General features: G+C 33.4%; 33 protein-coding genes (2 of these 33 cut by a window edge). 18 read left to right on the top strand and 15 right to left on the bottom strand.

All coding sequences use genetic code 11. The features are described from left to right. The 7 genes from ACFSSB_RS12345 to panC form a co-directional block, all read right to left on the bottom strand. A protein-coding gene (locus tag ACFSSB_RS12345; protein ID WP_379904676.1) for a LamG-like jellyroll fold domain-containing protein crosses the window boundary here: on the bottom strand, window positions 1-79 show its 5' portion. The gene continues 5,324 nt to the left of window position 1, outside the view; the window shows 79 of its 5,403 coding nt (coding positions 1-79); its start codon is at window positions 77-79; the stop codon falls past the left edge of the window. 269 nt (window positions 80-348) lie between these two features. Next, window positions 349-3,933 (bottom strand): LamG-like jellyroll fold domain-containing protein, encoded by a 3,585-nt coding sequence (locus ACFSSB_RS12340; protein ID WP_379904674.1) that lies wholly within the window; start codon window positions 3,931-3,933, stop codon window positions 349-351. Between the two features lie 240 nt (window positions 3,934-4,173). Then, on the bottom strand, window positions 4,174-8,385 hold the full coding sequence (locus tag ACFSSB_RS12335) for a LamG-like jellyroll fold domain-containing protein (RefSeq protein WP_379904671.1): 4,212 nt from the start codon (window positions 8,383-8,385) through the stop codon (window positions 4,174-4,176). A gap of 176 nt (window positions 8,386-8,561) precedes the next feature. Next, window positions 8,562-9,920, bottom strand: coding sequence for a DNA repair protein RadA (radA, locus tag ACFSSB_RS12330; RefSeq protein WP_379904669.1), 1,359 nt, complete (start codon window positions 9,918-9,920; stop codon window positions 8,562-8,564). Window positions 9,921-10,007: 87 nt separating this feature from the next. Then, window positions 10,008-11,156: an alpha/beta hydrolase gene (locus ACFSSB_RS12325; protein WP_379904667.1), complete on the bottom strand. Its 1,149-nt coding sequence runs from the start codon at window positions 11,154-11,156 to the stop codon at window positions 10,008-10,010. Window positions 11,157-11,285: 129 nt separating this feature from the next. After that, window positions 11,286-11,636 (bottom strand): aspartate 1-decarboxylase, encoded by a 351-nt coding sequence (gene panD / locus ACFSSB_RS12320; RefSeq protein WP_203460240.1) that lies wholly within the window; start codon window positions 11,634-11,636, stop codon window positions 11,286-11,288. Window positions 11,637-11,649: 13 nt separating this feature from the next. Beyond that, complete coding sequence (panC, locus tag ACFSSB_RS12315) at window positions 11,650-12,498, bottom strand: pantoate--beta-alanine ligase (protein ID WP_379904664.1); 849 nt, start codon at window positions 12,496-12,498, stop codon at window positions 11,650-11,652. Window positions 12,499-12,690: 192 nt separating this feature from the next. Here panC and ACFSSB_RS12310 point away from each other — a divergent pair, with 192 nt between their 5' ends. The 7 genes from ACFSSB_RS12310 (at window position 12,691) to ACFSSB_RS12280 (ending at window position 23,478) form a co-directional block, all read left to right on the top strand. Further along, complete coding sequence (locus tag ACFSSB_RS12310) at window positions 12,691-13,500, top strand: glycogen/starch synthase (RefSeq protein WP_379904662.1); 810 nt, start codon at window positions 12,691-12,693, stop codon at window positions 13,498-13,500. Window positions 13,501-13,515: 15 nt separating this feature from the next. After that, entirely contained in the window at window positions 13,516-15,105 is a 1,590-nt protein-coding gene (locus ACFSSB_RS12305; protein WP_379904660.1) for a DUF4270 domain-containing protein, read from the top strand. A gap of 7 nt (window positions 15,106-15,112) precedes the next feature. Continuing rightward, window positions 15,113-16,960, top strand: a complete 1,848-nt coding sequence (gene glmS / locus ACFSSB_RS12300; protein ID WP_379904658.1) for a glutamine--fructose-6-phosphate transaminase (isomerizing) — start codon at window positions 15,113-15,115, stop codon at window positions 16,958-16,960. Between the two features lie 171 nt (window positions 16,961-17,131). After that, entirely contained in the window at window positions 17,132-19,864 is a 2,733-nt protein-coding gene (locus ACFSSB_RS12295; protein WP_379904656.1) for a TonB-dependent receptor, read from the top strand. A gap of 10 nt (window positions 19,865-19,874) precedes the next feature. Next, complete coding sequence (locus ACFSSB_RS12290) at window positions 19,875-21,407, top strand: G-D-S-L family lipolytic protein (RefSeq protein WP_379904654.1); 1,533 nt, start codon at window positions 19,875-19,877, stop codon at window positions 21,405-21,407. 193 nt (window positions 21,408-21,600) lie between these two features. Beyond that, a complete protein-coding gene (atpD, locus tag ACFSSB_RS12285; RefSeq protein WP_379904652.1) occupies window positions 21,601-23,109 on the top strand; it encodes a F0F1 ATP synthase subunit beta in 1,509 nt (502 codons plus the stop codon). A 90-nt stretch (window positions 23,110-23,199) separates the two neighbouring features. Beyond that, a complete protein-coding gene (locus tag ACFSSB_RS12280) occupies window positions 23,200-23,478 on the top strand; it encodes a F0F1 ATP synthase subunit epsilon (RefSeq protein ID WP_379904650.1) in 279 nt (92 codons plus the stop codon). 84 nt (window positions 23,479-23,562) lie between these two features. Here the strand turns inward: ACFSSB_RS12280 and ACFSSB_RS12275 are convergent, their stop codons facing one another. Together ACFSSB_RS12275 and ACFSSB_RS12270 are read right to left on the bottom strand one after the other, a co-directional pair. After that, window positions 23,563-24,006 (bottom strand): LexA family protein, encoded by a 444-nt coding sequence (locus ACFSSB_RS12275; protein ID WP_379904648.1) that lies wholly within the window; start codon window positions 24,004-24,006, stop codon window positions 23,563-23,565. Between the two features lie 136 nt (window positions 24,007-24,142). After that, window positions 24,143-25,402 (bottom strand): Y-family DNA polymerase, encoded by a 1,260-nt coding sequence (locus ACFSSB_RS12270; protein ID WP_379904646.1) that lies wholly within the window; start codon window positions 25,400-25,402, stop codon window positions 24,143-24,145. 124 nt (window positions 25,403-25,526) lie between these two features. On the opposite strand from ACFSSB_RS12270, the gene ACFSSB_RS12265 reads away from it, so the two are divergent. The 5 genes from ACFSSB_RS12265 to ACFSSB_RS12245 all read left to right on the top strand — a co-directional run bounded on the left by ACFSSB_RS12265 (window position 25,527) and on the right by ACFSSB_RS12245 (window position 29,786). After that, the gene (locus ACFSSB_RS12265; protein WP_379904644.1) at window positions 25,527-26,063 is read left to right on the top strand and encodes a hypothetical protein; all 537 of its coding nucleotides are present in this window, start codon (window positions 25,527-25,529) and stop codon (window positions 26,061-26,063) included. Window positions 26,064-26,129: 66 nt separating this feature from the next. Further along, on the top strand, window positions 26,130-26,543 hold the full coding sequence (locus ACFSSB_RS12260; RefSeq protein WP_379904642.1) for a DUF2007 domain-containing protein: 414 nt from the start codon (window positions 26,130-26,132) through the stop codon (window positions 26,541-26,543). Window positions 26,544-26,720: 177 nt separating this feature from the next. Then, window positions 26,721-27,335, top strand: coding sequence for a hypothetical protein (locus ACFSSB_RS12255; protein ID WP_379904640.1), 615 nt, complete (start codon window positions 26,721-26,723; stop codon window positions 27,333-27,335). After that, window positions 27,304-28,725: a flotillin family protein gene (locus ACFSSB_RS12250; protein ID WP_379904638.1), complete on the top strand. Its 1,422-nt coding sequence runs from the start codon at window positions 27,304-27,306 to the stop codon at window positions 28,723-28,725. Before ACFSSB_RS12255 ends, ACFSSB_RS12250 begins: the two co-directional genes overlap by 32 nt. Window positions 28,726-28,820: 95 nt before the next feature. After that, window positions 28,821-29,786, top strand: a complete 966-nt coding sequence (locus ACFSSB_RS12245; protein WP_379904636.1) for an alpha/beta fold hydrolase — start codon at window positions 28,821-28,823, stop codon at window positions 29,784-29,786. 7 nt (window positions 29,787-29,793) lie between these two features. On the opposite strand, the gene ACFSSB_RS12240 is transcribed toward ACFSSB_RS12245, so the two are convergent. After that, on the bottom strand, window positions 29,794-31,287 hold the full coding sequence (locus ACFSSB_RS12240; RefSeq protein WP_379904635.1) for an aminotransferase-like domain-containing protein: 1,494 nt from the start codon (window positions 31,285-31,287) through the stop codon (window positions 29,794-29,796). Window positions 31,288-31,365: 78 nt separating this feature from the next. Between ACFSSB_RS12240 and ACFSSB_RS12235 the strand changes: the two genes are divergently transcribed. The 4 genes from ACFSSB_RS12235 to ACFSSB_RS12220 all read left to right on the top strand — a co-directional run bounded on the left by ACFSSB_RS12235 (window position 31,366) and on the right by ACFSSB_RS12220 (window position 37,118). Beyond that, window positions 31,366-33,183 (top strand): TonB-dependent receptor plug domain-containing protein, encoded by a 1,818-nt coding sequence (locus ACFSSB_RS12235; protein ID WP_379904634.1) that lies wholly within the window; start codon window positions 31,366-31,368, stop codon window positions 33,181-33,183. 140 nt (window positions 33,184-33,323) lie between these two features. Further along, complete coding sequence (locus ACFSSB_RS12230; protein ID WP_379904632.1) at window positions 33,324-34,187, top strand: cupin-like domain-containing protein; 864 nt, start codon at window positions 33,324-33,326, stop codon at window positions 34,185-34,187. A 33-nt stretch (window positions 34,188-34,220) separates the two neighbouring features. Then, complete coding sequence (locus ACFSSB_RS12225) at window positions 34,221-34,751, top strand: DUF6646 family protein (RefSeq protein WP_379904630.1); 531 nt, start codon at window positions 34,221-34,223, stop codon at window positions 34,749-34,751. Window positions 34,752-34,934: 183 nt separating this feature from the next. Then, window positions 34,935-37,118, top strand: coding sequence for a T9SS type A sorting domain-containing protein (locus ACFSSB_RS12220; RefSeq protein ID WP_379904628.1), 2,184 nt, complete (start codon window positions 34,935-34,937; stop codon window positions 37,116-37,118). A 55-nt stretch (window positions 37,119-37,173) separates the two neighbouring features. On the opposite strand, the gene ACFSSB_RS12215 is transcribed toward ACFSSB_RS12220, so the two are convergent. After that, on the bottom strand, window positions 37,174-37,647 hold the full coding sequence (locus ACFSSB_RS12215) for a regulatory protein RecX (RefSeq protein ID WP_379904626.1): 474 nt from the start codon (window positions 37,645-37,647) through the stop codon (window positions 37,174-37,176). 471 nt (window positions 37,648-38,118) lie between these two features. On the opposite strand from ACFSSB_RS12215, the gene ACFSSB_RS12210 reads away from it, so the two are divergent. Continuing rightward, window positions 38,119-44,565, top strand: a complete 6,447-nt coding sequence (locus ACFSSB_RS12210) for a GEVED domain-containing protein (RefSeq protein WP_379904624.1) — start codon at window positions 38,119-38,121, stop codon at window positions 44,563-44,565. A 304-nt stretch (window positions 44,566-44,869) separates the two neighbouring features. Then, window positions 44,870-50,548 carry a choice-of-anchor D domain-containing protein gene (locus ACFSSB_RS12205; RefSeq protein WP_379904622.1) on the top strand — a complete coding sequence of 1,893 codons (5,679 nt, stop codon included), beginning with the start codon at window positions 44,870-44,872 and terminating at the stop codon, window positions 50,546-50,548. A gap of 254 nt (window positions 50,549-50,802) precedes the next feature. Here ACFSSB_RS12205 and ACFSSB_RS12200 read toward each other — a convergent pair whose 3' ends face one another. From ACFSSB_RS12200 to gdhA, 4 genes are all read right to left on the bottom strand, one after another. Then, the gene (locus tag ACFSSB_RS12200) at window positions 50,803-53,211 is read right to left on the bottom strand and encodes a TonB-dependent receptor (RefSeq protein WP_379904620.1); all 2,409 of its coding nucleotides are present in this window, start codon (window positions 53,209-53,211) and stop codon (window positions 50,803-50,805) included. Between the two features lies 1 nt (window position 53,212). After that, window positions 53,213-53,935, bottom strand: a complete 723-nt coding sequence (gene recO / locus ACFSSB_RS12195) for a DNA repair protein RecO (RefSeq protein WP_379904618.1) — start codon at window positions 53,933-53,935, stop codon at window positions 53,213-53,215. Further along, window positions 53,935-56,289 carry a type IX secretion system anionic LPS delivery protein PorZ gene (porZ, locus tag ACFSSB_RS12190; protein ID WP_379904616.1) on the bottom strand — a complete coding sequence of 785 codons (2,355 nt, stop codon included), beginning with the start codon at window positions 56,287-56,289 and terminating at the stop codon, window positions 53,935-53,937. Before porZ ends, recO begins: the two co-directional genes overlap by 1 nt. A 119-nt stretch (window positions 56,290-56,408) precedes the next feature. After that, a protein-coding gene (gdhA, locus tag ACFSSB_RS12185) for an NADP-specific glutamate dehydrogenase (protein WP_379904614.1) crosses the window boundary here: on the bottom strand, window positions 56,409-57,671 show its 3' portion. It continues 81 nt past the right edge of the window; 1,263 of the gene's 1,344 nt are visible here — the last part of the coding sequence; its start codon lies off the right edge, out of view; its stop codon occupies window positions 56,409-56,411.

Genomic DNA, 57,671 nt, shown 5'->3' with positions numbered 1-57,671 from the left:
AAGACACTTTAAAGACAAACATAAATATAATACTTAGTAAAACTTTACTAAATATATAATTAGCAGAATAGTTATTCATAACTAAAAATTGAGTTTAATTTATTATATAGGGACTGCAAAACTACTTCACAAGAACCTTAAAGAAGTAATTTATCGATGAATAACAGAAAGGTTTCGTTTAATTGCATTTTCTATTCGTTCAGCAGCATTGGATTAATAAAAAAGTATTGTAAAGCACTCAGAAAACTTAAAAAATTAAGGTGTTCTCGTGAAGGAATTTATTTAAAAGCACAAAAAAAAGCCAAAACATAAGTTTTGGCTTTTTTTTGATTCTTGTGTAGATGTTATTTACTCTACAACTATCTTTTTTTCTATTGTTTGATGGTCTTCTGTTTTTATACTTACTATGTATATTCCGGTTGCTAATGTATGTATTGGCAGTCCGTTTTCTAATGTAGTATTAGAAACATTGGTTTTGGCAAATACATTTTGACCTAGCATATTGGTGACATTTACTTTACTGCCTTCCGTTTGCAATCCTTTTACATATAACAAACTACTGTTATTATTGTAATAAATTACTGTATTATTGTTTACAGCCACCTCTTCTGTACTTAGCGTTTGGCTTGAAAATACAATTTCAAAACGATCATTAAATACTCCTGCTGTAGAGGTAAAGGTGTACGCAGTGTCTTGACGTAAATTATAGTACACATTAGCTAAATTATCACGTAAATATACTTCTTGATCTTCTGCCATGTTTATTGTTTCGGTTAACTTAATACTATAACTATTATTTCCTGATGTTTTTAGGGCTAATGGTACCACTTTATCATCTGTGATTTCTGCATAAGATTGAATGGTCATGTATTCACCATCTAACATTAGGTTTAAATCATCGTGATTGTTGTCTGTGTTTTTTGCTTCGTAACCATAATCATAAGCATCTGTGGTTATATTACTAAATCCTAATAGCAATTCTCTTCTAGTGGCTTGACCATCTAAAGCATTAAACTCTAAACGTAGTTTTTGCATGCTTGGTCCATAAGAGACTTGATCTGTGCTTCTAAAAAATGCAGAACCATTGGTTTCTGTACCATCTGCATCTGCTTCTTTTACAAATACACGTTGGCTATTTTTAAACACTACTGTACCATTGTTTTTTATTTCTGCCATAAAACCTTGTCCTACTGGCAAATATTTGGTTGGCAGTTTGGTTCCGTCTAGAGAACCATTGTGCCCTCCTGTTCCTCCTTCAAATTGATAAGCGCGTACGCTTCCTGTTTTGTTTACTTGCGCATAACCACCTTCATATTCTGAAGTTACATGAGATACTCCATCCCATTGTTGCCAAAGCTGAATACTTCCTTCTAACACAGAGGCATTATCCTCTAAAAACTTATAAATATCGATTGCTGAAGCATATGGATTACCTAGTAAATATTCGGTTTTAGACACTCCTGGTCCAGACCCTTCTCCGCCTACATCTGCTACGCTTAATTTTATTGTTCCATTATTGGGTTTTCCTTCAAATAAATATTGTTGCTCTGTACCAACTCCCATTCCTTTATGAATATATCCTACTCCTGGATTGATTGCTGTAGTTTGGTTTACACTTCCCCAATCATAATAGGTTACTCCGTTTTGATACGTATACATCCATCTTGTACTCAATCTATCCGTTTGGTGGTTACCACTTATAAATTGAATAGCACTACCATCTCCTTTTTTTAGCATATTAATACTAAAGCTTGTGTTATTTGTATTGTTAGCAGCAGCATTATTATCAGACAAACTCGTAACTCCTGTTTGCCCTACTGGTGATGCCCAATAGTTATACCAATAGTAACTGGAAGCTCCTTCTTGACGTCTTAAAATTTTTCCGTTTGCCGAAGTCACCAAGTCACTATTAACACCTTGTATTAATTGCGAATCTTCTTTTAAATCTAAGGCTCCATCTAGCTCTAAATACCAGCTATTATTTACTTGATTATCTCCGTTTACGGTAAAAGTTTTATTAGTGTCTACAAATAATCCTATGTTTTTTACAGCATGCGCTGCATCTACATTGTTTTTAATATATACAATACTCCAATCTTTATTATTAGCAACATCTTCAATATCCCAAACATTACCATGCAACCAAGTAGACTCACTTGCCCAATCTCCATTACTAACTGTTTCATATGGCATTGGAGCTGTTTGCTCTTGAATACTTGTAATGTTATTTAATGTTGTATAACGATTATTTAACGAATAGTCTTTAGTTCTTTTAAAAGATATTATATCTGTCATCGGATAGTACGCTAATAGACTATTCCATGACACAGTATTTCCAGAAGAAATGTCTACAATATCTTTAGGTATAACTGTTCCTCTTACTTTTCCAGATTCATTTTTTATTTCTTGATATACCATACGTTGTATCTGATCTTCGGTTAAAGCGCTATCAAACACACGTACCTCATCTATTTCCCCATTAAAATATTGCTTATCTGAAGCGTTGTTAGAAAATCTTCCAATTTCAAAAGCACCATTAGAACTTGCAGAAGCTTGTATAACTTGCCCAATCTGACTTGTTAAATATTTTGAATCGCTTTTCTCTCCATCAACATAAACTGTTTGCATTCCTGTTGTAGCAGAAAAAGTTCCGGTAACATGATGCCATTCATTATAAGCAACATTTATTCCATTTACAATATTTGTTGTACCTGCAGTAGTTCTTGTACCAAACACTAACTTGTTACCATTTTGTACATATAATCTACAAGAAACATCTTCTCCTGCAATAGTTGCATATGAAGTACCTGCACTTGTAGGATCTATTTTAACCCAAGCCATAATAGTAACTTCACTTAAACCATCAAGAAAAGCATTTGTAGACAAATAATCATCTACACCATCAAAATCTAAAGTAGCAATAGGTTCTGGAGATTCTGGAACTAAACTAGCTCCACAATCTTCAACTAATTCATCAATTAAAACAGGAATATCTACATCTATTAGAGTATCCACTTGCTCTGTACACGAAGGACAAGCGACATCAAACCCTCCTCCATCATCTACATCATAATAATAATGCCCTGTAATTGAAGCACCAGAGATTAACTCAGCCTGATTTCTTACAATTAACATAGAGGTTTCATTATTTCCAATCAGATCATTATTATTCAAATAAATATTATTTACTATTAAGATAAAATTATTAACAAAATCATGAACATCAAAATCTATACTTCCATCTATAACTAACAATCCATCATTTGTAAACGTCGCGTTAATATCAAAATTTTCATGTATATAAGTTGTACAACTATTTACCAAACCACTTGTTCCTCCTCCAGAAAAATCACCTTCAACTTCTAATAATCCACAATTATAAAAATCATTAGCAATATGTGTATCCCCTTGTATAATCATTTTAGAATCTGAATAGTTATAAAACACAACATTACCACCTATTGCAAATGCTCCTCCAACATTGATAATACCTGTATTATGTGACTCTGTAAAACCTCCAGGCAATAAGCTCCCTGAAAAGTTAAGCACACCTGTATCATGCACATAAATTGTAGTTGAACTTGCCGTAGGCGCATTGTTAAAAGTAACATTTCCTTCAACAATTAATGTTCCTGAATTTAACGAGTTTACATTACCAGAATACGTTACTCCTGGAGCAACGTAAAAAGTTCCTTTGATATTTCCAAAATCGTCAGAAGAATTATCTGCAAGAATACGTACAGATTGTGATGACTGAATGTGTGTTGGTGCAAAAGTTGGTAGTCCTAAAAAATTGTACCATCCAGAAGCTGTATAGGTATACGTTGAAGTTGTTGGCGCACCAGGCGAATTAAATGTTATTCCGTTGCAAGTTTGAGCGGAAATAAATTGTGTTGCAAACAACACAATAACTAGAAGTAGCTTATTTTTCATAATGTGATAGATTTGGGATCTAAACGTAATCAAATCTATACGTTAACCATTGAAAAACAAAATGTTAGCTATTTTTTTCGATTACTAACACATAAAATCCTTTAAACCGCTTTGGTTAGCAGAAAAATCCGACGAAATACATTGTAAACTAGCGCATTACACCAAAAAAACCCTTAAAAAGCACAAAAAAAGCCAAAACTTATGTTTTGGCTTTTTTTTTGATTCTTGTGTAGACGTTAATTACTCTACAACTATCTTTTTTTCTATTGTTTGATGGTCTTCTGTTTTTATACTTACTATGTATATTCCGGTTCCTAGTGCAGGTATTGGCAGTCCGTTTTCTAGACTAGTGTTAGACACACTTGCTTTAGCATAAACGGTTTGCCCTAACATATTAATTAATTGCAAATTGCTTACAGTAGTATCTAACCCCTTTACATACAACAAACTACTATTATTATTGTAATAAATTACTGTATTGTTGTTTACAGTAACCTCTTCTGTACTTAGCGTTTGGCTTGAAAACACAATTTCAAAACGATCATTAAATACTCCTGCTGTAGAGGTAAAGGTATACGCAGTGTCTTGACGTAAATTATAGTACACATTAGTTAAATTATCACGTAAATATACTTCTTGATCTTCTGCTATGTTTATTGTTTCGGTTAACTTAATACTATAACTATTGTTTCCTGATGTTTTTAGGGCTAATGGCACCACTTTATCATCTGTGATTTCTGCATAAGATTGAATGGTCATGTATTCTCCATCTAACATTAGGTTTAAATCATCGTGATTGTTGTCTGTGTTTTTGGCTTCGTAACCATAATCATAAGCATCTGTGGTTATATTACTAAATCCTAATAGCAATTCTCTTTTAGTAGCTTGACCATCTAAGGCATTAAACTCTAAACGTAGTTTTTGCATGCTTGGTCCATAAGAGACTTGATCTGTGCTTCTAAAAAACGCAGAACCATTGTTTTCTGTACCATCTGCATCTGCTTCTTTTACAAATACACGTTGGCTATTTTTAAATACTACTGTACCATTGTTTTTTATTTCTGCCATAAAACCTTGTCCTACTGGCAAATACTTGGTTGGTAGTTTGGTTCCGTCTAGAGAACCATTGTTTCCTCCTGTTCCTCCTTCAAATTGATAAGCGCGTACACTTCCTGTTTTGTTTACCTGCGCATAACCACCTTCATACTCTGTAGTTACATGAGATACTCCATCCCATTGTTGCCAAAGCTGAATACTTCCTTCTAACACAGAGGCATTATCCTCTAAAAACTTATGAATATCGATTGCTGAAGCATATGGATTACCTAGTAAATATTCGGTTTTAGACACTCCTGGTCCAGATCCTTCTCCACCTACATCTGCTACGCTTAATTTTATTGTTCCATTATTAGGTTTTCCTTCAAATAAATATTGTTGCTCTGTACCAACTCCCATTCCTTTATGAATATATCCTACTCCTGGATTAATGGCTGTGGTTTGGTTTACGCTTCCCCAATCATAATAGGTTACACCGTTTTGATACGTATACATCCATCTTGTACTTAACCTATCGGTTTGGTGATTTCCACTTATAAATTGAATAGCACTTCCATCTCCTTTTTTTAGCATATTAATACTAAAGCTTGTGTTATTCGCATTGTTAGCAGCAGCATTATTATCAGACAAGCTCGTAACTCCTGTTTGCCCTACTGGTGATGCCCAATAGTTATACCAATAGTAACTAGAAGCTCCTTCTTGGCGTCTTAATATTTTTCCGTTTGCCGAAGTCACCAAGTCACTATTAGCACCTTGTATTAATTGCGAATCTTCTTTTAGATCTAAGGCTCCATCTAGCTCTAAATACCAGCTATTATTTACTTGATTATCTCCGTTTACGGTAAAAGTTTTATTAGTATCTACAAATAATCCTATGTTTTTTACAGCATGCGCTGCATCTACATTATTTTTAATTTGTACAATACTCCAATCTTTATTATTAGCAACGTCTTCAATATCCCAAACATTACCATGCAACCAAGTAGACTCACTTGTCCAATCTCCATTATTAACTGTTTCATATGGCATTGGCGCTGTTTGCTCTTGAATAGTTCTAATATTTTTTAAGTATAAAGTATTATCATTACTAGAATAATCTGCTGTGGTACTGTTTTTAATATCTGTCATCGAATAGTAAGCTATTAAATCACTCCATGACACAGTATTTCCGGTAGAAATATCTACAATATCTTTTGGTATAACTGTTCCTCTTACTTTTCCAGATTCATTTTTTATTTCTTGATACACCATACGTTGTATCTGATCTTCGGTTAAGGCGCTATCAAATACTCTTACTTCATCTATATCTCCTTTAAAATATTGCTTATTTGTTGTATTTCTTGACAACCTTCCTATTTCAAAATTACCATTCCAACTACCTGTACACGCTATAGTTTGTCCTATTTGAGTTCCTGTAGTAGTGGTAGTACGTTTTACTCCGTCTACATAAATAGCTTGGGTTCCTGTTGCTCCTGAAAATGTTCCTGTTATATGGTGCCATTCATCATAAGCTACATTTATTCCATTTACAACATTTGTGGTTCCTGCAGTGGTTCTTGTACCAAATACTAACTTGTTACCATTTTGCACATATAATCTACAAGAAACATCTTCTCCTGCAATTGTATTATTTGTTGTCCCAGCATTTGATGCATCTATTTTTATCCAAGCCATGATAGTAACTTCACCTAAGCCATTAACAAGGCTATTACCTGTTAAATAATCATCTACACCATCAAAATCTAAAGTTGCAGATACTGGCGGATTTACATCAAATAAATCACGATAATCTAAATCGCCTCCTGTAAACAAATCACCATCATTATCTGGTAGTACAGACAAATCTATTGGGTTTTCAATTGCTTCATTAGCATCCCAAATAGCATCATTTGTTCCTGAGGTTTCAAATATATCATCAAGACCATCATTATCAGAATCACTTCCGCTTAACACATTAGCCATTCCATTTTCTTTAATATCTGGAACACCATCATTATCAGAATCACTATCGATATAATCAGGAATACCATCACCATCTGTATCTTCTACAGTTAATCCTGTTGCATATGTTGTATCTACTCCATTATAAGAATTAACAGAATATAACGGACTAACATAAGTAAATGTTGATTGTGCTTCTATATTATCTGGTATACCATCATCATCACTATCAATATCTAAAAAGTTATCATTTCCTGAATTATCTGTATTTATTGGAATTGTTCCTGTACCAGCAGAAGTAGGAATACCCATAGTAGAAGGCGTTAAACCTTCTGCACCATCTGCATAACCATCGTTATTAGCATCTGTTCCTCCAGATTCTACAACATCAAAAATACCATCATTATCACTATCTAAGTCATAATGATTAGGCACACCATCGTTATCAAAATCTAAATTAGCACAAATACCAAAACTATTTAAGGTACAAAAATTGACATCTTTATAATTAGGTATTCCATCAAGATCGTGATCTGCAGAAGGATCAATTCCTCCAGATTCTACAATATCGGTTATTCCATCATTATCATCATCTAAATCATCGACATCACTAAGTCCGTCTTTGTCATTGTCTGGTAAGGTTAAAATAAACATTTTACCATCTCCATTATCATAAGTTGCAGCAGTTAATGTTGCTCTAGTAATGGTTGATCCTGTAGGCGCAATGTCATCTAAATAAAATATTGCAATACCTAAAGTCGCTCTATTTAAAACAACACGATCACTAAGCCAATAATCAGAACCTGCAGGAGGTGAATTTACAGCACCAGGAGTACCTAAATTACCACTACTTCCTGTACCACCATAACCCCATTCTGTTCCACCTTTATTAACAAAAGTTTCTCCTAAAGACTGTTCTGATACTCCACCAACTGGTATTCCAAAAAACTCTATATGATAACAGTTATTTGCATTTTGCTCTGTTATAGCAATTACACCACTAGAACTAGCGACAATACCACCTTCATATGTTAAGGTTGCCCTTTGTGCATTTGTACTATTTTCAGCAACAAAGTCATTGCACATTTCTTCACCATTATAATTAGCAGCAAAATAGTAATTAAGATTTAAGGATTGAAAAGCCTCTAATGCTGTTGCATCCCATGTTGGACTAGCACTAGTACTTTCTACTATAGAGCTATTAAGCCTAATAGTATTATTTGATTGTGCATTAGGACCAGGCTGTGTTAATTCATACCCAGTTGGCACTCCAAAATTTAAATAAACATTACCATTAACAGTAATACTTTCTATTGTAGCGGGTTGATTATAATTTGTTTGCGTATCGCTCCATTGAAAACTTACACCAGACTGAATACTTGGTGCATTTGTTTGAGCTAATATTGGAGTACTTAAAATACAGCACACCATGAAGTGTAGTAGGTTCTTAATCATAATTTGGTAGATTATTGGGGTTGTAATCTACTTAAAACTAGATAACTAAAATATAATCGCGTCTTTTTTCTCTGTTTATTCGATGAAATACTGCTGTTTTCCGTCGAAAAACACAAAAAAGTAAGAAAAACCTTAATTTTAAAGTTTAAAATTCTTATTTACAATCAATTACAACACTAAGTAAGCTGAAAAACTAAATCTTCGATTTTAGAAACCAATTGTATTTTAATTCCTTGAGGTTGGATAGAAATCTTATTGTATTTGGATACAAAAATTTTAGAAAAACCTAATTTTTCGGCTTCTAAAATACGTTGCTCCACTCTTTGAACTGGTCTTATTTCTCCAGAAAGACCAACCTCTGCAGCAAAACAATAGTCTTTAGGTATTGCCACATCTTCATTAGAAGACAATATAGCTGCAACTACTGCTAAATCTAAAGCAGGATCGTCTACAGAAATTCCTCCTGTAATATTTAAAAACACATCTTTAGCTCCTAATCTAAAACCTGCACGTTTTTCTAAAACCGCTAAAAGCATATTTAGTCTTTTGGCATTAAACCCTGTTGTGCTTCTTTGTGGTGTACCATACACAGCAGTACTAACAAGTGCTTGAATTTCTATTAACAAAGGACGTAAACCCTCAATAGTAGCAGCAATGGTATTACCACTTAGTTCTTCGTCATTTTTAGAAATTAGTATTTCTGATGGGTTAGTTACCTCTCTTAAACCAGAACCTTGCATTTCATAAATACCAAGCTCATTGGTAGAACCAAACCTATTTTTATTAGCTCTTAATATTCTAAAAATATGATTTCTGTCTCCTTCAAAATGAAGCACAGTATCTACCATATGTTCTAATATTTTTGGTCCAGCAATATTTCCATCTTTTGTAATATGACCTATTAAAATTACAGGTGTTGCAGTTTCTTTTGCAAACTTAATAAGTTCTGTAGTGCACTCTTTTATTTGCGAAATACTTCCTGCAGAAGACTCTATATATTCACTATGTAAGGTTTGTATAGAATCTACAACTACCACATCTGGTTGCAGTGAAGATATTTGCTTAAAGATGTTTTGCGTTTTTGTTTCGGTTAAAATATAACAGTTATTACTATTGGGATTAATGCGTTCTGCTCGCATTTTTATTTGCTTCTGGCTTTCTTCTCCAGAAACATACAAAGTACTATAAGGAAGTTTTAATGCTATTTGAAGTAATAAGGTACTTTTTCCTATACCTGGCTCTCCTCCTAAAAGAATTAAGGAACCAGGAACAATACCTCCACCAAGCACTCTGTTAAACTCTTTGTCTATGGTATCTAACCTTGCATCATGCGACGCGTCAATTTCATTAATTTTTAATGGTTTTGCGCTTTTTTGCACAGTAGGACTTTCTAATTTCCAGCTACTTTTTTCTGGCTTTTGTAATACTTCTTCAGCAATAGTATTCCATTCTTTACAAGAGGTACATTGTCCTTGCCATTTAGCAAATTGACTACCACAGTTTTGACAAAAAAAAGTTGTTTTTACTTTAGCCATGCTCACTTTCCGTGTAAACGGAAATTTTATTAATTACTGATAAAATGATTCTTTGTTAAAACCTCAAAAAGTTTTTGAAATTATAATTTAATACCCAAAATCTGCTTTAATAGCATCTGATTTTTCTAGCATTAAATCTTTTGATAATCCTGCTATTTCTTCTAGCATATAAGCAGATTGATAGGTTTTCATTGCTTTTTTAGGATCATTGGTTTCTTCATAAAAACGCGCCATATAATAGTTTCCTAACATAGTTTCAGGATATTGCTTACGTGCTAATTTTCCTAACTCTTCGTAGTAATTATATTGCTCACTTTTGTTGATTGCTGCTGCAATAGCTTTAAAATCATTTACAAGTATTGGCTTTTTTATTCCGAATAAATCCTCAATAGTCTGATACTTTTCTAACAAATAGGTAACAGGAGAACCTTCTAACTTTAGTATGGTTTCTCTGTACTCTTTTTTACTAATAGGCTGGTACACCAAGAAAATACTCTCTAAAGCTTTTGGCACTGCATGTGCTGGTAAGGCGTAATGCGAAGGACCTTCAAAAACATCAAAATTGTAAAGTACATTTTTATTATCTAGCGCAGTTAAATTTAAGTTTAATGCTTCTGTTTTTTCTTTTATAAATTTTACATCATTTGTAGATGTTGCTAGGTAGTAAAATAGTTTGTTTTCAAAACTTTTTAGTCTTTCCGGCAAATAGGTTTTCATATTTGTTGCTAAATCTGGACTTATACTTATATAAGCCTGAAATAAAGGGGAAGCTTTAAACAGAAAAGAGTTAATAAAATTTGCTGTTTCACCATGACCAATGGCTACGTTAAAATTTTCTGTTCGGTATGTTTTTTCTATATATGGCAGAAGCTCCATACCTACAAACTCAAAAAAATCTGCTCCTGTATCTATTGGCATAGAACTTTGCTCAGAGTAATTGGTATCTTCGCTTCTAGTTTTTGATTGGTTTACACCAACAACAATTGCTTCTGGCATGTCTTCCCAGTAAGAATAGTAATCTACATTACCTGCAACTATTTCAAACATATAATCTCCATCAAAAACCACAATTAAAGGGTAGTTTTTATTGGTATCTTCATCATATCCTCTTGGTAACTGCACTTTTATTTGGCGTATATCATTCAGCTTTTGCGAATCTATAGTTTCGTATTGTACTTGTGCCTGTGTAAATTGAAATGTAAAAAGTAAGAGTATTGCGTAGATTAATGCCTTCATTTTTGCGTTTTTGAGAATTTAAAATGCAAGTTACAAATATTTTTTTTCTGTTGTATGCTAGAAAAAACAATAAAAAAAACTCTCCATAATTGGAGAGTTCTTTTTTAATATATTTTTGTTGTGAAACCTTTATTTTAATAGGTTTGTTGCTTCATCAGGAAAAACTAAAGCTGGCTTAAATGTTTTTGCTTTTTTAAGTTTCATAAAAGCATAAGTAATTAATATAAGCACATCTCCTGGAGATACCAATCTAGCTGCTGCACCATTTAATGTGATTTCACCAGAATTTCTAGGACCAGGAATTGCATAGGTTTCTAATCGAGCCCCATTATTATTATTTACAATCTGTACTTTTTCACCTTGAATAATATTGGCTGCATCCATTAAATCCTCATCAATAGTGATACTACCAATATAATTAAGGTCTGCTCCTGTAACCTTAACCCTGTGAATTTTCGATTTTACTACTTGTATTTGCATTTGGCAAAGATAATTAATTTAGCGCGATATTATCTATTAATCTAATATCATCAGCATAAACTGCTATAAACGCTCTGTATTTTTTTTTGTTAGATTTTCTTTTAACTGTCTTTAGGGTTTCTACATCTGCAATAATAAAATATTCTAATACTAATAAATCATGTTTTGCAAATTGCTTAGTCACCCATTCTGTTACTTTAGTAGCACTTTCTGTGCCAAACTTTACTTTGGCAGTCTGTAATGTTTTATAAATAAAAGGAGCTACTTTGGCATACGCAGGTTTTAGCCTTGTATTTCTAGAACTCATCGCTAAACCATTAGCCTCTCTATGAATATCACATCCTGTAATTTTAACAGGAATAGCCTGTTTTTCTACCAGTTTTTTAATGATTGCTAGTTGCTGAAAATCTTTTTCACCAAAATAAGCATTATCTGGAGTAACAATCTCAAACAAACGTTTTACAATAGTACCTACACCGTCAAAATGACCTGCTCTAAATTTACCTTCCATTTCATGCTCTAAACCATCAAAATCAAAATGTTGTGAAACCACATTATTTTGATAAATATCATTTGCTGTAGGTGCATAAATTAAAATATCACTAGACAATGTTTTTAATAATGTGGCATCTTTTTCTAAAGTTCGTGGGTATTTTTCTAAATCTTCTACATTATCAAATTGGGTAGGATTTACAAAAATACTTACCACAACTACATCATTCTCAGCTAAAGCTTTAGACACTAAAGATAAGTGTCCAGCATGTAATGCTCCCATAGTTGGAACAAACCCAACCTTTTGATTATCAAGCTTTAACTGCTTAATAACTTTTGTAATTTGTTTTATTTCTGAAAATATCTTCATTATTAATAAAAAATTAACGCGTGCAAACTTAAGATTTTACTCGCAGACTGCATAAAATTTTGTATTTTTGCGTGTTTTTTATTTTGAATTTTTAAAAGTAACTAGTATGTAAATGAAGCTTTTTACAGCTTTTAAACACAACTAAAGCTTACAATAGAATAAAAAAACGCGAAACACATTAAAAACAACTATATGAAAGATAAGAGGATATTGTATGTATCATCTGAGGTAGTACCTTATTTACCAGAAACTGAAATTTCTTCAATGTCGTTCGAGACTCCTCGAATGGTAAACCAACAAGGTGGTCAGATTAGAATATTCATGCCTAGATATGGAAATATTAATGAAAGAAGACACCAATTACACGAAGTAATAAGACTTTCTGGAATTAATTTAGTAATTAATGATTTAGACATGCCACTAATTATAAAAGTTGCATCTATACCAAAAGAGCGTATTCAAGTATATTTTATTGATAATGATGAATATTTTAAACGTAAAGCAACTTTAACTGATGAAGACGGAAAATTATTTCCAGATAATGATGAACGAGCTATTTTCTTTGCCAAAGGAGTAATAGAAACGGTTAAAAAATTAAACTGGTCACCAGATATTATTCATGTTCATGGTTGGCTAGCTTCTTTATTGCCATTATATCTTAAAGAATATTACAAAGACGAGCCTTTATTTAATGAAAGTAAAATAGTTACCTCTATTTACAATCAAAACTTTGAAGGAACGTTAAATAAAGACATGTCTAACAAAGTTAAGTTTGATAACATAGATGGTAGCGCAATAGAAACGCTAGAAAAACCAAGTTTTGTAAACTTAATGAAAGTAGCTATTGATTATTCTGATGCCTTAATCGTTGGGTCTGAAGAATTACCAGAAGGCATAGAAAAACATTTAGAAGAATCTGAAAAACCTGTATTAGAATACAAAACAAAAGATGAGTTTAGCGAAGCTTATACAAATTTTTATAACACAAAAGTTTTAAGCTAACAGCATCAAATTACTATGAAGAAGACAATTAAAGCCCTTAAACTAACAAGTGTACTCTCACTAATTACAATGGCGTTTGTAGCTTGTGATAAAGACTTTTCAACCTTAGATAGTGATATTCAAGGAGCGCAGAATTTTTCTACAGATTCTGAAAAATTTCCTGTTATAGCATATACTAAAAAATTCAATCCTGTTCAAACTAACGGATTATCTTCTAACTTATTAGGAGTTTATAAAGATGATATATATGGCTTAACTACAGCTAGTGTGGTTTCTCAAGTTTCACTTTCTACATATGATCCTGACTTTGGTGACGAACCAGAATTAGAATCAGTAATTTTATCTATACCTTATTTTTCTACTGCTGGAGAAACGGTTGATGGCGAAACTACATATACCATAACACAACAAGATTCTTTATATGGTGACACACCAATAAAATTATCTATATATCAAAACAATTATTTCTTAAAAGATTATAACGCAGAAAATATAGAAGAATACGAAACCTATTATTCTAACGCTAATGCAACTATAAACTTTGATAATCATACAGGTGAACCTCTATTTGAAACGGATGAATTTATACCAAGTCCTTCAGAAATCACTTTAAATGACGAAACGGATGAAGAAGAAAAATTAACGCCACGATTTAGACAAGAGTTAAATAATGTAAATGGATTTTGGGAAGATTTAATTTTTTCAAAAGAAGGTATGTCTGAATTAAGTAATGACAATAACTTTAAAAATTACTTTAGAGGCCTTTACTTTAAGGCATCTTTAGCTGATGGTGCTACAGAAGGAAACATGGTAATGCTTGATTTTAGTAACGCAACCATTGAGTTTAACTACACCAACGAAACAGATGAGTTAGATGATGATGGTAACCCTGTAAGAGAAGAGCAAACTCTAGAAATGAATTTTTCAGGTAACCGTTTAAACATACTAGAAAACGATGCTTCAGTAACAACTTTAGCAGACGCAGATGCTGCTGCAGACCCAATAGAAGGTAATGAAAAATTATACCTAAAAGGTGGAGAAGGTGCTATGGCTGTAGTTGATTTATTTGGTGGACCTGATACAGATAATGATGGTTTATCAGATACGTATGACAATTTTATTGCAACCTATAAAGAACAACGTCTTATTAATGAAGCAAACTTAGTTTTTCATGTAGACCAGACTGCTGGTTTAAATGAGGAACAAGAACCAAATAGAGTTATCATTTACGACTTAAAAAACAATGTTCCTGTTGTGGATTATTTTTTAGACCTTCCAGATACTTCTAACCCAGAATATTCTATTGAATACCACTCTACAATTCTAGATAGAGATAGTGATAATCATGGAGTAAAATATAAAATCCGATTAACAGAACATTTAAACAACATTCTTTTAAGAGATTCTACAAATCTAAAATTAGGGTTAATGGTAACCACTAATATTAACGAGATTTTACAATACAGTACTTTAGATAGCGATGATAAATTAACATCAGGTACAGTAATGTCTCCAAAAGGAACTGTACTACATGGTAGTAATGAAAATGTTGCAGAAGAAAACAGAGTACAATTAGAAATTTTTTATTCAGAACTAGAAAACTAATTTTTTTATGTGTGGTATAGTAGGTTACATAGGTCATAGAAAAGCATATCCAATTATTCTTGAAGGACTAAAACGTTTAGAATACAGAGGGTATGACAGTGCAGGAATAGCCCTTTTTGATGGCAAAAACCTGAAAATATCTAAAACAAAAGGAAAAGTAGCAGATTTACAAAAAAAGCTAGAAGCAGAAATAACTACAACTGGCAATTTAGGTATAGGCCACACACGTTGGGCAACACATGGTATACCTAATGATGTAAACTCGCATCCACACTGTTCTAACTCTGGCGATTTAGTAATTATACATAATGGTATTATAGAAAATTACGCTGCACTAAAAAAAGAATTAACAAAAAGAGGCTATACCTTTAAATCAGATACAGATACAGAGGTTTTAATAAACCTTATTGAAGATATAAAATTAAAAGAAAACATTAAGCTAGGTAAAGCAGTACAAATTGCCCTTAACCAAGTAGTGGGTGCGTATGCCATTGCTGTATTTGATAGAAACAAACCAGACGAAATTGTTATAGCTCGTTTAGGAAGCCCTTTAGCAATAGGTGTTGGTGAAGATGAATTTTTTATTGCAAGTGATGCTTCACCTTTTATTGAATATACTAAAAATGCCATCTATTTAGAAGATGAAGAAATGGCTATTGTTAGAATAAAAAAAGGCGTTAAGATTAGAAAAATCAAAGATGACACTGTAGTAGCACCTTATGTTCAAGAACTACAAATGAATCTGGAACAAATAGAAAAAGGAGGCTATGAACACTTCATGCTTAAAGAAATTCATGAACAACCAGACGCCATAAGAGACACTTATAGAGGACGCCTTTTAGCTAAAGAAGGTATCATCAAAATGTCTGGAATAGATGATAATATCGAAAAATTTACAAATGCAGACAAAATAACTATTGTTGCTTGTGGTACCTCATGGCACGCTGGTTTAGTTGCAGAGTATATTTTTGAAGACTTAGCAAGAATACCTGTTGAAGTAGAATACGCTTCAGAATTTAGATATAGAAATCCAGTAATTACCAATAAAGATGTTGTAATTGCAATATCGCAATCTGGAGAAACAGCAGATACCTTAGCTGCTATTAAACTTGCTAAGCAAAACGGCGCTTTTGTTTTTGGTGTTTGTAATGTAGTAGGTTCTTCTATTGCCAGAGAAACACATGCAGGAGCTTACACACATGCTGGACCAGAAATTGGTGTAGCATCAACAAAAGCATTTACTACGCAAATTACTGTATTAACTTTAATTGCTTTAAAATTAGCAAAAGTTAAAGGAAAAATATCAAATTCTAATTACCATTACCATTTACAGGAACTTGAATTAATTCCTGAAAAAGTACAAAAAGCATTACAGTCTGACCAACATATTCAAAATGTTGCAAAAACCTATAAAGATGCTAAAAACTGCTTGTATCTAGGAAGAGGATATAACTTCCCTGTTGCATTAGAAGGCGCATTAAAACTAAAAGAGATTTCTTACATACATGCTGAAGGGTATCCTGCTGCAGAAATGAAACATGGGCCAATTGCTTTAATAGATGAGCAAATGCCTGTATTTGTTATTGCTACAAATAAAGGACACTATGAAAAAGTGGTAAGTAATATTGAAGAAATAAAATCAAGAGCTGGAAAAATAATTGGTATTGTTACAGAAGGTGATGCAAATGTTAAAAATTTAGCAGACCACATTATTGAAGTTCCTGAAACTTTAGAGTCTCTAACACCTTTACTTACAACCATTCCGCTACAATTACTGTCTTATCATATTGCAGTAATGTTAAATAAAAATGTAGATCAACCTAGAAACTTAGCAAAATCAGTTACCGTAGAATAAAACAAGCTTTTTAGTAAACCTCAGTTTACTTGTTACATTTTAAGAATTTCTCAAATTTTGACCATCTCAATTGAGAAAATAATATTATGCGCGCATAATTTTAAGAAAACTTCTTAATGTTTTCATAATATTTATTTATATTGGCTCAAATAATTAAACTAAATCTTAAAAATGAGAACAATTCTTTCAATTTTATTGTTGTTTTTTTGCAGCTTAACTTATGCGCAAACAACAATAACAGGAACAGTAGTTGATGACAGCAACCTACCTATTCCTAGTGCAAACATTATTGTTGTAGGTGCCTCGGTTGGTACGGTTACTGATTTTGATGGTAATTTCACATTAACAGTAGACCAAACTCCACCATTTACATTACAAGCTAGTAGTGTAGGTTTTGAACCTTCATCTCAAGAGGTAAATACAAACAATCAAGTCATTAATTTTATTTTAGCCGAAGGAACTTCACTTGATGAAGTTGTAATTTCTGCTTCTAGAACTCCAGAACGTATTTTTGAATCTCCAGTTACTGTAGAGCGTTTTGGTTTAAAGGAAATTAAAAATACAGCCTCTGCAGATTTCTATGGAGGTTTAGAAAACTTAAAAGGTGTTGATGTAAACACTAATAGTTTAACTTTTAAATCTGTAAACACTAGAGGTTTTGCTTCTTTTGCTAATACGCGTTTTATGCAATTAGTAGATGGTATGGATAACTCCACGCCAGCATTAAACTTCCCTATTGGTAACCTAGTTGGTTTAACCGAAACAGATGTACAAAGTGTAGAACTTTTACCTGGTGCTTCATCTGCGTTATATGGAGCCAATGCCTTTAATGGTATTCTTTTTATGCGTAGTAAAAGTCCTTTTGACCACCAAGGTATAAGTGCTTATGTAAAACAAGGGGTTACTTCTCAAGAATCTGCTGGTACTAATCCATATACCGATTTAGGAATTAGAATGGCTTATAAATTTAGCGATAAATTTGCTGCTAAAATAAACTTTGGTTACTTAAGTGGTACCGATTGGGAAGCTACTAGTGAAGTAGATAGCGATATGTATGGCGGAACAAGAGAAACAAACAGAAACTATAATGGTATTAATGTTTATGGTGACGAAGTTTCTGCAAACCTTAATGATTTAGCAGGTGGTACTGGTATTGTACCAGATGTATATGTTAGTAGAACAGGTTACAACGAACGTGATTTAACAGACAATGAAGCCCGAAGCATTAAAGCAGATTGGGGATTATACTACAGACCAATTACAGATAGTAATTTTGAAATTCAATATGTTGGTAAAGTAGGTACAGGTACCACAATTTACCAAGGTACCAATAGATATAATATTGATAACTTCTTTCAACAACAACATAAATTAGAATTAAAAAATGATAACTACTTTTTAAGAGGTTATGTAGTTGCTGATAAAGCTGGTGATTCTTACGATATGGTATTTACCGGAATTAACATTAACAGATCTTGGAAAAGTGATGAAGAGTGGTTTGGTGATTATATTAACACTTACGTAGCTGCAACTTTAGGTGGTGGTGCTACAGATGAAGAAGCACATGCTGCTGCAAGAGCTGCTGCTGAAAACGGAAGATTTGAACCAGGTTCTGCAGAGTTTAAAAATGCTTTTAATAGAGTTATTGATGATCCAGACTTAGCTACAGGTTCTAAATTTCAAGACCAATCTAAATATTACCATGCAGATGGTAACTACAACTTTAGTCATTTAATTGATTTTGCAGATATTCAAGTTGGTGGTTCTTTTAGACAGTATGACTTAAATTCTTTAGGGTCTATCTATACCGATTATGATGGTTCTATTGACTACAGTGAATTTGGTATCTATACACAAATTCAAAAAGATATTGAGTTAAATGATATCATGGAATTAAAAGTAACTGCTTCTGCACGTTATGATAAATCTGAATTTTTTGAAGGATTTCTTTCTCCTAGATTATCTTTAGGTTTAACACTTAATAAAGACCACAATATTAGAGGTTCTGTTCAAACAGGTTTTAGAAACCCTACTACACAAGATTTATTTATTGGCCTAGATGCTGGTAGAGCTATATTAATAGGTTCTGCTCCAGATAACTTAGACAGATACTCAAGAGATTTTACAGGTAGTGACGGAACGGTTTACACACAAACAGGTGCTGCTGCATACAATAACTCATACGCATCTTCTTCTGTAGTTGCTTTTGGTGAAACTGGTGATCCTTCTCAATTAAGAGTTGCTAACCCTAGTTTAGTAAAACCAGAAAAAGTAACTTCTGCAGAAATTGGGTATAGAGGTAAATTCAACAAACTTATTGTAGATTTTAGTACCTATTATAACAGATATAAAGATTTCATCTCTCAAGAAGTGGTTATCGCTCCATTTTATGGTTCTGTTGCAGATGGCTCTGCTGCTGTTGCAATTGCTAATAGTGACTTTCAAACCTATAGCGCATACACAAACTCTGATGTTAACGTAAATTCTTATGGTGCTTCTATTGGTTTATCTACTAAAGTATTTGGTAGTTATGACATAGGTGGTAGTTATACTTTTACAAAACAAGATTTTGATCAAGAAGCCAACCCTGATTTTGAAACAAATTTCAATACACCAGAACATAAATTTAAAGCGCATTTTGGTAACACTGAAGTATTTAAAAACTTCGGATTTAATGTAGCATACAGATTTAGTGATGATTATTTCTGGGAAGCAACTTTTGGTGATGGTGTCGTTCCTGAATTCCATACTGTAGATGCACAGATTAACTACAAAATCCCTTCTCTTAAATCATTAATTAAAGTTGGTGGTACAAATATTGGTGGAAAAGAATACTTCACAGCATTTGGTTCTGGGTATATAGGTTCTATGTACTATGTTTCATGGACAATTAATAACTTATAAAATTAGCAAAATGAAAAATATAAAATATGTATTACTATCTGCTGTCCTTATAGGCTTTACAGCATGTAATGACGAAGAGGATTTTGAACAATACTTAGACAATCCTACACAAGAAGAAGTGTTACCTGCTTTAACAGCTGGTACTGCAGATTTTTCTAACTATGTATCTATAGGTAATTCATTAACTGCTGGATATACAGATAATGCTTTATTTATTGCAGGACAAACAAACTCGATGCCTAATATGCTATCGCAAAAATTTGCTTTAGCTGGTGGAGGTACTTTTACCCAACCATTAATGAATGACAATATTGGTGGTTTATTATTTGGTGGTGTTCAAAATGCCGATGGTAGTTTTGGTCCTAGATTATATTTTGATGGTTCAGGTCCTGCTACATTACCAGGAACTTCTACAACAGAAGCTTTAGCACCTTCTATAGGAAGCCATAATAATATGGGTGTTCCTGGTGCTGCAAGTTTTCATTTACTATTTAATGGTTATGGAAACCCTGCAAATTTAGCAACTACTCCTGCAACTGCTAACCCTTACTTTGTAAGAATAGCTTCTTCTCCAAGTGCAACTATTTTAGGGGATGCCTTAGCGCAACAACCAACATTTGTATCTTTATGGATTGGAAACAATGATATATTAGGATACGCTACTGCTGGTGCAGACGCAACTTTAGGTGCTATTACACCACAACCAATGTTTGATGCTTCTATAGATGCTATTATTGGTTCATTACAATCTGCCCAAGTACAAGGTGTCATGGCTAACATACCATATGTAACCACTATTCCGCATTTTACAACAGTACCTCATAACCCTGTTCCTTTAGATGCAGCAACTGCAGCATTTTTAAATAGTGCTAGTGTATACGGAGCATATAACGCAGGTATTCAAGGTGCTTTTGCTTACTTGGTTAGCGTTAATGCTATTTCACAAGAAGATGCAGATGCAGAAATAGCTAAAAGAACCATTACGTTTGAAGCTGGAGAAAGTAATGCCGTTGTTATTATGGATGAAAACTTAACCGATTTAACCAGTATAGATGCTAATTTAGTAAGTATGCGTCAAGCTACCGCTGAAGATTTATTAGTTTTATCTGCTTCTACCTTTATTGGTACAGAAGCTATTCCTGGTAATTCTGCAACAGTAAATGGTGTTGCAATTCCCTTAGCAGACAAATGGGTTTTAACTCCAGAAGAACAAAACGAAATAAAAATAGCAACAGATACCTTTAACGCAAAATTATTAGATGCAGCAAATACTGCAGGTTTTGCTTTTGTTGATGCCAACGCTTTAATGCAACAATTAGATAGTACAGGTTATCCTGATGGAGATTTTGTGTTAACGTCTAGCCTTGTAACTGGTGGTGTTTTCTCATTAGATGGTGTACACCCAACTGCTAGAGGTTACGCTTTATTAGCAAATCAATTCATGAAAGCTATTGATGCAACTTACGGTTCTAACTTTGAAGCTTCAGGTAATTTAGTAGACTCAGGAGATTACCCAACAAACTACCCTCCTACGCTTCAATAATTTAAATAAATCTTATAAAAAAAACGCCTTCAAATAGAGGGCGTTTTTTTATACCTAAAAAAGGCTAAATTTTTGATATATTTTTTAAATTAAAACCACTATATTTGCAGCGCGAAAAAACCTTACACTCTATAAAAATAGAGCAAATTGTTTTTCGTATTAATAATATACCAAAACATTAAATATAAAAGTAATGTCAAAAGTTACAGGTAAAGTTGCACAAATAGTAGGTCCAGTTATCGATGTAGAATTCGCTGCTGGTGCTGAACTTCCAAAAATTTATGATTCATTAGAAATCAAAAAAACAGATGGTTCTATTCTAGTACTAGAAGTACAATCTCACATTGGTGAAGATACTGTACGTACTATCGCAATGGATTCTTCAGATGGTTTAAGTAGAGGAACAGAAGTTAATACTACTGGTGCTCCAATACAAATGCCAGTTGGAGATGACGTTTATGGTCGTCTATTTAATGTAATTGGTGATGCTATCGATGGTCTTGGAGATTTACCTAAAGCTGGTGAAGCTGGGTTACCAATACACAGACAAGCTCCTAAATTTGAAGAATTATCAACTTCAACAGAAGTTTTATTTACAGGTATTAAAGTAATTGACCTAATTGAGCCTTATGCAAAAGGTGGTAAAATTGGTTTATTCGGTGGTGCTGGTGTAGGTAAAACAGTATTAATTCAAGAGTTGATTAACAATATTGCAAAAGGACACGGTGGACTTTCAGTATTCGCAGGAGTAGGTGAAAGAACACGTGAAGGAAACGATTTACTTCGTGAAATGTTAGAGTCAGGAATTATCAAGTATGGTGATGACTTTATGCATTCTATGGAAGAAGGTGGATGGGATCTTCAAAAAGTAGATAAATCTGTTATGAAAGACTCTAAAGCTACTTTCGTATTCGGACAAATGAACGAACCACCTGGAGCACGTGCTCGTGTTGCCTTATCAGGTTTAACTATTGCTGAGTATTTCCGTGATGGTGCTGGTGAAGGACAAGGAAAAGATGTATTATTTTTCGTAGATAATATCTTCCGTTTTACACAAGCTGGTTCTGAGGTATCTGCATTATTAGGTCGTATGCCTTCTGCCGTAGGTTACCAACCAACATTAGCAACAGAAATGGGTGCTATGCAAGAGCGTATTACTTCAACTAAAAGAGGATCTATTACATCTGTACAAGCGGTTTACGTACCTGCAGATGATTTAACAGATCCAGCTCCAGCAACAACGTTTGCTCACTTAGATGCTACAACTGTATTATCTCGTAAAATTGCTGAGTTAGGTATTTATCCTGCAGTAGATCCTTTAGATTCTACTTCAAGAATTCTTACTGCTGATATTTTAGGTGATGATCACTATAACTGTGCACAACGAGTAAAAGAGTTATTACAACGTTATAAAGAATTACAAGATATTATTGCTATTCTTGGTATGGAAGAATTATCTGAAGAAGATAAAATGGCTGTTGGTAGAGCAAGACGTGTACAACGTTTCTTATCACAACCTTTCCACGTAGCAGAGCAATTTACAGGTCTTAAAGGTGTTTTAGTTGATATTAAAGAAACTATTAAAGGATTTAATATGATTATGGATGGTGAATTAGATCACTTACCAGAAGCAGCATTTAACCTTAAAGGTACTATTGAAGAAGCTATTGAAGCAGGTGAAAAAATGCTTGCAGAGGCATAAGCCAAAGCAAGTGCTGAATGTATTTTCAGCATCTGTTTAATATAAATGAGACTTTCGTTTGTACGGAAGCTTTTAAATAAAATTTAAAAGATGTATTTAGAAATTGTATCACCAGAAGCAACTTTATTTAGCGGAGAAATAACAAGTGTTATTGTTCCTGGAGTAAATGGAGAGTTTGAATTATTAAAAGATCACGCTCCTATTGTGTCGCTTCTTAAAGAAGGAAACGTTAAAATTTATGGCGATATTTCTTTAGAGGATGAAGTAAAAGATAAATTTACTAAAGGAAACAATAACTCTACTTGGTTAGCTATTAACTCTGGTACTTTAGAAATGAATAACAATAAAGTGATTGTATTAGCAGACTAATTACAAACACTAACTTTATAAAAAACGCTTCAAGATTTACTTCTTGAAGCGTTTTTATTTTAAGAGCTTTTTAATTGTTTTTTTCTAGTATACCTTTTTAATCACGTTTGTTACTATTCCCCAAATAACAAAATCATTAGCATCTGTAATTCTAATTATAGGATAGTTAGGATTTTCTGGTTGTAACCAAACACCTTCAGCATCTACTTTTAAACGCTTAACGGTAAACTCACCATCTAAAAAACAAACGGCTATTTTATTATGGCTAGGCTCTAAACTTCTATCTATAACTAACAGGTCATTATCATCTAGTCCTGCACCAATCATAGATTGTCCGCTTACCTTTGCAAAAAAAGTAGCTTCCTTATTTTTTATAAGCTCACGATCTAAACTTATTCTTTCTTCTTTAAAATCTTCGGCAGGAGAAGGAAATCCAGCAGAAATTCCAGTATCTAAAAATACAGCACCAGAATTTGGTACTAATTCTGGAGTAAAAAACGTAAGCGATTTTGATTTATGTAGTAACATAGTATAATGTATTAAAAGCGATTGTAAGGATACTTATCAAAGATAAATTAAAAAATTAGCATTTTCACTAAAATGCTAATTCTGTGTTTAAAAAAAATAATAAAACAGAGTACTCTTTTATTTTAGTAATAACGCATTATTTTACACATATAATATCATTAATATTAGTGGTGTATTTTGGTGTTAAACGTTCTTGACGCATTTTCCAGGTACGTTTTAAATCTTGACCACCTAGCTTTATTTTATGGCTTCCGTATTTATTATTTACACCATCAATAGCACGCATTAAATGCCTATGCTTAGGGTTTTCTTGTTCAAATAAATCTAACTGATAATTATCTACTGGTACTAAACCAGAAACAATAACTCCCGCTCTTTTATACTTAATCCCTTTTTTAAACATCGATATTGCAGCTTGTACAGCTTGCGTACTAATAAGCAAGGAGGAGTTTGTTGGGTATGGTAAACTTACCATTCTACTTACGTTATGCTGTTCTATATCTTTTTTATGTCTATCACTGCTTAATTGCACAATAATAACATGGCAACTAGAACCTTGTTTTCGTAATTTTTCGGCACAACTAGTAGCAAAGGTAGAAATGCGTTCCTTAATATTATCTACATCAGAATACGTATACTCAAAACTACGTGTAGTAGCTATCATTTTCTTAATGTTATTATTTTCTTCTAATTGTAGGGTTGGTATGCCTTCTAAATCTCTTTTTAAACGCGATTCAATGACCGAAAAATTACCTTTTACCCAAGCATCAGGTAATTGTGTAAAATCATAAGCCGTTTTACAACCTTTTGCTTTTAAACGTTTGCTTAGTCTTCTTCCAATTCCCCAAACATCTTCTATTTTAGTCCATTTTAAGGCTTTAATTCTTTTTTCTTCCGTGTCTATAACGTGAGTTCCTTTGGTTTCCTTAGGATACTTTCTAGCTATCTTATTAGCTACTTTACTTAAAGCTTTTGTTGGTGCAATACCTACAGATGTTGGTATTCCTGTCCATTGTAAAATGCGTTTTCGCATTTGTATGCCATAATCATGAAAATCATAATTTTCAAAACCTTTAAATTCTAGAAAAGATTCGTCTATACTATACACCTCAACATCTGGAGTAAACTGTTTTAGTATTTCCATAACACGCGAACTCATATCGCCATATAAGGAATAGTTAGAAGAAAGCACATGAATATGGTTGGTTTTACAGAAAGCTTCCCATTTAAAAATAGGTGCTCCCATTGGTAAATCCAACGCTTTAGCTTCGTCACTACGTGCAATAACACAACCATCGTTATTACTAAGAATAGCGACTGGTTTTCCTTGTAAATTCGGGTTAAAAACACGTTCGCAAGAAGCATAGAAATTATTACAATCTACAAGTGCAAACATAGAATACAAAGATAGTAGAAAAGCAATTTTAATTGCTTCACCTAAAAAAATCTTATTAACTAAAATAATTAGGCATGGTCTTTTTAAGGGTTCTCTTCTCTAAAAAAAGATATATATTTAAAAAATGAAAGAAGACTACATCAGCATAGCTGAAACTCCAAAACCATTATGGCAAACCATTATTGCTGCCTTAGCTTTTACTGCTGCTTTAGGAATTATTATCGCTTCTTTTTTATATAATATACTCAATTTAAGCAACTTCAAGACTATTGCTACCATGACAGAAAGTGTTATTTATTTAACAGCAATAGGTATTGGTTTTAGTAGACAAAAAAGAATTTATGTAGATATAAAAGCATCAAAATTTAAAACTGCTACAGAAATTGGTCCTTTTAAAATAGGAAAATGGACAACCATAAACAACTATGAGTATGTTTCTATTTTTTTGCAATTACTAGCTGATGGAACGTACATTTTTGAAGTAAACTTATGGTATAACAACAACAAACACTTTAAACTCTACGAAAAAGACAACTTTGAAGACGCATTAAACATTGCTTATAATTTATCTGAAGAATTAAACATAGATCTTTTAGACGCTACCATTGCCAATGATTATAAATGGATTGATAAAGAAGCTTTAAAACAAAAGGTTATCTAAATAGAAAAGCGTAACTTTAGTAAACCTTGTTTACTAGTTAAGCATTTTTGTTTTTATAGAAATACAATGAGCAATACCTTTAAAACCATAGCTAAATTTCAATATTCTACCGAAGCCCAAATAATAAAAGGTCGCTTAGAGTCTGAAGGTATTCCTGTATTTTTAAGTGATAACTTAACCATAGACACAGATCCTTTAGTTAGTCATGCCATTGGTGGTGTAAAACTAAAAGTATATGTAGAAGATGCGCTTAGGGCACAACATATTCTTTCAACCATTGAAAAATATTCTGTAGATGATGCAGGCAATGCTATTATCTGCCCAAATTGTAATAGCAAACACATAGAAATGTTTACCACCATTACCGATTTTAAATCCTTTATTTCATTTCTTGCTGGTTTCCTTTTTGGCACGCTTCCGTTTTACGCAAAAAACAAATACAAGTGTCAAGATTGTAATACAGAATTTAATATTAAATAATTTTTTGTAACAAAACACTTACATGAACTACATATAAGTGTAAATATATTATTTGAAGCTTCTAAATATATTAAAACACAAAGAAGAATAAAGACATGTTTATTCTTCTAGTTAAAAAATTGTAAGACAGCTATAAACGTCTTATATTTCACACATAATCTTATATAACTACTAACTATGGAATGGTTTTCTGCTTTAGATTCTTTTGCGCAATTCTTTTGGGTGATTGCCTTTATTGCATCCTTGATTTTTTTATTTGTTATCATAACCACTTTTGCAGGTATTGATGGTGCAGATGATTTTGATGATGTAGATACAGGAATAGAATTTCAATTTATTACTTTTAAAAATCTTGTTGGATTTTTTACCATTTTTGGTTGGATTGGTATTGCATGTAACAATGCTGGATTTTCAAAACCAATAACTGTAATTACCGCTCTAGGTTGTGGCTTGTTAATGATGGCCATTATGGCTGCCATGTTTTATTCCATGGAAAAATTAGCAGATAGCGGAACTTTAGAATATAAAAATGCCATTAACGCTATTGGTGAAGTATACCTAACCATTGGTGCCAACCGATCTAAAATGGGAAAAGTAAGCGTAAGAGTACAAGGTACTTTACGTGAATTAGAAGCCCTTACAGATTCTTTAACCGATTTAAAATCTGGTACACTCATACAAGTAGTAGATGTTACTAGTAATGGTATTTTAATAGTAAACGAAACAAAAAAACCTATAGAACCAATTAAACAAAAAACACATGAACTACCTTCTAACACAGGAGATCTTTAATTTAGGATTTCCTATTGCAATTATTTTTGCAGTATTATTTATTTTTATATTCTTTATTATATTAATAAAGCGCTACAAACGTTGTCCTTCAGACCGAATTCTAGTGGTTTATGGTAAAGTTGGTGGAGGCCAATCTGCCAAATGTATTCATGGTGGAGCTGCCTTTATAATGCCTGTGATTCAAGATTATGAGTTTCTAGATTTAACGCCTATATCTATAGAGGTAAACCTAGTAAATGCATTATCCAAACAAAACATTCGTGTAAATGTACCATCGCGTTTTACTATTGGTGTTTCTACAGAACCTGGAATCATGCAAAATGCTGCCGAAAGACTTTTAGGTTTAAACCAAGATAATATTCAAGAATTAGCACAAGAAATTATTTTTGGGCAACTACGTTTGGTGGTAGCTTCTATGGATATTGAAGAAATTAACAACGATAGAGATAAATTTTTAACCAACATTTCACAAAGTGTAGAATCGGAACTTAAAAAAGTAGGTTTAAAACTAATCAACGTAAACATTACAGATATTGTTGATGAGTCTGGATACATTGAAGCATTAGGTAAAGAAGCTGCTGCTCATGCAATAAATGCTGCTAGAAAATCGGTAGCAGAAAAAACTAGAGATGGTTCTATTGGTGAAGCAAATGCTGTACAAGACGAAAGAACACAAGTTGCTGCTGCAAATGCACAGGCTGTTGAAGGTGAAAATACGGCTAAAATTGCTGTTGCTAATTCCGATTCTTTACGTCGTCAACGCGAAGCGGAAGCAGAACGTGTAGCAATTGCATCCGAAAAAGTACAAAGTGCAAAAGCCCTTGAAGAATCTTATGCTGCAGAAAAAGAAGCCGAAACTGCAAGAGCAGAAAGAGAACGTTCTTCTCAAGTTGCAGATATTATTGTTCCTGCAGAAATTGATAAAAAGAAAGTAGAAATTGATGCCGAAGCAGAAGCAGAACGCATTAGAAGAAAAGCAAAAGGAGAAGCAGATGCGATACTTTTTAAAGCACAAGCAGAAGCACAAGGACAGTTTGAAATATTAACCAAACAAGCTGCTGGTATGGAGCAAATAGTAAAAGCCGCTGGTGATAATTCTAAAGACGCAGTGCTTTTATTAATTGCAGATAAACTTCCGGAATTAGTAAGAATGCAATCAGAAGCCATTAAAAACATTAAAATTGATAAAGTTACTGTTTGGGAAAATGGTGGTAATAAAGATGGTAAATCTTCTACTGCTAATTTCTTATCTGGAATGTACAAATCGGTTCCTCCATTACAAGAAATGTTTAATATGGCTGGAATGGAATTACCAGAATATTTAAAAGGAAAAGATATAAAAACAGATCAAACTTCTGCGGAAATTGTAGAAGATAGTCCTGAAAAATAAAAACCAAATTGTTTTAAAAAATCCGCTAATAAGCGGATTTTTTTTTATCCTTACTTTTTTAATTAATACGTATATTTACAGAAACCACAACCTGTATGAAAACACCAATAAAGCTTTTAAGTATTCTTTTAGTTTTAGTAAGTACAACGCTATCTGCACAACAAGACCCCAATATATTCGAGAAGTTTGAATCTAAATTTTACACCATTGATGGTTATAAAATTAATGTAGAGGTTTTAGGTAGTGGAGCTCCTATTTTCTTTCTTCCTGGAGGACCAGGAAACTCTCACGATTATATGCAAGGTAATTTTGGACAATACTATAAAACCAATACGGTTGTGTTTTTTGATTGGTTAGGTCGTGGTAAAAGTGACAACGCTAAAGACGCTTCAGAGTATTCGGTACAAGCAGATGTAGAACTTATAGAAAAGCTTCGTAAGCTATTACATTTTGATAAAATTTCACTTGTTGGACATTCTTACGGAACCGTTCCTGCACAAGCTTACGCTATAAAATATAAAGATAATGTAGACAAAATGGTACTGATAAACGGTTTCCATTCTGGTGCTATGTGGCAAGCCAATTGCGATAGTTACAACCACTACGCTAAAACCCATTTTCCTGAAAAATGGAAACAAGTAGATTCGCTTCGTGCTTTAGGCTATGTTTCTAGTCAAGAACCTTTAAAATCGGTGTATGGCAACTTCCCAACAAAATATATTTATTATCACAATACTAGCTTGAAGCAAAATTCGCCTAAAGAAAAATATAGAGGTTGGGCTCATGATGTATATACCACAATTATTGGTAGAGATGGTGATTTTGATGTTTCTGGTAGTATGATTAACCAAGATTACAGACAAGAATTAAAAAACGTAAAAGCAAAAACACTCATTTTTGCAGGACGTTATGATGGTGTTTCTACTCCAGAGTTTGCAGTACAATACAAAACTTTTATGCCACAAGCACAGTTTGAAATGTTTGAGCAAAGTGGTCATAATCCGTATTTAGAAGAACCTGAAAAGTTTTACACTTTATTTGAAACCTTTATGCAGCAATAATAACAACCTACTGCAATACAGCATTAAAAGATTGTTTTAAAATAGCAATAGTAGCTTCTATTTCTGTTTCATTTAGGTGTCCAAACCCCAAGCGTATAGCACAAACATCTTTATTTTGATACAACACGGTTTTGGGTAAAAACAAATTGTGTGTTTTTGCTTTTTCTGCAAGTTTAATAAGAGAGATACTTGAGGAAAAAGATAACCAAACAGCCAAACCTCCTGCTGGAACTTGCCAAGTAGCATGACCTTTAAAATGCGTATATAAACAAGCACACAAACAATCACGTCTTTGCTTGTAAATAGTAATGTTCTTTTTTATTAATCGGTGTATTTCTCCTTCTGCAATAAGCTCTGTAAGTATTTGTTTTTGTATTAAATCTCCTTGCTTATCTAATATTTGTAAGTAGTTTTTTGCTTCGTTAATAATATTTTCTGGAGCTACTACAAATCCTATTTGAAAACTAGGGAAAAAAGACTGTCCTAACCTTCCTAAATAAATAACAACACCTGCTCCATCTGCACTTGCCATAGGCACCATTGCAGAGCCTTCAAACTGAAAATCATAATCAAAATCATCTTCTATAATAGCAAATTGATATGCTTTTGCTAGTTGTAATAATTGTAATCTTCTTTCAGCAGTAAGCGTTACTGTTGTAGGGTATTGCCTATGCGCACAAACATACACACATCTAATGCTTCCTTTAGTAAAGTTTTGCTCAATAAAATCTACATCTATTCCATGTGCATCTACAGGAATGGTTTTTATATTAGCTCCTGCTTGCTGAAAAATCATATTCGATTTGTAATTACTTAAATCTCCTACAAGCACAACATCTTGTTCTTGTATTAAAAGCTGCGATACAATGTACAGGCTCATTTCTGTGCTTCGTGTACTCACTATGCTTTGTGGTTTTATATGAAAACCTCTAGTAGCATTTAAATAATTACATAGCTGTTTGCTAAAAGTAGTGTATGATTGCTCTTGGCTTTGATTCCATTTTGAAATTAATGAAGCACGTTTCATAGACGCACTATACCATCGTGAAAACTGGTGTGTAGGATGTAACCTTAAATCGGGTTGTCCATCATTAATTACATATTTACTTACCGAAAATTCTTCGGTAGAAGCCAAATGAAAAGACGATTGAAATGGAAATCCTGCAGTTTTCGGGTAGGTTTTTAATTTTTCTAATCCTTGTGATGCTGCTTTAATAGCAACGGTTTTCTTTTCTGGTTTTAATACAAAGGTACCTTTGTTGGCTACAATATCTACCCAACCTTGTGATGCCAACTCATCATATACAGCTACTGCAGTATTTCTATTTATAGAAAGTAGTGTACTAAATTTTCTTGTTCCTGGTAAAGCCGTACCTTCTACCAAATAGCCTCTTTGTATGGCATTAATAATTTGCTGCGTTATTTGAATATAAATAGAAGTATTGGGCGACTTTTCAAATTGTATTAAGCTTTTTAATATGTCTTCAACCGGACTATGCATTGTTTTAAAACTGGACTACTTTAATGATCCGGAAAGTTACGAATTTTGCAGCGTTAATAAACACCAATACTTTTTATTATGAAATTAACTTCATTATGCATGTTTCTTGTACTGTTTTCTATAACAACACAAGCTCAAGATTTAGAAAAAGAACAACAATTAGATTCTGTTGTCATTACCTCTACTAGAATAGATTTACCTTTTTCTAAAAATTCTAGAACCATAACAGTAATCACGCAAGAAGACATTAAAAAAAGCGCAACAACTAATGTTGCCGATTTATTACAACAAGTTGCTGGTGTAGATATAAGAAGACGTGGTACTGCTGGTATGCAAGCAGATTTATACATTCGTGGTGGTGGTTTTGACCAAACCTTACTACTAGTAGATGGTATAAAAATGGATGATGCACAAACAGGACACCATACCATGAATATGGCATTGCCTCTAGATGTTATTGAACGTGTAGAAGTTATTAAAGGTCCTGCTGCTCGTGTTTTTGGACAAAATGCTTTTACAGGAGCCATTAATATAGTAACCAAAAAAAATACCGAAAATAGTGTAGCAGTTAATGCACAAGCTGGATCTTATGGCCAACTTCATGGTGCTGTTATGGTGAGTAGCCAATTAAAAAATTCTTCGCATATTATTCAGGTTTCTAGAAATACTTCAGATGGATACAGGTATAATACCGATTATGACAATCAAAATTATTTTATTAAAAGTAGTTTCAACACCAACAAAACACCTATAAACCTAATTGCTTCCTTTCAAGAAAGAAAATTTGGAGCTAACGGTTTTTATGCTAGTCCTACAGCAACGGATCAATACGAAGAAACACAAGCTAGTTTAATTGGGATTACTTCCGAAATCAAAAAAGGTGAGCTAACCCTAAAACCAAAACTATATTGGAAACGCAATCAAGACACCTACATTTTTGTAAGACAAGACCCTTCTATTTACAGAAACTTACACCAAACCAATAAAGTTGGTGCTGCTTTAGATGCTTCCTACAAGTCTAAAATTGGTGTTACTGGTTTTGGTGTAGACATTGCAAAAGTGTATTTATCTAGTAATAATTTAGGTTCTAGAAATCGTTTTATGACAACGCTGTTTTTAGAACATCGTTTTTCACTAGCTAATGATAAGCTTGATATTACTCCTGGTATTGCTGTAAATTATTTTTCCGATTTTAAATTTCACGCTTTTCCAGGTATAGATCTTGGTTACAAAATCAATAACAACTTAAAAATCTACGGAAACATTGGTTATACCTACAGAATACCAACCTATACCGATTTATATTATAGTGACCCAACCACCTTAGGTAATGAAAATCTGGATCCAGAAGAAGCCATTGCAGAAGAATTAGGTATTAAGTTTAACTCAGGAAAATTTAATGTTTCACTAGCAGCATTTAATAGAGACTCTAAAAAACTAATAGACTTTATTAAAGAAAACGAAGCAGACTTATGGCAAGCTACAAACATTAGAGATTTAAATACAAAAGGTATAGAATTTAATGCTTCTTATGGTTTTACTCTTAATACTTTTAACCAAGGTTTTGCTGTAGGTTACTCATTTTTAGAAGACGATTTAAAAGCCGTTTCTAGCAATTTTTCAAGATACTCTATAAACTCTTTAAAACACCATGCAACAGCAAGCTTACAAACGCAGTTTATAAAAAACCTATCGCAAAATATTATTTATAAATATGCCGAAAGAACTTCTGGAGAAAGCTACGCAGTGGTAGATGCTAGTGTAAATTACACATTAAATACATTAGAGTTTTCTATACTTGCCAATAATATTTTTAACACCACATACACCGAAACTAATTTGGTACCAATGCCAAAAGGAAACTTGTTGTTTGGAGTAAAGTATACTTTTAAATAAACCACAAAACTTCTTTTTCTATATAAAACATAACACCTCTCCTCTTAAAAAAAAGAGGAGAGTATATTATAATGGTATTTTTTAAAAAGAATATCAGATTACTTTGGTTTTAGTAACTTTGGCTTTTTAAACCCATTATATTGAAACTCAATCTTCAAGACATACCTCGAGTAAAAACCATTACTAAAGAGGATTTTATAAAACACTATTTTAAACCTCAAAAACCTGTGGTTATAGAGCGTTGCATAGAAGATTGGCCTGCATATACCAAATGGAATTTAGATTATATAAAACAGGTTGCAGGAGATAAAAAAGTACCTCTCTATGATGATAGACCTGTAGATTACAAAGACGGTTTTAACCAAGCACATGCCACCATGAAAATGAGTGATTATGTAGACTTACTTAAAACCCAACCTACCAAGTACAGAATTTTTCTTTGGAATATTTTAAAAGAAGTACCTCAACTTCAAAAAGATTTTAAATTTCCAGATTTTGGTTTAAAACTCATGAAAGGCTTACCAATGCTTTTCTTTGGCGGAAAAGATTCGCATACATTCATGCATTATGATATCGATTTAGCTAATATTTTCCACTTTCACTTTCAAGGCACCAAACAATGCATCTTGTTTAACCAAAAACAAAATAAGTACTTATATAAAATTCCGCATTCTTTAATTGTTAGAGAAGATATTGATTTTTCTAATCCAGACTTTAAAAAATGGCCAGCACTACAACACGCAAAAGGCTATACTACAGAACTTAAACATGGCGAAGTTTTATATATGCCAGAAGGTTATTGGCACTACATGAAATACATAACTCCAGGATTTTCTATGAGTTTACGTGCTATTGCTAGAAACCCAAAAAACCTTAGCAAAGCAATATATAATATTGTTATCATGAGGCATTTTGATAATTTAATGCGAAAAATGAAAGGCCAAAACTGGATAGACTATAAAAACAAACAAGCAATTACTAGAACTAATAAAAATTTTAGCTAATTTTACCACCTTTTTAATACTAAAAATTTATAAATGAAAAATATCTTATTATTCATCACTTTACTAAGTGTTAGCTTTTTACACGCACAATCTTTTTCTGGAAACGGAGACCAAAAAGTACAAATTGGTGCTAATTTTCAAGACAATGCCACCAGTATTTTTGCTAGTTATGATTATGGATTAGGAGAAAACTTTTCTATAGGTGTTGCCTCTAGCTATGCTTTAGGAATTCCAAGCAGTTTGAAAAATGATATAAAAGCAAACGGAGTTACAGTATCAGAAAAAGCTAATTTTTTAGATAGATTTGATATTTCAGCACGTTTTAATGCAAATATTGGAAACGTTATAAATATTGATGATGCTTTTGATTTATATCCTGGTTTACACCTTGGTTTAAAGAATTTTGGTACTCACTTAGGTGCTCGTTATTTCTTTTCAGATGGCTTTGGTGTGTTCACAGAGTTAAATGTACCTCTTGCTAAATATGATACTGGAGATTTAGATCCTTCAGAAAAATTACACAACCAATTTACAGTAAACGCAGGGATTGTTTTTAACTTGTAAGAAAACATCTACTACAACACAAAAGAGCATAGGTTTATGCTCTTTTTTTATGCTTCATTTTTAAAAATTAGGGTTTAAAATAAAAAAAAACGTGCATTTCATCGAAAAAAAGATGTATTTCGTGGATTAGAGAATTATTTATTCGAAATTTGATATTATTAAGTACCCCAAAAACCTACTAACATGAAAACATTCCTACACTGTTTTTTTGTTGCAGCCCTATTTACTATTTCTACCTATGCAAATTACAATAAGACTAGCAACAATTTAACCACAACATTCACTCCACCAGAAGCAAATTTAACGAACTTTACTTATGTAGTTTATAACGGACCATCTACTAATCAAACGTTTAACATAGAGGACGCTTCAAACTTAGAAAGGCCTTATACAGTAACAGCTCCAACAGGATATGAAGTATCTACTTCTACGAGTACAGACTTTGAAGATCAAATAATAATTCCTGGTAATCAAATAGCTTCAGGCTCGGTAGCTGTTTATGTTCGATTAAAAAACTACTTAATTATTGGCACCTATATTGATAATATTAGTGTTAATGCTCCCGAAATTACCATTGATAATGTTACCTATCCTACAGTAAACTACACCATATCTGTCTCTGGAGAAGTTACCAGAAAAGAAACCTCTTGGAGCAGTAGCACATGGACTAATGGTACACCAACATTAGAAACCACAGCCATATTAAATGACGATTATGATACCGCTACACACGGAAACTTAGAGGCTTGGTCTTTAATTATTACAGCCAATAAAACAGCTACTGTAGCAGATAATACCTATTTAAAAGTTGAAAAAGACGTTATCGTTAATGGTACGCTTGATGTAGCATCTAAAGGATCTTTTGTACAAGTAGATGACTTAGGTACATTTACCCTAAATACAGGTGGTACTTCTAGAGTTAATAAAGAAACTTCTATTTTAAATAAATGGTATGATTACACCTATTGGAGTTCTCCTGTTCATGGCGCTACTGCAAATACTGCACTTGCTGGTGCACACCCAAGTATGCGCTACTGGTTTAATGCACAAAATTATCTAGATGAACTTGCAGAAATATTCAATACAGACACCTATACATCTGGCCATGATGATATTGATGATAATGGTGATGATTGGGCTGCTCTTTCTGGATCTACAGTTTTACAACCTGGTGTTGGTTACGCTGCAACACATTCTAATTCTGGTTTTGTTGCTGGCAACTCATACACTTATACATTTACTGGACCTTTTAACACAGGAACCATTACAACACCTGTTTATTACAATGGAGACAATGGCGATTTAGATTGGAATTTTATTGGTAATCCTTACCCTTCTGCTATTAATATTGAAGAATTTTTTGCTCAAAACGATGGCATTGTTGGAAAAGCAGTGTATTTATGGTCACATGCTACACCGCCTAGTCAAGGTAATAATGGTAATCAGCCCTTAAATTTTAGCACAGATGATTATGTTATTATAAACGGAAGTGGTGGTGTTGCTGGTGCTTCACGTGAAATACCTAATAATTATATTCCGTCAGGACAAGGTTTTTTTATTCAAGGTTTAACTAATGATAATGTTACTTTTACCAACGTAATGCGTGTTACAGATGCAAGCAGTAATTCGCAATTTTTTAGAGATGCTAACCCTGTAGAAACAAATAAAATATGGGTAAACCTTACAAATGATGAAGGCGTGTTTAACCAAACTTTAATTGCATATGTAGATGGTGCTACAGATAGTGATGACGGAAATTATTACGATGCTGTTAGAAATTTTTCTGCTGGTTGTGCTGCTGTAATTTATACAACTATTGCAGAACAAACAGATAAAAAATATGCCATTCAAAGTAAAAATCCTGGTAATTTAAATAGTAATGAAAGTATTTCTTTAGGTTTTGAAACTTCTATTAGCAACAATACACAGTACACGATTAGTATTGCTAGAAAAGAAGGAGACTTTTTAAACAATAACACTGTGTTTTTAAAAGATAACCTTTTAAATACTACACATGATTTAACAGGATCTGACTACACATTTAGTGCTACTTCTGGACAATTTACTTCTCGATTTGAAATAGTATTTACTTCAGAAACACTAACTACAAATACAAATGTTTTACAAGACCAACTTAGTATTATAGAAATTAATAATACAGAAATTCAGTGCAAAGTTGACCAAGGAAATACTATTAATAGTGTAGAACTTTACAATACTTTAGGTCAATTAACAAACACAACAACAGCTAATGAAACTTCAACAGTTACTATAAACAGTAGCGCTTTAGCAGTGGGTACTTATTTTGTAAAAGTACTGGTAAACAATAATAAAGTAATTACCAAAAAATTGGTAAAACGTATCTAAAATAAAAACGTTTTTTAGTACTAAATAAGCCTTAAAATATTAATTATTTTAAGGCTTATTGTATTAAACGGTTTACAGCATCATAAACCAAAGGACTCTCCCAGCCTCGATAAAGCAGGTAGTCTGCTAGTTTCTTTTTCTTCTTAAAGCTATTGGTTTCTCTTATACTTTCTACTTTTTTTTCTGCCAATGCATGAAAGGTTTCTAAATAATCATCTGCTTCTATCTCTTTCAAGGCAATATCTATAATGACTTTGCTAATATCCTTCCTTTTAAGCTCTTGTTTTAATCTGTTTTTTCCCCATTTTTTAATTCTAAATTTTCCAAGCACAAAAGCTTTAGCAAAACGCTCTTCGTTTAAAAAGTTGTTCTGTATCAAGTGCACCACAATTACATCTATAGCATCTGGAATCATACGCATATTTCTCAACTTTTCAACTACTTCTTTATGGCAACGCTCTTGGTAAGCACAATAGTGTTCTAGTTTTTTTTGCGCCTCGTCTAAAGAATACGTTTTTTGAGTATGCATAGGGTTGAAAACAATTATAGAATTAAATTAAGTAAGCAAAAAAATAAACTCACCGTTTAGTAAACTTACCTGAGTGTGCTATTAGTTAGTAAAACGAAAATAAATCTTTTATCATAAACAAAGCAACTAGCTTATAATTTTATACAAAAAAGACTAGAATTAGCTAAATTTTAACTTAAACGTTGCAAAATAAACAACAAAACACATGGCTGTATGTTAAAAAAATAAAACTTCAATAAATGCAAATTTTGCAAAAAAAGGAAACACCAAGAAACACTAACAAACTTATAAACAAAAACTTAACATTGTATTTCTGTTTTACAACTGCAACTAAAAAATGTATAAACTCTTAAAAATTAACCATTAGGTAACAAAAAAATAGCACTAAACCCTACATTTATATACATTTTAACTTAAATTGCATGCTTGTTTTGCTGCTTTAGCATCAAACATAATTAAATTTTTTTCCCTATGACTAAAAACTACGCCCTAAGTTTACTAGCCTTCCTATGCGCAATTTTATCTAGTTTTGCGCAGACAACCGTTACTTATGATTTTTCTGATTCTGGAGCATCAACCTCTGGAACTTTAGATGCTAATATTAGTTTTACTTCTCACAAAAATAATGGAACTGCTACTCCTGCTATAAATAATGATCAATTAAGATTATACCAAAATAGCGCTAAAGGTGGCTCCATTAAAATAACACAAAATACAGACGTGATTATTACAAAGGTTGTAGTTTATGCATCAGGCACTACAGGTCCTGCTGGTTATACCGAAGATGGTACTTTTGTTTCTAATTTAAATGCAAGTACCACCTATACAATGGATGGATTAAGCGCTTCTATTGTAGAATTTTATCAAAGAGACAGTAGTTCAAGTAATAGAATTTATGTAGATAGTTTTGAAGTAACCTATACTTCTTCCACTCCAGCTGGACCAACAATAACTGCAACACCAACAAACATTACAGATCTAGATTATGTAATAGGTAATGGCCCATCTACAGAACAAAGCTTTGATGTAACAGGGACTTTATTAGACTCCGGATTAGATATTACTGCTCCTACAAACTTTGAAATAGCAACTGCTGCTTCAGGACCTTATAGCTCCACTATCAGTTTTACAGATACAGAGGCTAACAATACCAATACCATATACGTAAGATTAAAAGCTGGTTTAACCATAGCTTCTTATGCGGATACAATTACCATGACCAACACAACTTCTGGTGTAACACCTCCAACAATTGATGTAAGTGGTGAGGTTACAGATATTATCTATTGTGATTCAACTCCATCTTCGAATGATGGGTCTGGAATAAGCTCTGTAACAGTTGGTTCGGCAACTTTTCCTGTTACAGATGTTACACAATACACATACACAGGTGCTGTACCAGATTTAGTACAAGGAGCTAGTACTTCCTCTTCCATTACTTTTGAAACAGGTTTCAGTTACGACACACATATTTGGATAGATTTTAATGATGATGGTATATTCGATAACTCTACAGAAAAAGTATTTACGGGAGAGTCAACAAACGCCAACCCTACTACATTAACTACAGACTTCACCTTAGATGCTACTGCAGCGCTTGGCCAACACAAAATGCGTATTGGTACTGCAGATTCGGGTCAATCTACTCCAGACCCATGTTATTCTGGAGCTTATGGTGTAACCATAAATTTAGATATTAACATTATTGCAGGATCAACAGATACACAAATTAACTTTGCTTCTACTACATATACTGCCGCCGAAACAGATGGTAGTGTAAGTATTTGTGTAGACATAATCAACCCTAGTACTACAGCAACAACCTCAAATGTGGTAATGACTTCTGCAACAGCTACGCATATAGCATCCTATACACAACTTATTACTTTTCCAGCAAATAGTAGCGCACAACAATGTGTAACTGTTCCTATAACAGACAACACAAATTGTGGAGACGATGCCACATATACCTTTGAAATTCAAAATGTTTCTGGCGGTTCTAACGCTAGTGTTGGTAGTATTAATGAAACTACACTAAGTGTTAGTGATGATGATGCAGTAAACGCAACAATTATAGATGAAAACTTTTCTGCTTTCGGAAATTTCACAGAAGTAAGTGAAACAGGACCATTAACATGGAGTGTTTCTGGAGGATATGCTCAAATTAATGGATATGGTAGTGGTTCTGGCCAAAGAGATTGGTTAATTTATAATAGTGCCATCAATTTTGACAATCTTAGTAATGCAAGCTTAGTCATTGACTATCAAGAACAATATTCTGGAAACAATGTAGAAGTATTTTATTCTACAAACTTCAATGGTACTTTTTCAGCTGCAAATACAGGTAGCGCAACTTGGACAAGTTTAGGGGAATTAGATGAACTTTCTTCTAGTGGTTCATGGGGTATTGATACAAAAACTATTGATTTATCAGGAATAAGTGGTTCTTCCGTTTATATAGGATTACTTTACACATCCGCCTCAACTAGCAACGCTGAAAGTTGGAGAATTGATAATGTAGAATTAACAGCTATCGAATGTTCAATTCCTGCTCCAGAAATCAACATTCAAGGAAACGCAACAGATATTCCAGATGGCAACACAGCAATAGACACGGCAGATGACACCGATTTTGGAGATGTATTAATTTCAAGTGGTGCACAAGTGCATACATTTACAATAGAAAACACTGGCGATTTAGTTTTAAATATTTCTAGTATCGTTTCCAATTTAGGAGATTTCACAATAGGAACTTTCCCTGCTACCATTGCGGCAAATTCTAGTGCCACATTTACGGTCTCCTTCGATCCTTCCTCCGTTGGAACACAAACAGCGACCATAACCATAACAAATGATGATGCCAACGAAAGTACATACAACTTCAACGTAGAAGGAAACGGTACCGATATACCAAGTATTGTATTAAGTTCTTCAAACCCTGCAGTCACCGCTACCAATATTCAAGCGGATGCAAGTGTGACCAATACAGTTATTTATGCCTTTGATTTAGCAGTAACTAATTATCAAGCAGAACTAACCGCTTTTAATTTTACCACATCTGGTTCTGCTACAAACGCAGATATCACCAATTTTACAGCGTATTATTCTACAGATGCGACATTTAATGCAGGAAGTGATACTACATTACAAACCATAACTACAACTTTAGGATCAGGAACACATAGTGTTACTGGTTTTTCACAAACCATAGCAAACGGAAGCACTGGTTATATTTTTATAACCGCAGATATCCCTTGTGGAGCAACAAATGGAAATACCATAATAGTTAATGCCATGACCACTGCGGATTTAACCTTCACTGCAGGAAACAAAACAGGAACAGCTTTTGCTAGTGGCACACATATTATAACAGAAGTAACCCCTAATAACGTAACTGCTTTAGCTACTGCAAACTGTGAAAACGGCAGTGTAGACCTCTCTTGGACAGCTGCAACAGGATGTGTAGATAACTACATAGTTATAGCCTCTACAAATGCATTAGCAACTGCACCTTCTGGAAATAGTAGTACATATGCTGCCAATGCAGCCTTTGGCTCTGGCACTGCATATGATTCTGGTTTTGTGGTTTATAATGGCTCTGGCACCTCTGTAAGCATTACAAACCTTACGAATGACACTAACTATATCTATACCGTATTTACTAATAATGGTAATAGCTGGAGTTCTGGCGTGAATGTAAATTGCACACCAAGTTTAGCGTACTGTGATCCTGGATCATGGTCTAGTAGTGATTCTGAAATAGAAAGCGTTGTACTAACAGGTGAAAATAATTCAATAAATAATATCACTTCCGATATTTGTACAAATACCGTACAAGATAATACTGCAATGACTGCAGATTTATTTGATGGAGGCACTTATACACTTACGGTTGAATTTGGAGATTGTAATGGTGGTAACCTATATTATGGAGCTGGTGCGGTTTGGATCGATTGGAACCAAGATGGTGATTTTGAGGATACAGATGAACAAATTGGAACTTATGATATTCAAGGAGGAGGAGCAAATGAATTTCATGCTTTTACTATAAATGTGCCTTCTGGTCAAACAATAGGAAATTACAGAATGCGTATTGTACAAGATGAATACGGAACCGAGGCATCAATAGACCCTTGTACTAGTCCTGGTTATGGAGCAATTGCAGATTACACAATAGAAGTAATCCCTTCTTGTACGCCAACACATTCATTTACTTCTATGCTACCAACAACAGGTCCTGAAGAAACAGAAATTACAGTAACAGGAACAGGATTTACAGCTAGTACTACCGCTAATTTTGGCGGTGTAACTGCCACAGTAGATTTTGTAAATGCAACCACTTTAATTGTACACGTGCCTGCAGGTGCCACAACAAACAATCTTACGCTTACAGAAGCAGGTTGTAATCTTCATGCAGATATATTTACGGTCTTAGAAGCTGGAGGAACTTGTTATGGTCCTACCAATTTTACCGATTTAATAATCTCAGAAGTATATGATTCCGAGTCAAATAATGTTTGGTACATGGAATTATATAATCCTACTGAAAACCCTATTGATTTAAGCACCTATGCTATTGAAAGATATTCTGAACAAGCTAATAGTGGAGCTGGAGGAGTTACAAGAATAATTCCTTTATCAGGAACACTTGCTCCACATACGGTTTATACAATGAATTTAGGAACTAGCACCTCAACCTGTACAAGCATCACCTATGATGTAACAGAGTCTGGAGGAGGAATTAATGCATCAGATAGCATGCACCTTACTAACAACGGGATTATTATAGACACAGTAGACGCACCTAGTGGAGATGGATATTCAATTTTAAGAGATCCTACAGCTACAGGACCAACCGCAACTTTTAATGCAGGAGATTGGACAACCAATACTACAGAAAGTTGTTCCGATTTAGGTATATTCTCATCTGCAGCAATAACTAATGCTCCTTTAGTTTCTTCCATTACAAACACTAGCGATTGTGCTGTTTTAGATTTTTCTGTAAATGCTACCGAAGGCGATACGGATACCTCTGGTGATTTAACCTACCAATGGTATTATAATGATGGTACAAATGATTCATGGATAGCAGTTACAAGTATATCTCCTGCTGGTTATACCATTTTAGGCGAAGATGGAGATAATTTATTAATTGAAGGGGATACAAATTCTCTTAATAATTTAACAAACTACCAATTTTATTGTGAGGTTACAGAAGCCGGAACTTGTATTAATATTTCTAATGCAGAAAAAACAGAAGCAAGTGCATCTACCTGGAATGGAACAAACTGGTCTAACAGTGCTCCAGACTTAAATACTGTAGCAATAATTGATGGAGATTATGACACTAGTATACACGGTAGTTTTAGCGCTTGTACACTTATCATTAACTCAGGAAACACTTTAACAGTTACTAGTAACGAATATGCTGAAGTATACTTTGAAGTTACAAACAACGGAACTTTTAATATACAAAACAGTGGTTCTCTAGTGCAAATAGATAATGATGCTGTTAACTCTGGTAACATTAGCATGCAACGTACTGCTTCTATTCGTAAAATGGATTATATATATTGGTCTTCACCTGTTGATGGTTTTAACACCAACAACATATCTCCTGCATCACCAACCAGCAGAATATATAGCTGGAGCCCTACAGTAAATAATGGTAATGGTAGTCAAGGTAACTGGATTTCTGCTGCTAATACAGCCATGACTCCTGGTGTTGGGTATATTGTTAGAGGTCCTAATTCTTATGGTACAACTGCTACTGATTACACAGCTACTTTTAACAATGGTGTACCTTTAAACGGAATTATAACTCCTACTGTTTCTAGAGGAAGTAATCCTGCTGGTTATGATACCAATGATGACGATTGGAATTTATTAGGAAACCCATATCCTTCTGCCATTAGCGCAATAGATTTTCTTACATTAAACACAAACCTTGAAGGATATATAAATATTTGGACGCATGGTACTTTACCAAGCACCTCCATTTCAGATCCTTATTATTATGATTTTGCAGCAAATTATGATGAAAACGACTACCTAACGTATAACAGTGCAGGTTCTTCAGCTGGACCTGGTACTTTTAATGGTGATATAGCTGCAGCACAAAGTTTTATGGTAAATATGGTAGATGGAGCAACTGCTTCAGAAACCGTTACTTTTAACAATTCTTTACGTGACATTAGCTTAAATAATTCTGAATTTTACAGAACTGCAAATACAGAAAAACACAGAATCTGGTTAGACCTAGTTCCAGAAGGTCAACCTGCAAGAAGAATTTTAGTAGGTTATGTAGAAAACGCAACCATGCAAGTAGACAGAATGTATGATGCACAATCGGAACTAGACAGCAATAAAAACTTCTATTCGGTTATAGATAACGAAGCTTATAAAATACAAGGTCGTGCTTTACCATTTAATGATTCAGATGTGATTCCTTTAGGTATAAACGCAACAAGCGCTTCTAATTATACTATTGCTCTTTTTGCTGTAGATGGTTTATTTGAAAACAATGAACAAAACATCTACCTTAAAGACAACATTTTAGGACACATACACCATTTAAATAATGCACCATATACCTTTGCACTAGATGAAGGAACGCATAACAACAGATTTGAAATTGTATTTAACAACAACTCTTTATCTATAGAAGAAAACCAATACAACAACAGCTTAACTATTGTAGAACAACAAGATGGTAGTGTACAATTTAGCACAGGGAAAGACTTACAAATTAAAAATGTAAAAATCTATGATGTATTAGGTAGATTACTGTACAACCTAAACGGAAACAACAGTACAGAAAACTATATGCTAGATAATTTAAGCCAAGCTACTTATGTAGCCAAAGTAACATTATCTAATAATACGGTAATTACTAAAAAAGCGGTAAAAAGAAAATAACAATACAAAGTATTTCTTTTTATAACAAAAGGCTTAACCTCATGGTTAAGCCTTTTGTTTTTTATACACGTAAACTTTTATAAACATTATTAACTCCATTATAAATTATAAGGTGATAACACACCTAATAATACTCCGTTTTACCATTCATCGAATCAATATGTTATTAAAAGGTTATTTCATCTAAAGATTTAGAAATGAGACAGTTTCTTAGTATATTTACATTTTAAACTTCTTAATTAATAAGCATAACAAGAGATAGGCTGTCTTATTATTGAAAAGTTACGTTTAAATAAGTATCCCTATGAAAAAAAATTACTCCCTTTTATTGATAGCTTTTTTATTCGCATTAGTTTCTGGTTATGGGCAGATGAGCGATTTGATAATTTCGGAATATAGTGAAGGTTCTAGTAACAATAAATATGTTGAAATTTACAATGGAACAGGAAGTCCAAAAGATCTATCTGATTATGAATTATGGAAGATTACTAATGGTGGTAATTGGCCCGAATCCTTAATAACCTTATCTGGAACATTAGCAGATGGAGATGTTTACATTATTGCTAATAGTGCTTCAAATGGAGTGATTCTTGCCGAAGCCGATTTAACAGATGGAATTGCAACTTGGAATGGAAATGACGCTGTAGGTCTTGCAAAATTAGGATCATTAATAGATGTAGTTGGTACAAATGGGGCAGACCCTGGTTCTGGTTGGGATGTTGCAGGAGTTAATAACGCTACTGCAAATCATACATTAATTCGTAAAAGTACTATTTGTGACCCAACAACTAATTGGACAGCTTCATCTGGAACGAACACTACCGACAGCGAATGGATTGTTTATAATCAAGACGAATGGACTTATATTGGAGCTCACACAGAAACTTGCTCACCAACCTCAGACCTAGAAATCACAGGTTCACCAACAGACCATGGTTCTTTATGCGTTGGTTCTTCTGGTAGCACTGTACAATACACCATAACAAATAATGCACCTATAACTACTGCGTTAAATGTGGGAGTAACATCTAGCGATACACAATTTACTGTTAGTGGTTTATCTACCACAACCATAGCGCCAGCAGGTACCGCTACCTTTGATGTGGTTTTTACACCAACAGCAACTGGCGCTCAAGCGGCAACCATAACCGTAAGTAGCACCACCATTGCAGACGATGCTACAATAAACCTAACAGGAACAGGAATAACAACTCCAACAATAACCACACAACCAGCAAACGCTACTCAAGTAATACCAAATACAGCTACTTTTACAGTTGCAGCAACAAACGCCACTTCCTACCAATGGGAAGTTAACACAGGTACTGGATGGAATATCGTAACAGGAGGTTCTGGAGACACTACAGCATCTTATACCACGAGCGCTACTACAGAAGCTATGAATGGTAACCAATACAGATGTATTGTAACCAATACTTGTGGCTCTACCACATCTACTGCTACAACTTTAACTCTAAGTAATAGTTTACCAAGTAACGCACAAAGTTTAAATGGTTGTTTTGAAGACACTACAGCAACTTTAACATGGAACAATCCTTCCACTCCACCAACAGGAGGTTATATTATTTTTGCTATTGAAGGAACCACACCACCTACAGCTCCACCAAATGATGCAAATACCTATACAGCCAATTCTAATTTTAATGCTGCTCCTTTAGAAACTCCTGCTAGCTTAGGGAAAGTTGTGTATAAAGGCAACGGAACCACTGCTGCTATTACAGGCCTAACAGAAGATACTACCTACTCCATTAGAATTTTTGCCTATAATGGTGAAACCCTTACAGGATGGGCAAATGGGACTTCTGGTGGCAGTAATTTAGAACAAATTGCACAAGGAGATGTTAGAAACCTAACAGCAACACCGTTAACCAATCAAGTAACCCTAAACTGGCTAAACCCAACACCAACTTCGTGTTGGGATGAAATTCTTATTGTTGCCAATCAAGGTGCCGTTGCTTTTACACCAACAGGTGATGGCTCTGCGTATACCGCAAATGCCGTTTATTCTGGAGCAAACCAAGTAGTATATAAAGGAACTGGTAATTCTAGAGCCATTACAGGATTAACTAACGACCTTAGCTACTGCTTTAAAGCGTTTATTCGTAGAGGTACAACTTGGACACAAGGTGTTGAGGTTTGTGCCACACCAACTTTAACCTATTGCGATTCTTATGGAGATGGAAGCGACGCTTATCTTACTCTAATTAAAAATGTAGAATTTAATACTATTAATAATGCTTCAGACAATACTGATAATGATTATACAGACTACACCTTTATATCTACAAATGTCAATTTAGGAGAAAGCTACAACCTTACTGTAAACGTAAATACAGATGGAGCTTTTACAACAACTTCAAAAGCTTGGATAGATTGGAACAACGATGGTGATTTTGAAGATTATGGCGAAGATTATGAATTAGGAAATGCTTATAATGTAGTGAATGGTGCTACAGACGCTTCTCCTTTAAGTATTGATGTACCAACCAATGCAGCAATAGGAAGTACAAGAATGCGTATTTCTACTAAATATGGTACATCAGCCTCTACACCTTGTGAACCAGATTTTGATGGAGAGGTTGAAGATTACACCATTATTATACAACAACCAACTGGTGCAGAAATAACGGTTAAAGGAAATAATATTAATATTCCTAGCGGATTTAATGCTCCTTATGGTTTAAACAATACCTTATTTGGCACAATTAATCTTGGTAGTTCTAGTGCTTCAAAAACATTTACTATTAAAAATGTAGGATTAGCAAACTTAAATTTAACAGGAACACCTAGAGTAGATATTACTGGTTTGAATCCTGGAGATTTTTCAGTGAATGTACAACCAAGTACTGCAACACTAGCTTCTAATGCAGAAGTAGATTTTGAAATTACATTCACTCCTCTTGCCGATGGCGTAAGAACCGCAACAGTAAGTATTGCTAATAACGATGCAACAGGAGGTGAAAATCCGTTTACTTTTGATATTCAAGGAACAGGTCAATGTCCTGCTTCAGTAACTAGTACCATTTGGCCTACAGAAGGACCTGTTGGAACAGAAATAACAGTAACCTCTAGTAATGATTTATCTGGAGCAACTGCACAATTAAATGGCGTTGATATAACTGTACTTTCTTCTAGCACATCCGAACTTATTTTACAATTACCAAATGACGTTACCGATGGTAACCTAGTGGTTACTTTAACAACAGGTTGCTCTTCTTTCAATTCCTTTGATGTCATTGATACTAGTATTTCGGGTTGTGAATCTGGAACCTCATCTACAACACCTACCGATATCTTTATTAGTGAAGTTACTGATGCTACCTCTGGTAGTTCTTCTTACGTAGAAATATTTAATGGTACTGGTACAGCTGTAGATTTAAGCGATTATGATTTAAAATTATATAATAACGGAAGCACTTCTTCTTCTGGTACAGTAAACCTTACTGGCACATTAGCAAATAACGGAGTACATGTAGTAACCATTGGTACAACTAGCTGTACAGAAAACAACTTAAATGTAAGTCCTAACCAAAGCGAACCTGGTTTAGGAGGAATTAATTTTGACACCAACAAGGCAGATGCTATTGTTTTAGAAAAAACCTCTGGCACCAATCCAGGCGAAAAAGATGTATTTGGTGTAAAAGGCTCTGGTACTTGGGCTAATGGTTTATCTTTTGGTGATGAAGGTGTTAATTTTAGAAGAAAAAATGATGCTCCTGTTTTACCAACCATGACTTTTGATTTGGCCCATTGGGATATTATTGATTGGACAACTTGTGGAGATTCAGATTATGTAGATATTGGTATTTATGACTTTTCATTAGGTATACCACCAACAATAACACTACAACCTGTTGCTCCTAATGCAACATGTGACCTAACTGCAACCTTAAGTGTAACTGCAACAGAAGGTGTAGCTGCTGGTTTATCTCTTGCATACCAATGGTATTATTTAGCTCCAACACAAACCACATGGACTGCAGTTACAAACAACGCAACATATTCTGGTGCCACAAGCGCAACTTTGAGTATTGACAACACATTAAATGCTATAGACTACCAATTTTATTGCCAAGTAAGAGAAGATGGTGCTACTTGTTATACTGCAAGTGAAGCGGTAAAACTTAAAACACAAAAAGCAGAATGGAATGGAACACAGTGGCTAAATGGTATTACACCAGACATGAACACCATAACCATAATTAATGGCGACTACAATACCCTTTCGGAAACTAGTTTTAGTGCTTGCCAATTAATTGTAAATGCAGGAAACCAATTAGTTATTGCTGATGGAGATTATATAGAAGTCATAAACAATGTAGATGTGTATGGCGATGGCTCTAACACAGACGGAATTCTTATAGAAGACAAAGGTAGCTTTGTACAACGTGGTGATGGCGTAAATGCTGGAACATATACCTTGCATACAAATGCGGTAACACAGGTAAATAAACGTACTGCTCCTTTAAATAATTGGTATGAATACACCTATTGGAGTTCTCCTGTAGTGGGTGAAACTATTGGTAACGGCTTATTAGAAGCACATCCTACAAGACGTTATTGGTATAATGGTCAAAATTATTTAGACCAAACTGCCGAAACAAATAACAACAACGGAACCGTTATTGGTCAAGATGATATTGATGACAATGGTAACGATTGGCAATTTACTAGCAATAGTGATGTTATGTTACCAGGAATTGGTTATGCTGCAATGCATAATCAAACCGGTTTTGGTATGCCAGGAGCAAATTACGAGTACACTTTTGAAGGTGCTTTACATACTGGTGACTACACAGTACCTATTTACAGAAACGATTTAGAATTAAATGACAATAACTGGAATTTTATAGGAAATCCATATGCTTCTGCCATAGATGCGGATGCTTTTCTTGCTACAAATACAATTGTAGATACCAATGTTTCGGAAACAACAACAGGTGTTACCGATGGTGCTATCTTTTTATGGTCGCAAAACTCACCATATACAGATACTAATAATGGAAATCAGGTTTTAAATTTTGCACAAAGCGATTACGCCGTTATAAACAACACTGGACAAACTGCTGGTGGTGATGGTGTAATGCCAACTAGATTTATTCCTTCTGGACAAGGGTTCTTTATTTCTTTATCGGATGCAGCAAGCACCACAACCTTTTCAGGAACTGTAAAAACTGCAGATGTTATTTTTAATAACAGCATGCGTGTTACTGGAAATAACAATCAATTTTTTAGAACAGAAAACAGTAATCCGTTTGAAAAACTATGGATTAACCTAACTTCGGATAATGGTGTGTTTAACCAAGTTTTAATTGGTTATATTCCTGGTGCTACTAACAACTATGATGGTATGTATTATGATGCACCAAAAAACTTATCTGCTGGTACACACGCTATTCTTTATTCTATTATTGAAAACACAGAAGAGAACAACAAATTTGCTATTCAAGGGAAATCTCCAGAAAGTTTACATCTAGAAGAAGTGATTCCGTTAGGTTTTCAAACAAGTATTAATGAAGCTACTATTTACAGTATTAGTATTGGACAATTACAAGGGGAATTTTTAACCAATAACACCATTTACTTACGTGATAAATTAATGCAAGTGGTTCATGATTTAAGTGCTTCTAACTATAGTTTTACTTCTGAAACAGGAATGTTTAATGAAAGGTTTGAAATTATATTTAAGGATACCTCATTATCTATAAATGAAAACCAATTTTACAACGCACTTAACATAATAGAACAAGAGAATGGTTTGGTAACGTTTAGTACTACAGAGGATGTACAAATTAAAAATGTAAAAGTGTATGATGTATTAGGTAGGTTATTATACAACTTAAATGGAAACAGCAGCACAGAAACTTATAATTTAGACAGGCTAAGCCAGGCTGCTTATCTTGCCAAAGTAACTTTATCTAATGATGTAGTTATTACCAAAAAAGCCATTAAAAGAAACTAAATAGAATATCGAATCTTTATACTTTGTATGAAATATCAAAAAGCCTTTCTTTTTTTAGAAAGGCTTTTTTTGCGTTAAGGATGGAAATGGCATCCTTTTTTTGTTATCTAAACGTAGCTTAATTAATACTGTAGTTTCTATTTGTTTTCTGTTTATTGCGCATGCTATACATTAAAACATAAAAAGATATAATGTACAGCCTGGTGCTACGTAGCTTAAGCGAAGTAGTAAACGCCCAAATAAACAATTACAAACTATAGACTATAACTTAAGGCTATAATAAAGTTTCTTCCTGGAGCTGCAATACCAGAAGAATAGGTTTTATAACGTTGGTCTGTAATGTTTTCTAAACTTGCTGTTAGCGTTGTGTTTTTACAGATTTCTATTTGTGCGCTAAAGTTTAGTGTATACCAAGATGGCGAATACGGATTTCCGTTGCTATCTAATGCGTAGATATAATCTTTTTCAATTTCGGAAGGTGCTATATCTAAAAACGATAATTCGTCATTGTATTCTGCATAAGCATCTAACTTTAATTTTTTAGATTGCCAAGTAAGGTGTGTATTACCAAAATTTGGTGCTATATGTCTTACTGGAACCTCTGTACCATTATCTTCTTCTGAACCTCCTATTACATTATATTGAGAGGTGAATTGTAGTTTTTTAGATAGATTAACTTTCATACCAACCTCAAAACCATAAATCCATGCTTTGGATGCGTTTTGCATGGCTTGTACTTGGCTTAACTCACCATGATACATAATTTCACTTTCGCCATTTAAGGTGTAATCACGTCTTACCAAAGCATCATCTAAATAGGTGTAATAGGTTGCTAGATCTAAAACAACTAGATCATCAAAGTTTAATGTTAAACCTAATTCTCCGCTATAAGCATACTCTGGTTTTAGATTTTCATTTGGTACAACAACAGATCCTGGCTCACTGTCAAACACTTTACCAACATCATCAATATTAGGAGCTCTAAATGCTGTAGATGCGTTTAGTTTCCATTGTATAGTTTTATTAGGAATCCAACTTATACCTGCTGTTCCTGTGAATGCACCAAAGTTACTTTTTGTAGTATCAAAAGGAAGGTTTAAAAATGCATTGTTTTCGGTAAAATCTGCTTGATAAGCAACATGATTATAACGTACACCAGATTGTAAAACAAATTTGCTGTTAGGTTTATATTTTAAACTAGCATAAGCTGCAGCAGATTGCCAACTTGAATTATCTGGATATCTAGTTACCATTGCTTCGGTAGTATTGGTGGTTATATCTCTAGCAAAAGCTTTAGAATGCACTTTATTATACACGTATTCTAAACCGTAAAACAGTTCGGTTTTTGGGCTTAATTGTTTTTCAAAATCTAGATTTGCAGAATAAGCGTCAACATTTTCTTCGGTATTATCTTGAATAGTAGCTTGATAATCTCTATCCATTCTGCTTTCTTGAAAATTTTGATATGCTGCTACAAATTTTATCTTATCATATAGAGTTGCACCACTACTTAATTTGGTTAACCCTAAGTTAGTCATAAACCATTTTTGTGGTCCGTAATCCCATTGTGCAGAACGCAAATCATCACCACTATAACGTATTAATCTATCATATCTTGGATAATCTGATGTAGCCGAGTAATAGACACCCAAATCGAAACTTAAATCATCTGAAGCTTCATAACGTGCTTTTTGCATTAGGTTAATTTGATCATAACCTGTAAATTTTTGAATTCTTGGATTGCTATTCTGTACAATTTCATCTACTCCATTATTGGTTACTACATACTCTGGCCTTAAATAATCGTCAGGTCCATGCGCTCCCATTCTTAAATCATCAAAAGAAGTATAACTAGCGTTGGTTAAAAAGGCCCATTTTTTTAGTCCGATATTAAAATCTAGATGTCCTGTTTTTTCATTAGATGCTGTAGCATATCTAACTGTTGCATTTGCATTAAATTTAAGCGAGTCTGTATAAGAAAGTTTTGGTGTTTTGGTATAAAAACTCATAACACCACCAATGGCATCACTACCATAAATTATAGAACCTGCACCAAGAGTTACTTCTGTATCTTGAACACTAAAAGGATCTATAGAAATTACATTTTGAAGGTTACCACCTCTAAAAATAGCATTGTTCATACGCACACCATCAACAGTAATTAAAAGTCTGTTGGTAGAGAAACCTCTAATCATTGGGCTACCTCCTCCTAATTGACTTTTTTGTATATATACTTGACCTGATTGTTCTAATAAATCTGCACTAGTTTGCGGATTAGTAAATTGAATATCCTTTGCGCTTATGTTGGTTATTTTTTGCGGAATATCTCTCTTACTCTGTTTAAATTTTGAAGCAGACACCACAACTTCTTCTAAGCCTTGCGCATTTGGTATTAAAGCTACAATAGCATTTTTTATTTTAGATTTTTCAATAGAAAATACACGATAAGAAAGGTGTTGAAAGTATAAAACATCTGAAGCCTTAAATACATTTAAATTTGCTTGACCATCAAAGTCTGTTATAGTATTTTTTAATTTGCTTTGGTTGTAAATAGCAACACTTGGCAAGGTTTCTCCTGTGTCTTTATTTATAACAGTAATTTGTTGTGCTTGGCTAAAAAAACTTGTAAAAAAGAAAACTAAAAAAATAGTAAAATACTTCATGCTATGTATTAAAAACTTGGTTAAAAATTTCTAGGGATTTCGGTTTTTTAAAGGTCCCTAAATGTAAGTCGTAATAATACAGCAACATAGCTAAAAAAGCTTGCCTTTGTGTTGCGTTTATTTTGACAGCTGTTAGGTTATCAAAAACTGTGCCTAGTAACTGTTTTAACAGTGTTAAATTTTCACCAGTAATACTATAAAAATCTGTAGGTTTATTTTCAAATCTTCCTCCTTTTAAATTAAATGAAGAAAAATCACTTTTATGCTGCTCTGGATAAAAGCCAAGATGCTTAGTGAGTTTTAATAAAAACAATAAATGAAAGTTTGCACAACTATCTTGTATATCTAACCATTGCAAAGTGGTTTCTAAATACACATACAAAGACTCGTTTTCTTCCTCTTCTTGTAGCGAGGTAGACAGCACTTCAGACAAGAACATAACAATAGTGCTTTTAAAAATATCATTATGTAAGGTAGTATAAATTACATATGGTTTTACTTCTTTAATATATTGAAGAGATCTGTTTTCTTGGTAAGTTATTTCTAGTTGTAATTGGGATAGTAATTGAAAATATGCTTTTTTTACTTTTCCTTTTTTAGCCTTTAAAATACCTTTTTGTAAAAAGCTAACTACACCATATTCTTTGGTGTAACATTTAATAATTAAATCATGTTCACCATACTTTATTGTAGATAAAACAATAGCATTGGTTTTTACAATCATTATCGCACAACCATTATTTTTAATACTTTAGTTTCTAAAGTATCTAAATCTGAAAGCATTATTAAATAAACACCAGAAGCAACTACGTTATTAGCAAGGTTTTTACCATTCCAAAAAGCGGTTCCTCCATCAATTTCTAAGTTGTATCCTTTATATCTTGTATTGGTTCTTGTTTCTGCTTCTGCCACCAGGTTACCTTCAATATCAGTAATTTTAATATTTACATTATCTGAAATATCTTTAATTTTTACTTTGTCTTCGGTAATATTGAAAGTTGGTCTTACAGGATTAGGATACACATAAGCAGCATCTAAACTTTCTGTTGCTGAGGAACCTCCTGCTTTAAAAGACACAATTCCTTTTTCTGTACCTATATAAACAGTACCATTAGCAGAATCTATAGATAAGTCTAAAACATTATTGGTTGGCAAAGCTGAGTTTTCTGTAGTAAAATGATATATCGTTTCTTGTCCATCTGATGAAAAATAAAACAATCCTGAATCTAATGTACTAACCCATTTATTATTTGAGCCATCTACTTCAATATCTGTAATAAACTGCTGAAACAAAAGTTCTTCTGCTACACCATCTTCTAAAATAATAATTTGGCTTGCAGACACACTTGCTTCAGTAAAAAAGGATGTGGTATTATATAGCACACGCAGTCCTTTATCTGTACCACACCAAATTTGATTTCTATCATCTAAAGCTAATGCAGTAATAATAGGTGAAGGCATATTTTGTTCTTCTGTATATAAAGCTCTTAGTTTTACACTTGAATTATTTTCATTATAGCCAATAAGACCATAATTATAACCACCAAACCATTTGGTTCCATTACTATCTACAACCAAATCCTCATGACCCCATTCATCATTTAATCCGTCTTGAATTAAAGTTGAAAAATCATAACTCTGCCATTGTCCTGTTGAAGGATCATAAGATTTTAAAGGTCTTTCCACCCTTCCTGTGGTAGTCCATAAAACACCATTTCTATCAAAATTAGAACCTCCTTGTCTAACACTTACAACACTTGGATTACCTGGTATTACCAAAGATTCTAAACCACTATTGGTTTGATCATGTAAAACAACAGAAATATCATCTTCTACTTCTAATAAGCCATCTTGAAAAGAACTTATAAATACATGGTTTTCTGCAAAAGGATTTACAGATATGGTATTTAAATCTCTAGCACCTAACACACTATCAAAAGGAATGTTTCTCCATTCTTCATTTTTTAAATGGCTATACCCATATTGTTTATATGGATATGGATTAAAAGACAAATCATAATCTCCATAAGTAACCCAAAGGTTATTTGCCGATGCTTTTATAGAAAAAGCATAATTAAAAAGTGGTCCGTTTGGTAATATTTCATCAAATGTAACAGGGTTTAGAAGCGGTGTTTTGATTAGACCTAGTCCTGTAGTACCAATATATAAATATTCTGTATCTATTGTAGCAGATGTGAATTCTGTATCTAAAATATTACCAGTAGACACTTGTGCTATTTGTATAAAATCACCATCATAAACATATACATCATTTTTAGTGGTAACAATTAAATAATTATTTATACTTCTAAGATCTATGGGTTCATCAGCATAACTAACTAGTTCGGTTAGTGTATTATCATCTTCAAACTGATAAAAAGTCTTATTAGCTTTAGCTGTATATAAATTATCATTATTTTTTCCTATTACAAGAAAATAGCCAGAAGCCACACGTTCCCATTCTTCAAAATTCACTAAATTATTACTGTTTAACGGAGCTCTTTTTATTCCGCTCCCTCCTAAACACGCAGCATAAATAAAGTCGTTATAAACAACTGTTTGATTCACATTAATCTGAGTTCCTTGATCACCAATATAATAAGTATCTCCAAACTCTAATCGTTCTAAATCATAAACAGAAATACCATATTCTGTAGAAATATAAACTAAGCCATCATGTTCATTAAAATGATTTATATACTTATCTGTAGGAGGTATGGTAGGTTTTTCAAATATTTCTACAATGGTTAAAACATCTTCTTCTGAATCATCAAAAACAATCTCCATTAGACCATTTTCATATCCTACAATTAAAAGTTCATATACATCACTATAATGAATAGCTACAATAGTTTCACCAGACAAACCATTAACAGTTGTAATGGTTTCTATTTCATTTGTTTCTGTATCATAACTAAAAATTGCATTTTCTGCTGCTGCATAAATTTTACCATTTCCTTGAGATACATCTTTAATATCGTAATATGAAAAATGACCTTGCCACTGTGCAGAATAATCTTGTGAAAAAGCTACTATTGGTAATAGTAACAGTAATATGCGTGTTATCTTTTTAATCATAATTAAAATATTCAACTTCAAATATATTTATATCTAACGAGTTTTAGGTTAAAATAATATATTAAAACAAAAAAAGCTCCCTAAAATAGGAAGCTTTTTTTTAAATAAACTTTTATATGTTATACCACTCCTTGTGCTAACATAGCATCTGCTACTTTTACAAATCCTGCAATATTAGCTCCTTTTACATAGTCTATATAACCATCTTCTTGTGTACCATAAGTAACACAAGACTCATGAATATCATTCATAATTTGGTTTAATTTAGCATCTACTTCTTCACGTGTCCAGTTATAACGCAATGAGTTTTGACTCATTTCTAAACCAGATGTAGCCACACCTCCAGCATTAGATGCTTTTCCTGGTGAGAATAGCACTTTTGCTTTTTGTAAAGCTTCAATTGCTTCTGGTGTTGTAGGCATATTTGCTCCTTCTGCAACTGCTATTACATTATTGCTAATTAACGCTTTTGCTTCGTCTGCATTTAATTCGTTTTGTGTTGCACATGGTAATGCTATATCACATTTTACACTCCATGGTCTTTCTCCTTTATGAAAAGTTGCTGAAGTATATTTTTCTGTGTACGCATGAATTCTTCCACGTTTCACATTTTTAATTTCCATGATATAGGCTAACTTTTCTGCATCAATACCATCTGCATCATAGATATAACCCGAAGAATCAGACATAGTAACTACTTTACCACCTAACTCTGTTGCTTTTTGACAAGCATATTGTGCAACATTACCAGAACCAGAAATAACTACTGTTTTTCCGTCTATAGAATCTCCTTTGGTAGCTAACATATTTTTTGCAAAATATACACATCCATAACCTGTTGCTTCTGGTCTAATTAAAGAACCACCATACGTTATCCCTTTACCTGTTAAAACACCTGTAAACTCATTACGTAATCTTTTATATTGTCCAAACATGTAGCCAATTTCACGACCTCCAACACCAATATCTCCTGCAGGAACATCTGTATTAGCACCTATATGACGAAATAATTCACTCATAAAAGATTGGCAAAAACGCATTACTTCGTTATCACTTTTTCCTTTAGGGTCAAAATCACTTCCTCCTTTTCCTCCACCCATTGGTAAAGTGGTTAGTGAATTTTTAAATACTTGTTCAAATCCTAAAAACTTTAAAATACTAAGGTTTACAGAAGGATGAAAACGAAGACCTCCTTTATAAGGTCCGATAGCAGAATTAAATTCTACTCTAAAAGCTCTATTTACCTGAGTATTACCTTGATCATCAATCCAAGGCACTCTAAAAATTATAGTACGTTCTGGCTCTACCATACGCTCTAATAACATTTTATTTTGATACTGAGGATTCTTCTCAATAAACGGAATAACCGTTTCTGCTACCTC

Origin of the sequence: Lacinutrix gracilariae, from assembly GCF_042684485.1 — a bacterium.
Classification (GTDB): Bacteria; Bacteroidota; Bacteroidia; order Flavobacteriales; family Flavobacteriaceae; genus Oceanihabitans; species Oceanihabitans gracilariae.
Note: the sequence above shows the minus strand (reverse complement) of the source record. Positions and strands in the feature narration are given on the sequence as shown.

Bases quoted from the DNA above. Each gene is read 5' to 3' on its own strand.
- ACFSSB_RS12340 (WP_379904674.1), bottom strand. From the start codon at position 3,933: ATGAAAAATAAGCTACTTCTAGTTATTGTGTTGTTTGCAACACAATTT.
- ACFSSB_RS12335 (WP_379904671.1), bottom strand. From the start codon at position 8,385: ATGATTAAGAACCTACTACACTTCATGGTGTGCTGTATTTTAAGTACT.
- radA (WP_379904669.1), bottom strand. From the start codon at position 9,920: ATGGCTAAAGTAAAAACAACTTTTTTTTGTCAAAACTGTGGTAGTCAA.
- ACFSSB_RS12325 (WP_379904667.1), bottom strand. From the start codon at position 11,156: ATGAAGGCATTAATCTACGCAATACTCTTACTTTTTACATTTCAATTT.
- panD (WP_203460240.1), bottom strand. From the start codon at position 11,636: ATGCAAATACAAGTAGTAAAATCGAAAATTCACAGGGTTAAGGTTACA.
- panC (WP_379904664.1), bottom strand. From the start codon at position 12,498: ATGAAGATATTTTCAGAAATAAAACAAATTACAAAAGTTATTAAGCAG.
- ACFSSB_RS12310 (WP_379904662.1), top strand. From the start codon at position 12,691: ATGAAAGATAAGAGGATATTGTATGTATCATCTGAGGTAGTACCTTAT.
- ACFSSB_RS12305 (WP_379904660.1), top strand. From the start codon at position 13,516: ATGAAGAAGACAATTAAAGCCCTTAAACTAACAAGTGTACTCTCACTA.
- glmS (WP_379904658.1), top strand. From the start codon at position 15,113: ATGTGTGGTATAGTAGGTTACATAGGTCATAGAAAAGCATATCCAATT.
- ACFSSB_RS12295 (WP_379904656.1), top strand. From the start codon at position 17,132: ATGAGAACAATTCTTTCAATTTTATTGTTGTTTTTTTGCAGCTTAACT.
- ACFSSB_RS12290 (WP_379904654.1), top strand. From the start codon at position 19,875: ATGAAAAATATAAAATATGTATTACTATCTGCTGTCCTTATAGGCTTT.
- atpD (WP_379904652.1), top strand. From the start codon at position 21,601: ATGTCAAAAGTTACAGGTAAAGTTGCACAAATAGTAGGTCCAGTTATC.
- ACFSSB_RS12280 (WP_379904650.1), top strand. From the start codon at position 23,200: ATGTATTTAGAAATTGTATCACCAGAAGCAACTTTATTTAGCGGAGAA.
- ACFSSB_RS12275 (WP_379904648.1), bottom strand. From the start codon at position 24,006: ATGTTACTACATAAATCAAAATCGCTTACGTTTTTTACTCCAGAATTA.
- ACFSSB_RS12270 (WP_379904646.1), bottom strand. From the start codon at position 25,402: ATGTTTGCACTTGTAGATTGTAATAATTTCTATGCTTCTTGCGAACGT.
- ACFSSB_RS12265 (WP_379904644.1), top strand. From the start codon at position 25,527: ATGAAAGAAGACTACATCAGCATAGCTGAAACTCCAAAACCATTATGG.
- ACFSSB_RS12260 (WP_379904642.1), top strand. From the start codon at position 26,130: ATGAGCAATACCTTTAAAACCATAGCTAAATTTCAATATTCTACCGAA.
- ACFSSB_RS12255 (WP_379904640.1), top strand. From the start codon at position 26,721: ATGGAATGGTTTTCTGCTTTAGATTCTTTTGCGCAATTCTTTTGGGTG.
- ACFSSB_RS12250 (WP_379904638.1), top strand. From the start codon at position 27,304: ATGAACTACCTTCTAACACAGGAGATCTTTAATTTAGGATTTCCTATT.
- ACFSSB_RS12245 (WP_379904636.1), top strand. From the start codon at position 28,821: ATGAAAACACCAATAAAGCTTTTAAGTATTCTTTTAGTTTTAGTAAGT.
- ACFSSB_RS12240 (WP_379904635.1), bottom strand. From the start codon at position 31,287: ATGCATAGTCCGGTTGAAGACATATTAAAAAGCTTAATACAATTTGAA.
- ACFSSB_RS12235 (WP_379904634.1), top strand. From the start codon at position 31,366: ATGAAATTAACTTCATTATGCATGTTTCTTGTACTGTTTTCTATAACA.
- ACFSSB_RS12225 (WP_379904630.1), top strand. From the start codon at position 34,221: ATGAAAAATATCTTATTATTCATCACTTTACTAAGTGTTAGCTTTTTA.
- ACFSSB_RS12220 (WP_379904628.1), top strand. From the start codon at position 34,935: ATGAAAACATTCCTACACTGTTTTTTTGTTGCAGCCCTATTTACTATT.
- ACFSSB_RS12215 (WP_379904626.1), bottom strand. From the start codon at position 37,647: ATGCATACTCAAAAAACGTATTCTTTAGACGAGGCGCAAAAAAAACTA.
- ACFSSB_RS12210 (WP_379904624.1), top strand. From the start codon at position 38,119: ATGACTAAAAACTACGCCCTAAGTTTACTAGCCTTCCTATGCGCAATT.
- ACFSSB_RS12205 (WP_379904622.1), top strand. From the start codon at position 44,870: ATGAAAAAAAATTACTCCCTTTTATTGATAGCTTTTTTATTCGCATTA.
- ACFSSB_RS12200 (WP_379904620.1), bottom strand. From the start codon at position 53,211: ATGAAGTATTTTACTATTTTTTTAGTTTTCTTTTTTACAAGTTTTTTT.
- recO (WP_379904618.1), bottom strand. From the start codon at position 53,935: ATGATTGTAAAAACCAATGCTATTGTTTTATCTACAATAAAGTATGGT.
- porZ (WP_379904616.1), bottom strand. From the start codon at position 56,289: ATGATTAAAAAGATAACACGCATATTACTGTTACTATTACCAATAGTA.